Origin of the sequence: Kitasatospora sp. NPDC093679, assembly GCF_040683455.1 — a bacterium.
Classification (GTDB): Bacteria; Actinomycetota; Actinomycetes; order Streptomycetales; family Streptomycetaceae; genus Kitasatospora; species Kitasatospora arboriphila.
The window spans coordinates 1-55,346 of record NZ_JBFBDW010000003.1 but is presented as its reverse complement, the minus strand read 5'-3'; the positions used below and the strand labels follow the sequence as shown (position 1 = coordinate 55,346).

The 55,346-nt window shown below is 75.7% G+C and carries 53 protein-coding genes, 1 other RNA gene, 1 pseudogene and 1 riboswitch; of the genes and pseudogenes, 27 read left to right on the top strand and 28 right to left on the bottom strand.

Annotated features, from left to right (window positions below):
• Positions 1–22: 22 nt before the first annotated feature.
• A complete protein-coding gene (locus tag AB0O09_RS03720) occupies positions 23–538 on the top strand; it encodes a hypothetical protein (RefSeq protein ID WP_363539862.1) in 516 nt (171 codons plus the stop codon).
• 286 nt (positions 539–824) lie between these two features.
• A complete protein-coding gene (locus tag AB0O09_RS03715; protein WP_363539860.1) occupies positions 825–2,627 on the top strand; it encodes a glycosyl hydrolase family 18 protein in 1,803 nt (600 codons plus the stop codon).
• A 102-nt stretch (positions 2,628–2,729) separates the two neighbouring features.
• Here the strand turns inward: AB0O09_RS03715 and AB0O09_RS03710 are convergent, their stop codons facing one another.
• A complete protein-coding gene (locus tag AB0O09_RS03710; protein WP_363539858.1) occupies positions 2,730–3,290 on the bottom strand; it encodes a MarR family transcriptional regulator in 561 nt (186 codons plus the stop codon).
• A gap of 140 nt (positions 3,291–3,430) precedes the next feature.
• Between AB0O09_RS03710 and AB0O09_RS03705 the strand changes: the two genes are divergently transcribed.
• Both AB0O09_RS03705 and AB0O09_RS03700 read left to right on the top strand, forming a co-directional pair.
• Positions 3,431–4,747 (top strand): MFS transporter, encoded by a 1,317-nt coding sequence (locus AB0O09_RS03705; protein WP_363539856.1) that lies wholly within the window; start codon positions 3,431–3,433, stop codon positions 4,745–4,747.
• A 112-nt stretch (positions 4,748–4,859) separates the two neighbouring features.
• Positions 4,860–6,245, top strand: coding sequence for an FAD-binding oxidoreductase (locus tag AB0O09_RS03700; protein ID WP_363539854.1), 1,386 nt, complete (start codon positions 4,860–4,862; stop codon positions 6,243–6,245).
• Between the two features lie 106 nt (positions 6,246–6,351).
• On the opposite strand, the gene AB0O09_RS03695 is transcribed toward AB0O09_RS03700, so the two are convergent.
• Positions 6,352–7,632 (bottom strand): IS21 family transposase, encoded by a 1,281-nt coding sequence (locus tag AB0O09_RS03695; protein ID WP_363539852.1) that lies wholly within the window; start codon positions 7,630–7,632, stop codon positions 6,352–6,354.
• A gap of 337 nt (positions 7,633–7,969) precedes the next feature.
• Here AB0O09_RS03695 and AB0O09_RS03690 point away from each other — a divergent pair, with 337 nt between their 5' ends.
• Both AB0O09_RS03690 and AB0O09_RS03685 read left to right on the top strand, forming a co-directional pair.
• Positions 7,970–8,290, top strand: a complete 321-nt coding sequence (locus AB0O09_RS03690; RefSeq protein ID WP_363539850.1) for a hypothetical protein — start codon at positions 7,970–7,972, stop codon at positions 8,288–8,290.
• 157 nt (positions 8,291–8,447) lie between these two features.
• Positions 8,448–8,984 (top strand): DUF2637 domain-containing protein, encoded by a 537-nt coding sequence (locus AB0O09_RS03685; RefSeq protein ID WP_363539848.1) that lies wholly within the window; start codon positions 8,448–8,450, stop codon positions 8,982–8,984.
• Positions 8,985–9,320: 336 nt separating this feature from the next.
• Here AB0O09_RS03685 and AB0O09_RS03680 read toward each other — a convergent pair whose 3' ends face one another.
• On the bottom strand, positions 9,321–10,385 hold the full coding sequence (locus AB0O09_RS03680) for a MerR family transcriptional regulator (RefSeq protein ID WP_363539846.1): 1,065 nt from the start codon (positions 10,383–10,385) through the stop codon (positions 9,321–9,323).
• Positions 10,386–10,569: 184 nt separating this feature from the next.
• On the opposite strand from AB0O09_RS03680, the gene AB0O09_RS03675 reads away from it, so the two are divergent.
• Both AB0O09_RS03675 and AB0O09_RS03670 read left to right on the top strand, forming a co-directional pair.
• The gene (locus tag AB0O09_RS03675) at positions 10,570–12,198 is read left to right on the top strand and encodes a phospholipid carrier-dependent glycosyltransferase (protein ID WP_363539844.1); all 1,629 of its coding nucleotides are present in this window, start codon (positions 10,570–10,572) and stop codon (positions 12,196–12,198) included.
• A gap of 3 nt (positions 12,199–12,201) precedes the next feature.
• Positions 12,202–12,951 carry an ABC transporter permease gene (locus AB0O09_RS03670; RefSeq protein WP_363539842.1) on the top strand — a complete coding sequence of 250 codons (750 nt, stop codon included), beginning with the start codon at positions 12,202–12,204 and terminating at the stop codon, positions 12,949–12,951.
• A 21-nt stretch (positions 12,952–12,972) separates the two neighbouring features.
• On the opposite strand, the gene AB0O09_RS03665 is transcribed toward AB0O09_RS03670, so the two are convergent.
• The 3 genes from AB0O09_RS03665 to AB0O09_RS03655 all read right to left on the bottom strand — a co-directional run bounded on the left by AB0O09_RS03665 (position 12,973) and on the right by AB0O09_RS03655 (position 16,035).
• Positions 12,973–13,956, bottom strand: a complete 984-nt coding sequence (locus AB0O09_RS03665; RefSeq protein ID WP_363539840.1) for a peptidoglycan-binding domain-containing protein — start codon at positions 13,954–13,956, stop codon at positions 12,973–12,975.
• A 166-nt stretch (positions 13,957–14,122) separates the two neighbouring features.
• Positions 14,123–15,031, bottom strand: coding sequence for a GNAT family N-acetyltransferase (locus AB0O09_RS03660; protein ID WP_363539838.1), 909 nt, complete (start codon positions 15,029–15,031; stop codon positions 14,123–14,125).
• 65 nt (positions 15,032–15,096) lie between these two features.
• The gene (locus tag AB0O09_RS03655; protein WP_363539836.1) at positions 15,097–16,035 is read right to left on the bottom strand and encodes an AraC family transcriptional regulator; all 939 of its coding nucleotides are present in this window, start codon (positions 16,033–16,035) and stop codon (positions 15,097–15,099) included.
• Between the two features lie 152 nt (positions 16,036–16,187).
• On the opposite strand from AB0O09_RS03655, the gene AB0O09_RS03650 reads away from it, so the two are divergent.
• Together AB0O09_RS03650 and AB0O09_RS03645 are read left to right on the top strand one after the other, a co-directional pair.
• Entirely contained in the window at positions 16,188–16,679 is a 492-nt protein-coding gene (locus AB0O09_RS03650) for an anthrone oxygenase family protein (protein WP_363539834.1), read from the top strand.
• 37 nt (positions 16,680–16,716) lie between these two features.
• A complete protein-coding gene (locus AB0O09_RS03645; protein ID WP_344628006.1) occupies positions 16,717–17,049 on the top strand; it encodes an antibiotic biosynthesis monooxygenase in 333 nt (110 codons plus the stop codon).
• Between the two features lie 44 nt (positions 17,050–17,093).
• On the opposite strand, the gene AB0O09_RS03640 is transcribed toward AB0O09_RS03645, so the two are convergent.
• From AB0O09_RS03640 to AB0O09_RS03615, 6 genes are all read right to left on the bottom strand, one after another.
• Positions 17,094–17,978: an ECF transporter S component gene (locus AB0O09_RS03640; protein ID WP_363539832.1), complete on the bottom strand. Its 885-nt coding sequence runs from the start codon at positions 17,976–17,978 to the stop codon at positions 17,094–17,096.
• On the bottom strand, positions 17,975–19,585 hold the full coding sequence (locus tag AB0O09_RS03635) for an ATP-binding cassette domain-containing protein (RefSeq protein WP_363539830.1): 1,611 nt from the start codon (positions 19,583–19,585) through the stop codon (positions 17,975–17,977). Before AB0O09_RS03635 ends, AB0O09_RS03640 begins: the two co-directional genes overlap by 4 nt.
• On the bottom strand, positions 19,582–20,688 hold the full coding sequence (locus AB0O09_RS03630) for an energy-coupling factor transporter transmembrane protein EcfT (RefSeq protein ID WP_363539828.1): 1,107 nt from the start codon (positions 20,686–20,688) through the stop codon (positions 19,582–19,584). The genes AB0O09_RS03635 and AB0O09_RS03630 overlap by 4 nt, the downstream gene beginning before the upstream one ends.
• Before the next feature lie 21 nt (positions 20,689–20,709).
• Positions 20,710–21,360, bottom strand: a complete 651-nt coding sequence (locus AB0O09_RS03625; RefSeq protein WP_363539826.1) for an SCO2322 family protein — start codon at positions 21,358–21,360, stop codon at positions 20,710–20,712.
• The gene (locus AB0O09_RS03620) at positions 21,357–22,688 is read right to left on the bottom strand and encodes a prenyltransferase/squalene oxidase repeat-containing protein (RefSeq protein ID WP_363539824.1); all 1,332 of its coding nucleotides are present in this window, start codon (positions 22,686–22,688) and stop codon (positions 21,357–21,359) included. Before AB0O09_RS03620 ends, AB0O09_RS03625 begins: the two co-directional genes overlap by 4 nt.
• Positions 22,689–22,795: 107 nt before the next feature.
• Positions 22,796–22,865: riboswitch (cobalamin riboswitch) on the bottom strand.
• Between the two features lie 156 nt (positions 22,866–23,021).
• Positions 23,022–23,612: a TetR family transcriptional regulator gene (locus AB0O09_RS03615; protein WP_363539822.1), complete on the bottom strand. Its 591-nt coding sequence runs from the start codon at positions 23,610–23,612 to the stop codon at positions 23,022–23,024.
• 213 nt (positions 23,613–23,825) lie between these two features.
• On the opposite strand from AB0O09_RS03615, the gene AB0O09_RS03610 reads away from it, so the two are divergent.
• Genes AB0O09_RS03610 through AB0O09_RS03600 form a run of 3 tightly spaced genes read left to right on the top strand, consistent with a single transcriptional unit; the run spans position 23,826 to position 27,000 of the window.
• Entirely contained in the window at positions 23,826–25,142 is a 1,317-nt protein-coding gene (locus AB0O09_RS03610) for a glycosyltransferase family 4 protein (RefSeq protein ID WP_363539820.1), read from the top strand.
• Between the two features lie 50 nt (positions 25,143–25,192).
• Positions 25,193–25,927: a class I SAM-dependent methyltransferase gene (locus tag AB0O09_RS03605; RefSeq protein WP_363539818.1), complete on the top strand. Its 735-nt coding sequence runs from the start codon at positions 25,193–25,195 to the stop codon at positions 25,925–25,927.
• Positions 25,924–27,000, top strand: coding sequence for a prenyltransferase (locus AB0O09_RS03600; RefSeq protein WP_363539816.1), 1,077 nt, complete (start codon positions 25,924–25,926; stop codon positions 26,998–27,000). The genes AB0O09_RS03605 and AB0O09_RS03600 overlap by 4 nt, the downstream gene beginning before the upstream one ends.
• A gap of 67 nt (positions 27,001–27,067) precedes the next feature.
• Here AB0O09_RS03600 and AB0O09_RS03595 read toward each other — a convergent pair whose 3' ends face one another.
• The 4 genes from AB0O09_RS03595 to AB0O09_RS03580 form a co-directional block, all read right to left on the bottom strand.
• Positions 27,068–27,919 (bottom strand): hypothetical protein, encoded by an 852-nt coding sequence (locus tag AB0O09_RS03595; RefSeq protein WP_363539814.1) that lies wholly within the window; start codon positions 27,917–27,919, stop codon positions 27,068–27,070.
• A 215-nt stretch (positions 27,920–28,134) separates the two neighbouring features.
• Positions 28,135–29,097 (bottom strand): N-acetylmuramoyl-L-alanine amidase, encoded by a 963-nt coding sequence (locus tag AB0O09_RS03590; RefSeq protein ID WP_363539812.1) that lies wholly within the window; start codon positions 29,095–29,097, stop codon positions 28,135–28,137.
• A gap of 7 nt (positions 29,098–29,104) precedes the next feature.
• Positions 29,105–30,415: a hypothetical protein gene (locus tag AB0O09_RS03585; protein WP_363539810.1), complete on the bottom strand. Its 1,311-nt coding sequence runs from the start codon at positions 30,413–30,415 to the stop codon at positions 29,105–29,107.
• Positions 30,416–30,605: 190 nt separating this feature from the next.
• The gene (locus AB0O09_RS03580) at positions 30,606–31,268 is read right to left on the bottom strand and encodes a class I SAM-dependent methyltransferase (protein WP_344627698.1); all 663 of its coding nucleotides are present in this window, start codon (positions 31,266–31,268) and stop codon (positions 30,606–30,608) included.
• 199 nt (positions 31,269–31,467) lie between these two features.
• Here AB0O09_RS03580 and AB0O09_RS03575 point away from each other — a divergent pair, with 199 nt between their 5' ends.
• On the top strand, positions 31,468–32,547 hold the full coding sequence (locus AB0O09_RS03575) for an alcohol dehydrogenase catalytic domain-containing protein (RefSeq protein ID WP_363539807.1): 1,080 nt from the start codon (positions 31,468–31,470) through the stop codon (positions 32,545–32,547).
• 66 nt (positions 32,548–32,613) lie between these two features.
• Here the strand turns inward: AB0O09_RS03575 and AB0O09_RS03570 are convergent, their stop codons facing one another.
• The 3 genes from AB0O09_RS03570 to AB0O09_RS03560 form a co-directional block, all read right to left on the bottom strand.
• Positions 32,614–32,769 (bottom strand): hypothetical protein, encoded by a 156-nt coding sequence (locus AB0O09_RS03570; RefSeq protein WP_344627696.1) that lies wholly within the window; start codon positions 32,767–32,769, stop codon positions 32,614–32,616.
• 193 nt (positions 32,770–32,962) lie between these two features.
• Positions 32,963–34,906, bottom strand: coding sequence for an alpha/beta fold hydrolase (locus AB0O09_RS03565; protein WP_363539805.1), 1,944 nt, complete (start codon positions 34,904–34,906; stop codon positions 32,963–32,965).
• A 43-nt stretch (positions 34,907–34,949) separates the two neighbouring features.
• The gene (locus AB0O09_RS03560) at positions 34,950–35,894 is read right to left on the bottom strand and encodes a hypothetical protein (protein WP_363539803.1); all 945 of its coding nucleotides are present in this window, start codon (positions 35,892–35,894) and stop codon (positions 34,950–34,952) included.
• A gap of 450 nt (positions 35,895–36,344) precedes the next feature.
• Here AB0O09_RS03560 and AB0O09_RS03555 point away from each other — a divergent pair, with 450 nt between their 5' ends.
• From AB0O09_RS03555 to AB0O09_RS03545, 3 genes are read left to right on the top strand one after another with little or no spacing between them, the layout of a single operon-like run.
• Entirely contained in the window at positions 36,345–37,181 is an 837-nt protein-coding gene (locus tag AB0O09_RS03555) for a Nif3-like dinuclear metal center hexameric protein (protein ID WP_363539801.1), read from the top strand.
• 31 nt (positions 37,182–37,212) lie between these two features.
• Positions 37,213–37,956, top strand: coding sequence for a C4-type zinc ribbon domain-containing protein (locus AB0O09_RS03550; protein WP_363539799.1), 744 nt, complete (start codon positions 37,213–37,215; stop codon positions 37,954–37,956).
• Positions 37,957–37,961: 5 nt separating this feature from the next.
• Positions 37,962–39,116: a bifunctional RNase H/acid phosphatase gene (locus tag AB0O09_RS03545; RefSeq protein WP_363539797.1), complete on the top strand. Its 1,155-nt coding sequence runs from the start codon at positions 37,962–37,964 to the stop codon at positions 39,114–39,116.
• Positions 39,117–39,250: 134 nt separating this feature from the next.
• Here AB0O09_RS03545 and yaaA read toward each other — a convergent pair whose 3' ends face one another.
• A complete protein-coding gene (yaaA, locus tag AB0O09_RS03540) occupies positions 39,251–40,051 on the bottom strand; it encodes a peroxide stress protein YaaA (RefSeq protein ID WP_363539795.1) in 801 nt (266 codons plus the stop codon).
• A gap of 190 nt (positions 40,052–40,241) precedes the next feature.
• Here yaaA and AB0O09_RS03535 point away from each other — a divergent pair, with 190 nt between their 5' ends.
• The 5 genes from AB0O09_RS03535 (at position 40,242) to AB0O09_RS03515 (ending at position 44,539) form a co-directional block, all read left to right on the top strand.
• Complete coding sequence (locus tag AB0O09_RS03535) at positions 40,242–41,690, top strand: RNB domain-containing ribonuclease (RefSeq protein ID WP_363539793.1); 1,449 nt, start codon at positions 40,242–40,244, stop codon at positions 41,688–41,690.
• 103 nt (positions 41,691–41,793) lie between these two features.
• On the top strand, positions 41,794–43,224 hold the full coding sequence (locus AB0O09_RS03530; protein ID WP_363540188.1) for a DHA2 family efflux MFS transporter permease subunit: 1,431 nt from the start codon (positions 41,794–41,796) through the stop codon (positions 43,222–43,224).
• A 13-nt stretch (positions 43,225–43,237) separates the two neighbouring features.
• Positions 43,238–43,641, top strand: an RNA gene (rnpB, locus tag AB0O09_RS03525) — RNase P RNA component class A.
• A 164-nt stretch (positions 43,642–43,805) separates the two neighbouring features.
• The gene (locus AB0O09_RS03520) at positions 43,806–44,297 is read left to right on the top strand and encodes a DUF2975 domain-containing protein (protein ID WP_363539791.1); all 492 of its coding nucleotides are present in this window, start codon (positions 43,806–43,808) and stop codon (positions 44,295–44,297) included.
• The gene (locus tag AB0O09_RS03515) at positions 44,297–44,539 is read left to right on the top strand and encodes a helix-turn-helix transcriptional regulator (protein WP_363539789.1); all 243 of its coding nucleotides are present in this window, start codon (positions 44,297–44,299) and stop codon (positions 44,537–44,539) included. Before AB0O09_RS03520 ends, AB0O09_RS03515 begins: the two co-directional genes overlap by 1 nt.
• Positions 44,540–44,586: 47 nt before the next feature.
• Here AB0O09_RS03515 and AB0O09_RS03510 read toward each other — a convergent pair whose 3' ends face one another.
• The gene (locus AB0O09_RS03510; protein ID WP_363539787.1) at positions 44,587–44,712 is read right to left on the bottom strand and encodes a hypothetical protein; all 126 of its coding nucleotides are present in this window, start codon (positions 44,710–44,712) and stop codon (positions 44,587–44,589) included.
• 230 nt (positions 44,713–44,942) lie between these two features.
• The gene (locus AB0O09_RS03505; protein WP_363539785.1) at positions 44,943–46,208 is read right to left on the bottom strand and encodes a helix-turn-helix domain-containing protein; all 1,266 of its coding nucleotides are present in this window, start codon (positions 46,206–46,208) and stop codon (positions 44,943–44,945) included.
• 187 nt (positions 46,209–46,395) lie between these two features.
• Between AB0O09_RS03505 and AB0O09_RS03500 the strand changes: the two genes are divergently transcribed.
• A complete protein-coding gene (locus tag AB0O09_RS03500) occupies positions 46,396–47,265 on the top strand; it encodes an alpha/beta fold hydrolase (RefSeq protein WP_363540186.1) in 870 nt (289 codons plus the stop codon).
• A gap of 114 nt (positions 47,266–47,379) precedes the next feature.
• Here the strand turns inward: AB0O09_RS03500 and AB0O09_RS03495 are convergent, their stop codons facing one another.
• From AB0O09_RS03495 to AB0O09_RS03480, 4 genes are all read right to left on the bottom strand, one after another.
• Positions 47,380–48,402 (bottom strand): serine hydrolase domain-containing protein, encoded by a 1,023-nt coding sequence (locus AB0O09_RS03495; RefSeq protein WP_363539783.1) that lies wholly within the window; start codon positions 48,400–48,402, stop codon positions 47,380–47,382.
• Positions 48,403–48,489: 87 nt separating this feature from the next.
• Positions 48,490–48,888, bottom strand: a complete 399-nt coding sequence (locus AB0O09_RS03490; RefSeq protein WP_344627683.1) for an ACT domain-containing protein — start codon at positions 48,886–48,888, stop codon at positions 48,490–48,492.
• 208 nt (positions 48,889–49,096) lie between these two features.
• Positions 49,097–49,465, bottom strand: a complete 369-nt coding sequence (locus tag AB0O09_RS03485; RefSeq protein ID WP_363539781.1) for a DUF1801 domain-containing protein — start codon at positions 49,463–49,465, stop codon at positions 49,097–49,099.
• Between the two features lie 83 nt (positions 49,466–49,548).
• A complete protein-coding gene (locus AB0O09_RS03480) occupies positions 49,549–50,223 on the bottom strand; it encodes a DUF998 domain-containing protein (RefSeq protein ID WP_363539779.1) in 675 nt (224 codons plus the stop codon).
• A 160-nt stretch (positions 50,224–50,383) separates the two neighbouring features.
• On the opposite strand from AB0O09_RS03480, the gene AB0O09_RS03475 reads away from it, so the two are divergent.
• The 3 genes from AB0O09_RS03475 to AB0O09_RS03465 all read left to right on the top strand — a co-directional run bounded on the left by AB0O09_RS03475 (position 50,384) and on the right by AB0O09_RS03465 (position 53,746).
• A complete protein-coding gene (locus AB0O09_RS03475; protein WP_344627680.1) occupies positions 50,384–50,707 on the top strand; it encodes a YciI family protein in 324 nt (107 codons plus the stop codon).
• Between the two features lie 121 nt (positions 50,708–50,828).
• Positions 50,829–52,829: a DUF6596 domain-containing protein gene (locus tag AB0O09_RS03470; RefSeq protein WP_363539777.1), complete on the top strand. Its 2,001-nt coding sequence runs from the start codon at positions 50,829–50,831 to the stop codon at positions 52,827–52,829.
• Positions 52,830–53,092: 263 nt separating this feature from the next.
• On the top strand, positions 53,093–53,746 hold the full coding sequence (locus tag AB0O09_RS03465) for a PadR family transcriptional regulator (protein ID WP_363540184.1): 654 nt from the start codon (positions 53,093–53,095) through the stop codon (positions 53,744–53,746).
• A gap of 113 nt (positions 53,747–53,859) precedes the next feature.
• Here AB0O09_RS03465 and AB0O09_RS03460 read toward each other — a convergent pair whose 3' ends face one another.
• A complete protein-coding gene (locus tag AB0O09_RS03460) occupies positions 53,860–54,072 on the bottom strand; it encodes a hypothetical protein (RefSeq protein ID WP_363539775.1) in 213 nt (70 codons plus the stop codon).
• Between the two features lie 421 nt (positions 54,073–54,493).
• Here AB0O09_RS03460 and AB0O09_RS03455 point away from each other — a divergent pair, with 421 nt between their 5' ends.
• Positions 54,494–55,192 (top strand): bifunctional DNA primase/polymerase, encoded by a 699-nt coding sequence (locus AB0O09_RS03455; RefSeq protein WP_344626187.1) that lies wholly within the window; start codon positions 54,494–54,496, stop codon positions 55,190–55,192.
• Positions 55,193–55,246: 54 nt separating this feature from the next.
• Here AB0O09_RS03455 and AB0O09_RS03450 read toward each other — a convergent pair.
• A pseudogene (locus AB0O09_RS03450) lies at positions 55,247–55,346 on the bottom strand (IS481 family transposase); the annotation flags it as partial.

The window sequence follows — 55,346 nt, the reverse complement described above, 5'->3', positions numbered from 1 at the left end:
GTTCCCACAGGAGCAGAAATCCATGAACCTCCAGATCCGTTCCGCAGCCCTGATGGGCGCCGCCGCTCTGCTGGGCGGGGCCGCACTGGCCGGCTGCTCGTCGGACTCCTCGCCGTCCTCGGCCGCCTCCTCGGCGGCCGCCGCGATCGGGTCGAAGGCCTCCGAGCTGGCCTCGTCCGCGGGCGCACTCGCCTCCTCGGCCGCCTCCGCGGTGGCCTCCGCGGAGGCGGCGGCCTCCTCGGCGGTCGCCGACGTCACGGGTGGGCTGGACGCCGCCGGGGACGTGAAGCTGGGCACCCCGGTGACGTCCTCGGACGGCAAGGTCGAGGTACCCATCACCGTTGCCAATGGGCAGGGCGATCCGCAGAAGTACCTGGTGCAGGTCGACTTCCAGGACGCGAGCGGCAACCGGCTGGACACCGTGGTGGTGACCGTTCCGGAGGTCCCCGCCGGCGGAACGGCGCAGGCCACGGCTACGAGCAACCGCTCGCTGAGCGGTCAGGTCAAGGCCGTCGTGAGCCGGGCGGTGCGGTACTGAGCCGTATCCCAACGGAACCTTAAGGGCGCCTCAAGCCCGGGGGACGACTCTTGACGGGACGTTTGGTCTAGTCCATTTTTGTGGCCAGGTGCAGGGAGCCCCTGGGCCGGTGCCGGCGGTTCGGGCCGTCGGCACCGGTTCGGCACACCTCCCCGCACCTGGTTCTTCTTGTGTGTGCAGGCCAACGTTCGATTTCCCTGTCATGCCCCTGACGTGGTGGTCCCACCCGCCGCGACTTCCCCCGGGGTGCGGCGGGACCGCCCCCACAACCAGGAGTCACGCAGCCATGCTTCGTTCCCTTCCGTCCCGGCCCCGGCCGAGCGGGCACCGCCGCCGCCGCGGCGCGGGCCTCCTCGCCGCCGGCACCGCGGCCTCCCTGCTGCTCGGCGGCGCGCTCGCGCTGACCGGCACCAGCGCCCAGGCCGCCCCCACCAACTCGACCGGCGCGCCCGCCACTTCGGGCGGCATCAAGGTCGCGTACTTCGACCAGTGGTCGATCTACTCCAACGCGTACTACCTGAAGACCGTTCAGGACACCGGCGTGGCCTCCAAGCTGGACTACCTGATCTACGACTTCGCCAACATCGACCCGACCAACCTCACCTGTTTCGAGGCGACCAAGGCCGCCTCGCAGAACGAGGACGACCCGAACGCGGGCGACGGTGCGGGCGACGCCTACGCCGACTACCAGAAGACCTTCGACACGGCGACCAGCGTGGACGGCGTCGCCGACACCTGGAACCAGCCGCTGGTCGGCAACTTCAACCAGCTGAAGAAGCTGAAGGCGAAGAACCCGAACCTCAAGGTGCTGCTGTCGATCGGCGGTTGGACCTACTCCAAGTACTTCTCCGACGTGTCGGCCACCGACGCGGCGCGCAAGAAGTTCGTCTCCTCCTGCGTCGACATGTTCATCAAGGGCAACCTGCCCGTGCAGGGCGGCTTCGGCGGCGCCGGCTCCGCGGCCGGCGTCTTCGACGGCTTCGACATCGACTGGGAGTACCCGGGCGGCGGCGGCCACACCGGCAACCACGCCTCGCCGAACGACAAGCAGAACTTCACCGCGCTGATGGCCGAGCTGCGCTCCCAGCTCGACGCGCAGGGCAGGACCGACGGCAAGAGCTACGCGCTCTCCGCCGCGGTCGGCGCCGGCCAGGACAAGATCAAGAACGTCGAGACCGACAAGCTCGGCCAGTACCTGACCTTCCTCGACGTCATGACCTACGACATGCACGGCGCGTGGGACAAGACCGGCCCGACCAACCACCAGGCGCCGATCTACAACAACCCGAGCGACCCGATGACCCCCGTCCCGGGCGGCACCGGCAAGTACTCGATCGACAACGCCGTCAAGGCGTGGACGGTCGGCGACCCGCAGTACGGCATCCCCGGCGGCTTCCCCGCCAAGAAGATCAACATGGGTGTGCCGTTCTACTACCGCGGCTGGACGGGCGTCCCCGCCGGTGCCGACCACGGCCTGTTCCAGAGCGCGACCGGTCCCGCCCCGGGCGCCGCGATGTCGGGCAACGTCGCCGGCATCCAGATGTACAAGGAGCTCAGCGGCTTCGTCGGCAACGCGGCCAACACCTACTGGGACGACGCGGCGAAGACCTCGTACTTCTACGACGGCACCACCTTCTGGACGGGTGAGAACGCCAAGTCGATCCAGGCCAAGATGGACTACGCGCACTGCAACGGCCTCGGCGGCTCCTTCGCCTTCTCGCTGTACGACCTGGGCACCCAGACCTCGCTCTTCGACACGATGGTGACCGCGACCAACGGCTCCGCCGCCTCCTGCCCGGCGCCGACCACCTCTCCGACCGCCTCCGCCTCGCCGAGCTCCTCGCCCAGCACCTCGGCCTCGCCGAGCTCCTCCCCGTCGACCTCGCCGTCGACCTCCCCCTCGACCTCGGCCAGCCCGACCGGTGGCACCTGCACCGCCCCGAGCTGGAACGCCGCCACGGTCTACGCGACCGCCGGTGCCAAGGTCTCCTGGAAGGGCCACAACTACACCAACAAGTGGTGGACCCAGGGCGAGGACCCGACCCTCAGCGGCCAGTGGGGCGTCTGGACCGACAACGGCGCCTGCTGACCGGCACCGCGTCGGACGACCCGCACCACCAGAGCTGAACGGGACCGCCCCGGACGGAACCTCCGTCCGGGGCGGTCCCCTTCGCGCGCGTGCGGGCGCCGGTCAGTCCAGGTCCTCGGTGCGGCCGAGGGCGTCCGGCTGGCTCCGCTCGATCCGGCGCAGCATCCGGCCGAGCATCGCGGAGAGCGCGCCCCGGTCGTCGCCGGTGATGTCCTGCAGCAGGTCGGCCTCGAAGACGGCGGCCATCCGCATGAGCTCCAGCCACTTGTCGCGGCCGGTCTCGGTCAGCTCGATGATCACCCGGACCCGGTTGGCCTCGTCGCGCTCGCGGGTGACCAGGCCGTCGGCGACCATCCGGTCGATCCGGTGGGTCATCGCCGCCGGCGTGAGGCCCAGCCGCTTGGCGAGGTCGCCCGGGCCGAGCCGGTAGGGACTGCCGGCGAAGACCAGGGCCTTGAGCACCTCCCACTCGGCGGACGTGATTCCCAGCACAGCCAGCTGTCGGCTGTAGGCCACGTTCATCCGGCGGGACAGCCGGGAGAGCGTGGACACGATCGTCTCGACCTGCGGGTCCACGGTGGGGAATTCCCGCTGGTAGAGGGCCACCTGCTCGGCGATGCCGAGCTCGGTGGCGGCCGGCTCGTCCGGCTTGCGTGTGCTCATGGCCGTCATTCTCCCACGCGTCGTGCAGCTGTTAAGCCTTTGACACCTGAGTCTTCGAAGACTTAGATTTTAGCTCTGAAATCTTGCATGGTTAAAGCAGGAAGGCTTCAACCTTCCTCGACGACAAAGGGGTGTGCACGGTGACCGGCACGGTGAAGCAGTGGGTACGGCGGGCGGACGCGGCGGGCGGCCCGCTGCGCCGCGTCCAGGCGGGCAACGCGCTCAGCGCGTTCGGCAGCGGGTTCACGATGCCGTACATGTTCGTGTACGTGGACCAGGTGCGGGGGTTGGGCTCGCTCGCGGCCGGGACGGTGTTCACCGTCTTCGCGCTCGCGGCGCTCGCCGTCCTGCCGTTCACCGGCCGCGGCATCGACCGGTACGGGCCGCGCCCGGTGCTGCTCGCCGGCGCCGTGCTCGCCGCGGTCGGCGCCTTCGCCTTCGGGCAGGCCGCCACCGCACCGACCCTGTTGGTCTCCTCGTTCCTGTTCGGCGCCGGCATCACCGCCTGCCAGCCGGCGCTCGCCACGATGATCGTCCGCAGCACCGGCCGGGCCGGCCGCTCGCGGGCCTTCGCCCTGCAGTTCACCCTGGTCAACCTGGGCATGGGCATCGGCGCCCTGGCCGGCGGCCAGATCGTCGACCCCGCCGATCCGGCCAGCCTCACCCGGCTGTTCACCATCGAGGCGCTGACCCTGCTGGGCCTGGCCCTGGTGGCCGGCACCGCCCGCATCCCGCAGGCGGAGCCCGTCCCGGCCGCCGGGCACGGCGCGGGCCGGGGGCAGGGCCAGGGCCTGCGCACGGTGATGAAGGACAAGGCCATGCTGCGGCTCTGCCTGCTCGCCGGTCTGATCTTCTTCACCTGCTACGGGCAGTTCGAGTCCGGTGTCGCCGCCTTCGCCACCGACACGGTCGGCACCGCGCCGTCCGTGCTCGGCATCGCGATCGGCGCCAACGCGCTGACCATCGTGCTGCTGCAGATGGTCGTCGTCCGGCTCACCGAGCGCCGCCGCCGCACCACCGCGATGGCCGCTGCCGGCGTGGTCTGGCTGGGCGCCTGGACGGCCGCCCTGGTGGCCGGCCTGGTCCGCTCGGACGCGCTCGCCGCGACCGTCGCCGTGGTGGCCGTGTACGCGCTGTTCGGCGTCGGCGAGTCGCTGCTCGCGCCGACCCTCGGCCCGATCGTGGCCGACCTCGCCCCGGCCCGGCTGCTCGGCACGTACAACGCCGCGCACGCCCTGGTGAAGCAGATGGCCATCGCGGTCGGCCCGGCCGTCGGCGTGCTGCTGGTCGGCGCCGGCACCTGGCCGCTGTACCTGCTGGCGATGACGGCCTGCACCGTGCTGATCGTCGTACTGGCCGTGCGGCTGCGCGGCCACCTGACGCCGGCGCAGGACAACGCCGTCGTCACCGTGGCGCAGGTCCGGCCGGTGGTGCGGGAACTGCAGACCGCGGCCTGAGCCGCCGTCAGGCCGCATCCGGCTCGGATGCGGCCTTCACCCGTCCGGCCTACTGTCGGAAGCGGGGCCGCCGGCCGCGGCGGCTCCGCACCGGCCGGAAGGACGGCTCACCATGGCATCCCCTGCGAACGGCGACCTGCGTCCGGAGGAACTGGCCGAGGGCTTCGCCGGCCGGGTGCTGCTGCCCGGCGACGAGGCCTACGGCGAGGCGAGGACCATCCACAACGCCATGGTCGACCGCCGGCCCGCGATGATCGCCCAGTGCGAGGGCCCCGCCGACGTCGCCGCGGCGCTGGCCTTCGGCCGCAGCCGCGGACTGGAGATCGCCGTCCGCTGCGGCGGCCACGCGGTGAGCGGACAGGCCCTGGTCGACGGCGGCCTCGTGCTCGACCTGCGCCGGATGAACGGGGTGCGGGTCGACCCGGACGCCCGGGTCGCCCGGGTCGGCGGCGGCGCCCTGATGCGCGACCTCGACCGGGCCACCCAGCCGCACGGCCTCGCCACCACCGGCGGCCGTGCCTCCACCACCGGCATCGGCGGCTTCGCCCTCGGCGGCGGCTCCGGCTGGCTGGAGCGCCGCTTCGGCCTGATGTGCGACAACCTGCTCGCCGCCGACCTGGTCACCGCCGACGGCCGCCGGGTGCACGCCAGCGCGCAGGAGAACCCCGAGCTCTTCTGGGCACTGCACGGCGGCGGCGGCAACTTCGGCGTGGTCACCGAGTTCACCCTCGGTCTGCACCCGCTGCCCGGCTTCTCCATCGCCCTGCTGCTCTTCGAGGCGGACCGGGGACCGGAGGTGCTGCGCGCCTACCGCGACACCATGGAGGCCGCACCCGACGAGGTCGGCGGCGCCTTCATCTACCTCACCGCGCCGCCCGAGGAGTTCGTGCCCCCGGGGCTGGTCGGACAGCAGGCCGTCGGCGTCCTGCTCACCTACGCGGGCGACCTGGAGAGCGCCCGCCCCGCCTTCGCACCGATGCTCGGACTCGGGCACGCCGCCGAGGTGGTCACCGACATCCCGTACGCCGACCTGCAGTGCATGCTCGACGACCCGCCCGGCTTCCGGAACTACTGGTCGGCGGAGTACCTCTCCGGCTTCCCGGACGAGACCGTGGACGCCTTCACCGCGCGGGCCAAGGACATGATCCTTCCCTCGCCGAGCCAGCACATCGTCTTCGCCCTCGGCGGTGCGGTCGCGGCCGGCGACCACGAGTGGCCCGTCCCCTGGCGGGCCGCGCCCTGGGCCGTCCACCCGTTCGCGGTCTGGGAGGACCCGGCGGACGACGAGCGCGGTCGCGCCTGGACGAAGGCCGTCTGCGCCGACATGGCGCCCTGGTCGATCGGCGCCGTCTACCTCAACTTCATCGGAGACGAGGGCGAGGACCGCGCCGCCGCGGGCCGCGGCGCGGAGAACCTCGCCCGGCTCGCCGCCGTCAAGGCCGAGTACGACCCGGCGAACGTCTTCCACTTCAACCACAACATCAGGCCGGCGGCCTGAGGGCGGTCGTCAACGGCGCACGGATGCCGCACAGGTGTCCCCACGCGCTCCTGAAGCGAGCACCCGCGCGCCTTCGAAGACGGTTTCCGGGGCGGGCCGGCCGCGGTCAGCCGTGGCGTGGGCCCGCGGGGCGGGGCACCGGTACGGCCGGGGCGGGGCGGAGGTACTGCCTGCGCAGGGCCTCGGCCTCGGCGGACGCCTCCGCGGACGGCGGACGGCGGACGGCGGTCTCCGGGCAGCCCACCGAACCGGACAGCACCAGCCGGGGCGGGCGCTCCAGGACGAAGGTCGTGTCGCCGTCGGCCACCGTCCGGCCCGCACCGCGCGGCGCCAGGGAGTGGCGCGCGATGACCGCCCCGCTCGACGCGGTGATCGACAGGTCCGACTCGTCCAGCCGGTGGCGGACCTCCACCAGCGCCCCGGCGAGGTCCGGCGGTACGGCGTAGCGGTTGCCGCGGAAGTGGACGAGCCCGTGCTGGTCGACCGTGCGCAGGGTGCGCACGCAGGCCGGGAACGGCGCCGGCGGCAGCGCCTCCAGCGCCGGGGCGGCGGTCGGCGTGCCGTCGCCGGCCGGGATCCGGTCGTCCGACCACGCCGCCAGGCGGTCGAGGATCTGCTGGGCCGCGCGCGGGCCGAGGTCGTCGACGACGCTGCGCCAGTGCTGCCCGGCGGCTGCGGCGCGCCGCTGTTCCTCGGCGGTCGGGCCGGTGGTCTCCAGCTCGATCTCGACCCCGTAGTACCGCCCGACCGGCGTGAACTCCTTGGCCAGTCGGCCGGTCGCCGGGCACCGGACGGGCGCGTCGCGGTCGAAGCGCCAGCGCGGTGCCGTGCCGCCGAGTCGCCGCAGCAGGTGGTCGACGGCCTCCAGCACCTGCGGGAAGTCGTCGCTGTCGAGGAGGACGCCGCGCCAGCGGCGGCCGTGGCGCAGTGAGCCGGTCAGCAGGTGGGCCTTCGCGCCGCCGTCCCAGCCGGGCTGGGGGTCGGCGAGGTCCGTCCAGCCGAACCGGATCTCCTCCTGGTCGGCGTGCCCGCCGCCCGCCCCGCCGCCGGGGGCGCCGGGGTGGCAGTGTCTGCACGGCGGGCGCAGCCGGTGTCTGCGCAGGGCGCGGGTGAAGGTCGAGTAGCCGCCGCGGTAGCCGAGGTCGGTGATCTCGTCGAAGAGCGCGGTCGCCGGCAGGTGCGGGTCGTCCGCCAGGCGCAGGCGGCAGTACGGGAGGAAGGAGAGGAAGACGTCCTCGGCCGGGGTGCGCACCCCGGGCTTGCGGTTCCCGGACAGGTACCTCCGGACGGTCTTGCGGTCCCGTCCGAGATGCCGGGCGATCGCCGAGATCGACCATCCCTGGCCGTGGAGCCGCCGGACATCCAGGTATTCGTTCGTGCTGAGCAACCCAAACCCCCTGCGTGCAGGCTTGCCGGCCACATCGGCTGATAATTCGCAATGGAACGTTGCAAGAGAGTGACCATACAGCACCGCTTTGAAGATCGGAATCAGAGGAAACGTTCCTCCGGTGCTTGGCATCCGGGTAATTTTGGAGAGCGCGGCGCGGCACAACGGCGGTGCGCGCCGCACGGATGGGAAAATTCGGCGAGCGGCCTTGCGCATATGCGGGCGCGCACCACCCGCGAGGAGATCCGCAGAGCGCCCGCAAGCGTTCATACGGAATGTCGCCCGAATTCCGCACACCCGGGTGGAAGATCGCTTCGTTGACCGTGGTGTGATTCCCATGCCTGACCCAGTGACCCCGCACAGCTCCGAGCGCGACCCGATCTGCAGCCTCGGGGCCTGGCTCTTCGTCCCGGACCGGCAGAACGCCGCGGGCGACGTGGAGACCGGCTACCTGGTGCGCAACGGCCGGCGCGTCGTCCTGTGGCACTGTTCCCGGATCCTCGCCGACTTCCTCCGGACGCTGCGCCGCCTGGAATGCCGGTTCGCCGTTACCGGCGGCGCCGCGCAGCCCTCCGGCGCCGCGCCCGCCGGTGCCCCGCAACCCCCGCCGGCGGATCATTCCGCGGCTGCGCAGGGGAATGAGCCGCCCCGTGCATGACCCCCTGCTGGAATTCTTTCGTCCGTACGGAAATGACCCGCTGTTTTCCGGTCCCGGAGAGCATTGTGACGGGGTGGCGGGGTCGCTCGCCGCGGACGCCGGATGGTATGCGGCGCCGACCGTCGAAATGTCCGGCGCCTGGAGTTCCGGCGTTTTCGTGCCGAGCCAGGCGGTGCCGGTCGCCGATTCCGTGCCGCAGCCCGCCCCGCCGCCGCGGACCCCGCGGAAGCGGCGCCGGGTGCGGGCCGCCGAGGTGCGGCGCGAGGAGGCGCTGGGCGAGTTGTTCCGCACCCTGCTCGCCGTCGCGGTGACGGTCGTGTGCGTGCTGGGCTGGGTCCTCTCCTACGCGCCGCTGCAGGACCTCGCCCTCGCCCGGGTGCCCGGAGGGCTGTCCGTGCTGTGGCCGGTGGTGGTCTACGGGCCCTGGCTCGCCGGCTGCCTGTCGGTGCTCCGGGCCGCCCTCGACGGCCGGCGCGCGCTGCACGCCTGGAGCGTCGTCCTCGCCTTCTCGGCGGTCGCCACCGGGCTCTGCATCTGCGGGGTCGCGCAGACCGTGCCGGACGTCATCGTCGCCGGGCTTCCCCCCGTGGCGGCGGCGATCTGCCTCGACCAGCTCGCGCGCCAGCTGATCACCCGGCACCCCTCCCAGCGGTCGCGGTCCCGGCACGGCGGGCGGACGCGGCGGGGCGGGTGACCCGCCGTGGGCCGGCGGCAGGGATCACCGCCGGCCCGTCGGTCGGAGGCCGCGCCCGGCGGGGAGGCCGGGGCGGCCGGGGCGGCCGGGCCCGCGCCCGGACGGGGGAGCGGCTGACGGGTGGTGAGCGGCCATGCAGGACTCCTGGTCGTCGTGGTGCCCCGTGCGGGCCCGGACGGCGGACCGGGTGCCGTGGGCGGCGCAACCACCGTAGGGAGTGATCGGCATATGCCCGACCACATTGCCGTGGTCTCCACAGATTCGGCGCACCACGTGCGATTCGGCCCAACGGCCGCGTACCGGAACCCGTCGCACGCCCCGGCCGGCCGCGGACCGTCAGGGCGCGGTGGGCATCAGCAGCGAGAAGGTGCCCGCGCGGTCCGGGAAGCGGACGGCGAGCGGGGCGACCGGGCCGCCGAGCTCCAGCACGAGCTGGCCGCGGGCACCCGCACCGACCGCCTCCAGCAGGAAGTCCCGGTTGACCCGGACGCACAGCCCGTCCTCCTCCTCGGCGCCGCCGACCGTGAGGGCGCCGTCCGCGGAGACGGTGAGCTCCGAGACCGGGAAGTCCACGCCGTCCTGGTCCCGGCGGACGGTGCGGACGGGCCCGGCGCCGAGCCCTTCGAGCAGTGCGTCCGCGGCGATCTCCACCCGGCGGACCGGCTCCGGACGCAGCATCGGGCGGTAGTCGGGGAAGTCGGCGGGCACCGGGCTGCCGGTCACCTCGCGGCCGCCGGCCGCGGCGGCCAGCACGCCCTCGGCCACCGTCAGCTCGGTCGTGCCGTCGCCCGCCCCGGTGAGCAGTCCGCGCAGCGCGTCCACGAACGCGGTCGGCGCGAGCACTGCCACGGACGGCCCCTCGACGGTGCCCGCGGCGGCCTCCGAGACCGCCAGCCGGTAGCGGTCGGTGGCCACCAGCCGCAGCACCGCCCCGTCGGTCTCGAACAGCACCCCCGCGACCTGCGGGAGCGAGCCGTCGGGGCCGACCGCGAAGCGGACGGCGTCCAGGGCGGCCGCGAGCTCGGCGGCGGGCAGGGTCAGACGGGTGTTCTGCACGGGGTTCCCCCTCAGTTCCAGCAGGTGTCGGACGGTGGACAGCTCGCGGCGGGCGTCCGCCAGACCCTCCTCCAGACGGCGCAGGTGCGCGTCCAGGGCGGCCGCGGCCTCGCCGGGGCGGCCGGCCAGCACCCGCGAGACGTCCGCGAGCGGCATGCCGACCCGCCTCAGCCGGGCGATCAGCCGGGCGTCGGCGAGCTGCTCCGGCGCGTACCAGCGGTAGCCGGTCTGCGGGTCGACCCGGGCCGGGCCGAACACGCCCGCGCCGTCGTAGAAGCGCAGGGCGCTGATGCTGAGTCCGCTCAGTCGGGCGGTCTCGCCGATGCTGTGAAGTCCGCTGTCCACACCGCCGACTCTGCCCCCTCGACCAGGTCGAGGGTCAAACCGCGGGGCGCGGTGGAGGGCGGTGCCGCGCGGCCGGGCTAGGATCTCTCCGACAAAGGCGACATAGCGCCAGTCCGGGCCTGCGACCCGTCAGCCCGCGACCGCCGCGGCCGCCGCGACACCGAGCGAGGAGCGGCGGCAGACCATGGCGCATCCGGCAGTCACCGAGCATGCACCGGCCACGGGCCTGCCCGTCGCGGCCCGGCCGCCGGCCGTCCGGCGCGGCCCGCTGCCGTGGATCGTGCGGCACGCCGACTGGCTCGGCCCGATCGCCGTCGCCCTGTTCGCCGGACTGCTGCGCTTCTGGAACCTCGCGAAGCCGGACGCCTTCGTCTTCGACGAGACCTACTACCCCAAGGACGCCTGGTCGCTGCTGCACCAGGGCTACGAGGGCGTCTGGCCGGACCTCGCCAACCGGGAGATCATCTCCTCCCCGCAGAAGATCCCGCTGACCGCCGAACCCGCGTTCATCGCCCACCCGCCGCTCGGCAAGTGGGTCATCGCGCTCGGCGAGTGGGTGTTCGGCCTGCACCCCTTCGGCTGGCGGGTGATGGTCGCGCTGCTCGGCACCCTCTCGGTGCTGATGCTCGCCCGGATCGGCCGGCGGCTCTTCTCCTCCACGCTGCTCGGCTGCACCGCGGCCCTGCTGATGGCGGTCGACGGCCTGCACTTCGTGATGAGCCGGGTCGGCCTGCTGGACGGCGTGTCGATGTTCTTCGTGCTCGGCGCCTTCGGCTGCCTGCTCGTCGACCGCGACCGCACCCGGCAGGTGCTCGCCGCGGCCCTCGCCGAGGGCGGCCGGGCCGCCGACGAGGTCCGCCTCGGCCTGCGGCCCTGGCGGATCGGCGCCGGCGTCCTGCTCGGCTGCGCCACCGCGGTGAAGTGGAACGGCCTGCAGATCCTGCTGGTGTTCACCGTGCTGACCCTGCTCTGGGACCGCGCCGGCCGCCGCCGGGCCGGCGCCCGCCGACCGACCCGCAGCCTGCTCCGCCGCGACCTGCTGCCCGGCCTGCTCTCCACGGTCGGTGCCGCGGTGCTGGTCTACGTCGCCTCCTGGTCCGGCTGGTTCGCGAGCGACGGCGGCTTCGACCGGCACTGGGCCGACCACCGCGCCGGGCTGTCGCCGCCGCGCACCCCGGTGGTGGACGTCCCGCTGCCGCAGGTGCCGATGACCTGGGTACCGCCGGCACTGCGCGGCTGGTGGCACTTTCACGCCCAGATGTACGACTTCAACACCGGCCTCACCTCGCCGCACACCTACCAGTCCAACCCGTGGAGCTGGCTCGTCCAGGGCCGCCCGGTGTCGATGTACTGGCAGCAGCTCAGCGACGGGCAGGGCGGCTGCACGGCGAACGGCGGCTGCGCCTCGCAGATCCTCGCGCTCGGCACCCCGCTGCTGTGGTGGGCCGCCTGCTTCGCCCTCGCGTACGCGCTGTGGCGCTGGGCGTTCCGGCGGGACTGGCGCTCCGGCGCGATCCTGGCCGGCGTCGCCGGGATCTACCTGCCCTGGTTCGGCTACCAGGAGCGGACGATCTTCTCCTTCTACATGGTGATCCTGGTGCCGTTCCTGTGCCTCGCGGTCGCCCAGATGCTCGGCGCGATGCTCGGCCCGGCGGGCTGCAGCCGGCGGCGCCGGATCTGGGGGGCGGCCGGCGCCGGGCTGGTGGTCTTCGCCGTGGTCGGCTGCTTCGCGTACTTCCACCCGCTGTACACGGCGGAGGTGATCCCCATGTCGGACTGGCAGGACCGGATGTGGTTCACCAGCTGGATCTGACCGGTGGCCGCACCGGCCGGACAGCTGCTGCCGGTCACCTGGTTGCTGGGCGTCGAGATCGCGCTGCTGCTCGCCGCGGCGGTCGCGGTGGCCGGCCGGGGACGGCTCGGCCACGGGCACGCCGTGCTGCGGGCGGGCCTGCGCGCCGTGGTGCAGCTCGGCGCGGTCGCGCTGGTGATCTCCTGGGTGGTCGGCTCGCTCGGGACGTCCGCGCTGTTCGTGCTGCTGATGTTCGGGGTGGCGGTGCGCACGGCGGGCCGGCGGATGACCACCGGCCCGGGCTGGGCGTGGGCCGCCCTGCCGATCGGCGCCGGGGTGCTGCCGGTGCTGGTGCTGCTGCTCGCCACCGGGCTGCTGCCGCACAAGGGCATCGCCCTGATCCCGGTCGCCGGCATCCTGATCGGCGGCGGGCTCACCGCCACCTCGCTGGCCGGCCGGCGGGCGCTGGACGAACTGCGCACCCGGCGCGGCGAGGTCGAGGCGGCGCTGGCGCTCGGCTTCGAGGACCGCGACGCCCGGCTGGAGATCTGCCGGACGGCCGCCGCCACCGCGCTCGTCCCGGTGCTGGACCAGACCCGCACGGTGGGCCTGGTCACGCTGCCGGGGGCCTTCGTCGGCATGCTGCTCGGCGGTGCCGGGCCGGTGCAGGCCGGCGCGGTGCAGCTGTTCGTCCTGGTGGCGCTGCTCGCCGTGGAGTCCACCGCGGTGGTGCTGGTGCTCGAACTGGTCGGCCGGGGCCTGGTGCCCGCCTGACACCTGCGGACGGGCCGCCGGTCAGCAGGCGGGGTCGGCCGAGGCCTTCTCCAGCGCGGCGCGCGTCTTGGGGCCGTACTGGGTGCCGTTGCGCTCGTCGCCCTTGATCCGGGCGTCCCGCTGGAACTCGCTCAGGATCCACTGCGTCCAGGAGTCGAAGGTGCCGGTGGCGAACCAGACGTTGAGGTCGCCGCAGGAGACGGTGATCAGCATCTGCTGCATCGTCCGGACGTCGGGGCCCGAGTCGCCCGGCTTGAGCACCCGGGCGGCCGCCGAGGCGCTGGGCGCCGCCGGCGGTGCGGCGCTGGCGCTCGCCGGGGCCGACCCGGCCGGGCTCGGCGCGGCCGCCCGGCTGGTGCTAGCCCTGCCGGCGACGCGGGTCGGGGAGGCCGAGGACTTCTGGGTGGTGGAGGCGCTCGCGGTCGCGGTCGGCTCGGGCAGCCCGTTGTCCGGGGGCGCCGAGTCGAGGGTGCCGGACGGCGCGGGCAGCGCCTGGTCGAGGTTCGGCTTGTCCGAGGACGGCGACAGGGCCAGCGCCAGACCGGCACCGACCACCGCGATGCCGAGGCCGGTGGCGATCACCGCGGTGCGGCGCCGGCCGGTGACCAGCTGGGCGCGCTCGCGCCGCTCGGCCCGGCCGCCCGGCCGCTGCTGCGGCGTGCCGTGGAAGTCGAAGACGCCGAGGTCGCCGCCGGCACCGCGGGGCGCCACCGGCTCGGGTGCAGCGTCCGGGCGCTGCGGGGGAACGCCCGGCGGTGCGGCGGGCGGCGGGGGAACGGCGGGGTACGCGGCGGGCGGCAGCAGGGTCGTCGCGAACGGGTCCGGGCCGGGCCCGGCGTACGGCCGGCCGTGGCCGCCGCCCGCCGCGACGTAGGGTCTGACCAGCGGCGGACCCTCCAGGTGCGGCAGCACGGCCGTCTCGGCGGCATCCGGGGACGAGGAGGCGCACGCGCAGCCGACGGCCGTCCGGACCGTGCCGCACAGCGGGCAGAGCTCTCCCGGCATCGGCCGGTCCTCCTCGGTCGGTGTGACGAACGCGCCCGATTATGCAGGAGGTTGCACGGGTATGACAGGGAGGTCCTGTGACGGACGGCGGCCTTGTCCTATTTGATGGTGAAACGGTCGGGATGAACGGTCGGTGACGTCCCGCCGTCCCCGCGGTGCGCCACCGCTACGCCCCGCCGCCGCTGACGTCCCGCGAGCGGCTCTCCTCCAGCACCCGGTACCCCGCGGTGGTGTACAGGTTCATCGCCACGGTGTTGCCGCCGAACACGTTGAGCATCAGCGCACCGTCGCCGGCCGCCAGGGCCGCCCGCTCGCCGGCCGCCATCGCGGCCCGGCCGAAGCCCCGCCCGCGCTCCTCGGGGAGCACGTCCAGCGAACAGCCGAAGGTGACGCCCGGCAGGAACCCGTGGTGCAGCCAGCCGGTGCCGACCGTCCGCCCCTCGGCCTCCAGCACCAGCAGGGCCTGCCCGGGCGTGGCCATGTCCTCGGGCAGCATCCGCGCGAAGTCCGCCGCAGACTTGGCCCGGGCCTCCTGCTCCGTGTGCGAACCGGCGCGGAGCATGTCGAACACGTACGCGTCCTCCTGCTGCGCCCGCCAGGCCGGGTACTCCTCGGCCGTCATCGGACGGGCCGTCACGGCGCCCTGCTCCACCGACGCCGCGGCCAGCTCCTTCATCCGGTTCTGGCCGCGCACCGCGTACCCGTCGAAGAGCGGGTCCGAGCCCGTCACCCGCGCCTCCACCCGCGCCGCGCCGCGCTCGGCGCACCACCGCTCGGCCCACTCCAGGGCCGCCGGGCGCAGCCGCCCGTGCCCCGGCTCCGTCCACACCTCGCCGATCCGCCCCACCGGGGTGCCGTCCCGGTCGGCCACCCCCACCGCGACGCAGCCGACCGTCCGGCCGTCCGTCCGGACGTCCGCGACCGTCCACGTCCCGGCCGGTGCGCGCTGCTGCTCGGCCAGCCCCTCGGCGGCCGCGGCGGACAGCCCCGCCGCGCGGTAGCGGGCGGCGAGGCGCTGCAGATGGGCGGGCAGCCAGGTGTCCCGGTCGGCGCCGGGTGCGATCTCCAGGGTCATCCGGGCACGGTAGGCCGCGCGGCGGCCCGGCTGCGAACGGTTTTCCCCCGGCCGCGGCGGCCGGATCAGCCCGCGCGGTGCTCCCGCGGACTCACCCCGCGCACCCGCTTGAAGGCGCTGCTCAGCGCGAACGGACTGCCGTAGCCGACCCGGCGGGCCACCGCGGCGAGCGTCGCGTCCGGTTCGCGCAGCAGGTCCGCCGCCAGGTCCAGCCGCCACCCCGTCAGGTACGCCATCGGCGGCTCGCCGACCAGCTCGGTGAAGCGCCGCGCCAGCGCCGCCCGGGACACCCCCGCCTCCGCCGCCAGCGAAGCCACCGTCCACGGCTCGGCCGGCCGGCGGTGCACCAGCCGCAGCGCCCGTCCCACCACCGGGTCCGCGGACGCCCGGTACCAGCGCGGCGGGGCCGCCTCCGGGCGGGCGAACCACTCGCGCAGCGCCGTGATCAGCAGCAGGTCCAGCAGTCGGTCGAGGACCACCTCCTGGCCCGGCGCGTCCCGGTCCATCTCCTCGCCGAGCAGCGCCGGCAGCGGCGAGGACCAGGCGTCCGCGGGCACCACCGCGACCGGCGGCAGCGCCCGCAGCAGCCGCCCGTTCACCTCCCCGCGCAGCTGGTACGTGCCGGTCAGCAGCACCGTCGCACCGTCCGTGCGCTCGCCCCAGGACCGCCCGCCGAGGTCCATCTCCTCGCACAGCGGGGCGCCCTGCGGATCGGTGGACACCTGCCCCGGGTGGATCACCACCCGCACCGGCGTGTCCGGCCGGTCCGCCACCGTGTACGGCTCCGGGCCGCGGACGATCGCCAGGTCGCCCGGCGCCAGCGCGACCGGACCGCCGGCCGCGGGGACGATCCAGGCCGTGCCGCGCACCAGGCTGACCACCGTCAGCGGCGCCTCGTCGCGCACCGCCACCGCGAACGGCGGCGCCAGCACCGAGCGCAGCAGGAACGCCCCCTGCGCCCGTGGCGCGGCGAGCAGCCCGGCGAGTCCGTCGACTGCGTCCATGCGGCCAGCCTAGAAGCGGCAGCACCGGGGGCGCGTGGGTTCGCTTGGACGCGTGCGTATGCGGGTGAGCGGCTCGGCCATGGGCAGGGGGCGGGGTGCCGGTTTGACTTGACGGCATGACACGGATCCGGGGGAAATCGGAGGTGCGACCCATGGCAACGGCACTGCTGCTCGCGGCCACCGTCGCGACGGGACTGATGGCGGGCCTCTTCTACGCGTTCGCCTGCTCGGTGATGCCGGGCCTCGGGCGCAGCGGCGACGGCACCTTCGTCGAGGCGATGCAGCGGATCAACACCGCCATCCTCAACGGCTGGTTCGCCGCCGCGTTCGTCGGCGCCCTGCTGCTCACCGTCGCGGCCGGCGCCCTCCACCTCGGCGGCGGCGGACGGCCGGCGCTGCCCTGGATCGCCGCGGCCGCGCTGCTCTACCTGGTGGTGCTGGTGGTCACCACGGCGGTCAACGTACCGCTCAACGACCGGCTCGCCGCGGCCGGTGAACCCGGCTCGCTCACCGACCCGGCCGCCGTACGGGCGGCCTTCGAGCAGACCTGGGTGCGCTGGAACACCGTCCGGGCGGTGCTGAACACCGCGGCGTTCGGCTGCCTCGGCTGGGCGCTCGTCCTCTCCGGACGCGCCGGGGCCTGACCGCCGTCCGGGTGTGAGGTGGTGCAGGATGGGAGGCATGTCCGTAGTGAAGATCAACGTGCTGACCGTGCCGGCCGAGATGCGGGAGACCCTGGAGAAGCGGTTCGCCGCCCGCGCCGGGGCCGTGGAGAACTCCGACGGCTTCGAGTGGTTCGAGCTGCTGCGCCCGGTCGAGGGCACCGACCAGTACCTGGTGTACACCCGGTGGGCCAGCGAGGAGGCGTTCAAGGCCTGGATGGAGGGGCCGATGCAGGCCGCGCACCGCCAGGGTCCGCCGGCCGAGGGCGGCGAGGCGCCGAAGCGGCCCGCCGCCAGCGACTCGGTGCTGTGGTCCTTCGAGGTGGTGCAGTCCGCCGGGCCGAAGGCCTGACGGGATCCGAACGGTGAGGGGGTGCGGCCGCCGGCCGTACCCCCTCAGTGCTGCTCGGCGGGCTCGTCGGCGTCCACCGCCGCGGGCGCCCCGGCCGGCGGGGCGAAGGTCACCGGCGCGCCGAACGCGGCCCTGCGGGTGGTGCGCCGCAGCGCCCGCAGCACCGGGCCGCCCACCGTCAGGCAGAGCACCGCGGTGAGCGCGGCCCGGGGCAGGTCCCAGCCGAGCGAGGTGGTCAGGCAGTAGAGGGCGAAGCGCGGCAGGTTCGCCGAGAGCGGGTCGCCGGGGACGAAGGCGATCGAGCTCGCCTGCCCGGCGATGTACGGCCAGCCCTGCAGGTTCATCACCATGCCGTAGGCGACCGCGGCCAGCGCCCCGTATCCGGCGAGCAGCAGGTGCTCGCCCCGGCCGCGGAGCCCGTCCGAGCCCGGCAGCAGCCCGGCGCCGAGGCAGACCCAGCCCATGGCGAGCATCTGGAACGGCAACCAGGGGCCGACCCCGCCGGTGAGCAGCGCCGAGGCGAACATCGACACCGCGCCGAGCACGAAGCCGAAGCCTGCCCCGAGCACCCGGCCGGCCAGCACCATCAGGAAGAACATCGGCTCCAGACCGGCGGTGCCCGCGCCGAGCGGCCGCAGCGCCGCCCCGGCCGCGGCCAGCACCCCGAGCAGGGCGACGGCCTTGGCGTCCAGGCCGGGGGCGCCGCCGCCCGCCGAGCGGCCCTCGGAGATCCGGGCGACCACCACGGCCAGCAGCAGCGGCAGCATCAGGGCGAACAGCCAGGGCGCGTCGGCGGAGTGGCCGACCAGGTCGGAGCCGGGGGAGGCGAGCAGCGGCCAGCCGAACGCGGCGACGCCGATCGCCGAGAGCAGGGCGAGCGCCGGGCCGGAGCGCCGTCCGAGCGGGGCCGGCCCGGCCGGTGCGCTCACAGCTCCTCCCCGAGCTCCGAAGTGACCTGACTGAGCGTCAACCACGGCTGCGGAGCGAGGACCTTGGCGATCTGCGGGGCGAAGGACGGTGCGGCGGTGACGACTTCGGCGGTCGGGCCGTCGGCGACGACCTCGCCCTCGGCCAGCACCACGGTGCGGTGGGCGAGTTCGGCGGCGAGCTCGACGTCGTGGGTGGCCAGCAGGACGGCGTGACCGGCCTCGGCGAGGCCGCGCAGCACGGTGACCAGGCGGGCCTTGGCGGCGTAGTCGAGGCCGCGGGTCGGCTCGTCCAGCAGGATCACCGGGGGTGCGGCGGTGAGCACCACGGCCAGCGCCAGGGTGAGCCGCTGGCCCTCGGAGAGGTCGCGCGGGTGCCGGTCGTCGGCCAGGCCGGGCAGCAGTCCGGCGACCAGGGCCCGGCAGGTGCCGGCGGGGGCGCCGGCGTCCTCGTCGGCGGAGGCGCACTCGGCGCCGACGCTCTCGGTGCACAGCAGGTCGCGGGGTTCCTGCGGAACGAGCCCGATCCTCCGGACGAGTTCGGCGGGCCTGGCCCTGTGCGGGACGAGGCCGCCGACCCGGACGCTGCCGCCGGACGGGGCGTGCAGGCCGACCAGGCTGCCGAGCAGGGTGGACTTGCCGGCGCCGTTGCGGCCCATCAGCGCGGTGGTCTCGCCCGCCCGCAGCTCCAGGCCGATGCCGCGCAGCGCCGGGACGGGCCCGCGCCTGACCACCAGGCGGTCGACGGCGGCCAGCACCTCGCCGCCCGGCGCCGCGGCCGCGGGCGGGGTGCGGTCCGCGAGCCGGGCGCGCAGACCGGCGGCCCGGCGGCGGGCGTCGCGGACGGACAGCGGCAGCGGCGACCAGCCGGCCGCCCGGCCGAGCGCGACCACCGGCGGGTGCACGGGGGAGTGCGCCATGACCTCGGCCGGCCCGCCGAGCTCCGGGGCCCGCCCGGGGCCGGGCAGCAGCAGCACCTGGTCGGCGTACTGGACGACCCGCTCCAGCCGGTGTTCGGCCATCAGCACGGTGGTGCCGAGGTCGTGGACGAGCCGCTGCAGCACCGCCAGCACCTCCTCGGCGGCGCCCGGGTCGAGCGCCGAGGTCGGCTCGTCCAGCACCAGCACCCGGGGGTGGACGGTGAGCACCGAGCCGATCGCGACCCGCTGCTGCTGGCCGCCGGAGAGCGAGGTGAGGGCGCGGTCGCGCAGGTCGGCGAGGCCGAGCAGGTCGAGGGTCTCCTCGACGCGGCGCCGCATCACGTCCGGGGCGAGACCCAGCGACTCCATCCCGTAGGCGAGTTCGTCCTCGACGGTGTCGGTGACGAAGTGCGCGAGCGGGTCCTGCCCGACGGTGCCGACGACGTCGGCGAGGTCGCGCGGGCGGTGGGTGCGGGTGTCCCGCCCGGCGACGGTGACCCGGCCGTGCAGGGTGCCGCCGGTGAAGTGCGGGACGAGCCCGCTGACCGTCCCCAGCAGCGTCGACTTGCCGGAGCCGGACGGGCCGACGACCAGGCAGAGCTCGCCCTCCGGCACGGTCAGGTCGACCCCGGTCAGTGCGGGCTCGGTGGCGTCGGCGTAGACGACCGACACCTGCTCGAAGGTGATCACGAGCTCCTCCGGGGCGGGACGGGGGCGGCCGCGGCCGGCACCAGGCCGATCAGCACGGCGGCCACGGCGGGCAGCGGCAGGGCGGGCAGCTCCGGCGGCACCACGGACGGGGCGAACGCGGCCGGGTACCGCCCGGAACACCAGACGGTCAGCACGGCGACGGCGATGCCCGAACCGGCCACCAGCCACTCCCGGACGGCCCACGGATCGGGCCGGTAGCGGGTGCGCGGACTGCGTCGGCCGCCCAGCAGCAGCCCGGCGCCGGCCGAGGCCAGCCCGAGCAGCAGCACCGGCAGTGCCCAGGCGCTGCCGGCCGCGCCGAGCAGCCCGTACAGGGCGGCGCAGATGCCGAGCAGGCCGAGCAGGGTGAGTGCGGCGGTGGCGCGGGCGAGGCGGCGCGGCACGTCGGCGGTGCGGCCGAAGCCGCGGGTGTCCATCGCCGCGGCGAGCGCGACCGAGCGTTCCAGCGCGCCCTCCAGCACCGGCAGCCCGACGCTCAGCAGGGCGGCGACGCCGCGGTCGTCGCGGCCGCGCAGCCGGCGGGCGGCCCGCAGCCGGCGCACGTCGGCGACCAGGTTCGGCGCGAAGGTCATCGCCACCACCGCGGCGAGCCCGGCCTCGTACAGGGCGCCGGGCAGGGCGCGCAGCAGCCGGGTCGGCGAGGCGAGCGCGTTGGCGGCGCCCACGCAGACCAGCAGCACGGCCAGCTTCAGCCCCTCGTACAGGGCGAACAGCAGGCCCTCCAGGGTGATCGCGCCGCCCACCCGGACGCCCTGCGCCCAGGACGGCAGCGGCAGCTGCGGCAGGGTCAGCAGCACGTGGGTGCCCTGCACCGGCGAGCCGAGCAGCACCGTGAACGCCATCCGGATGCCCAGCACCAGCAGTCCGAGCCGCAGGAACGCCCCGTACGACCGGGACCACGGCTCGTCGCCGCGGCGGGCGGCGACCACGTACCCGGCGACCGCGCCGATCAGCAGGAGCAGCAGCGGGTTGGTGGTGCGGGAGGCGGCGGCCGCCAGGCCGAGCGCCCACAGCCACCAGGCACCGGGGTGCAGGTGGCGCGGGCCGACGGCGGGGCGCGCGGCGGTGCGGGTTCGGGGCACGGCGGGTCTCCGGACGGGTCGTCAGCGGCGGCGGCGCAGCTGCCACCAGGCGCCGGCACCGAGCAGCAGGACGAGGACTCCGCCGAGCACCGGGCCGGTGAGGCCGGTGCCCCCGGACGGTGAGCCGGAGGCGGCCGGGGCACCGGCGTCCACCGCCTCGCCGCAGCCGGCCCGCGGGTAGCCGGCGATCGCGCACAGCATGCCCGCGCCGTCGTAGCGCAGCGGCGGGGCGACGGCGGCGAGCACCTCGGCCGAGGTGGCGGCGGCCGGCACCGAGGCGCAGGCCGTCCGGGCGGCGGGCGGGGCGCCCGCGCCCTTCGGGGCGTCGGCGGGGGTGCCGAAGTCGAGCACCACGCCGACCCGCTTGCGGCCCTGCTGCGCCGGGGTGGCGGCGCACAGCGCGGCGAAGTCCCCTGTGGTGCCGGGCCGGGCGGCCTCCTTCCCGCCGTCCGGGCTCAGCGCGAACCGCCAGCCGTCGACCGCGCCGTCGGCCGGCACGTACACCGCCGGGCCCTGCTGCTGGTAGGCCCAGGTGCCGCCGCCGGACTTCCAGAACGACCAGTAGCGGTAGTCCGCGGCCTGCGCGGGGCCGGCCGGCAGCAGGACGAGGAGGACGGCCGGGACGGCGGCGGCGAGCAGCGCCGCCGCCGTCCGGCGCAGCGCACCGGTCACTGCTGCCCGTCGTCCTTCGCCGGGGTGGCGGCGGCGGCCTGCCGGCGGCGGTTGAGGCTGATCATCAGCCCGCCGCCGATGCCGACCACCAGGCCGGTGCCGACCAGCCAGATCGGCGAGAAACCGCCGTTGTCCTCGCCGTCGGTGATGCCGGAACCGGGCGCCGCGGTGCCGTCCGGGTTGGCCGAGGCGGCCGACGCCGCCGCGGACGGCAGCGAGAGCGGCTTGGGACCGGAGTCCACCAGCAGCTGCACCAGGTTGGTGCCGCCGAAGTTGTACGGGTCGAGCTTGGCGGCCTGGGCGACCAGCAGCAGCGTCGCGGCGGCCGCCGGGTCGGTGCCGTTCTTGCCCTTGGCGGCCCAGGCGTAGCCGTTGCCGGCCAGCCAGTCGGCGGCGCCCGCGGCCTGGTGCGGGTGGCCCGCGCGCACCAGCGACAGCACCGCCCAGGAGGTCGCGTTCAGGTCCGGCGCGGGCTCGGCACCGGGAGTGGTCAGCATCAGGTGCTGGCCGTTGGCGTTCAGCCGGCCGACCAGGTGCGCGGAGGCGGCCTCGGCCGACTGCGCTGCGGGCACGGCCGCCGCGGCGCCGCCCGCGGGGCAGGCCGGGGCGGCGGGTGCGGCGTCCACCCGGTCGGTGGTGGCCACCGGCAGTGCCCCGCCGGCGGCGGCGAGCGCGGCCTGCCCGGTCGCCAGGCCGTTCGCCTTGGCGTCGGCACCCGGCTGGTAGACGTAGCCGCCGCGCTCGGCGGCCGGCGCGGCGCAGCCCAGCTGGAAGCCGGCGAGGCCGTCCAGGGCGCTGCGGCCGGCCTTGGCGACCTGCGCCGGGTCGGCGTGCGCGGCGGTCAGCGCGCTGACCGCGAGGCCGGTGGAGTCGGCGTCGCCCGGGCCGCCCGGGTTGTACGACCAGGTGCCGTCCGCGTTCTGGTTCGCCTTCAGCCAGGCCACGCCCTTGGCGACGGCGTCCTGGTGGCCGCCGAGTGCGGTGAGCGCCTGCACGGCGACGGCGGTCGCGTTGCTGTCCTCGGTCTTCGGGTCGCAGGCCGCGGCCGCGTCCGCCCGGAACGAGGGCCAGCCGCCGTCCGCGCACTGCTGGCCGGTCAGCCAGGAGACGGCGGACGCGGCCGGGACGACCTTCGCCGAGGCCAGCGCCGTCAGCGCGAGGGACTGGCGCCACACGCCGTCGTAGCTGGGGTCGCCCTTGCCGTACAGCGCGGCGGGCGGGGTGACCGGGGACGGTGCCGGGGTGTCGGCCAGGGCCGGGGCGGCGGCGCCGGCGGCCAGCAGCAGGCCGGCCAGCGCGGAGGCGCCCAGGCGGGCGGCGGTGAGCATGTGAGGGTGAGCCTTTCGGTGAGCGGTGCAGCAGCCCGGCAGGGCTGCCCGTAGACCTCGACGGAACCGGGCGTGCCACGCCCGGCCGGCCGCTCGCCCCCGGCCCCGGGCAGTCCGGCTCGCCCGCCGGGCGGGCTCACGGTTGCGGGTCAGCGCCGGATTCGCACCGGCTTCCCCCGGGAGGGGCGGATGGAGTTGTCGTGCGCCCCGACTCTAACGGGCACCCGCGAACCGCTTGCAGCGCGGGCAGTAGAACGTGTTCCAGTCCAGGCCCTCCGCCCGAGGCGGCTCCTCAGGGGTGCGGGAGGTGCCCCCACGCGCCCCTGACCGTCGTCACTCCGTCGGGGACAGCAGGCGGGCCGCCGTGTGCAGGTCGGCGCGGACCTCGGCGAGGGAGCTGCGGCCGGAGAGCCAGCTCAGCAGCGTCGCGTGCCAGGTGTGCCCGACCACCCGCAGCGCCGCCTGCTGCTCCGCGGTCGGCGGGCCCGGCAGCCGGGCCGCGGCGAGCACGATCTCGGACGTCAGCTCGGCCACCGCGTCCACCTCCCGCCCGACGGAGCGGTCCGCGAAGGACAGCGCCCGCACCATCGCCTCCGCCAGCCGCGGGTCGCGCTGCAGCGCGTGGAAGGCCAGCGTCAGCGTCTCGGCGACCCGCCCGGCCGGGTCCGCGGCGGTCTGCGGATGCCGCTTCACCTGCTCCTTCAGCTGCCGCAGCTGCTCCTCCATGACCGCCACCAGCAGGTGCACCTTGGACGGGAAGTAGCGGTAGAGCGTGCCCAGCGCGACCTCCGCGCCCTCGGCGACCTCGCGCATCTGGACGGCCTCCCAGCCGCCCCGGGAGGCCAGCGCGGCGGCGGCGCGCAGGATCCCGCGGCGCCGCTCGGCCTGGCGCGGGGAGAGCCGGCGGCCGGCAGTGGTGGACACGGTCAACACAGCCCCCAGGGCGTCGACGGGACGGGACCGGGCACGTGGCGTGAATCACCATCCCCGGCCCGAACCGCGAAGCTACGGGCCGGTATCTTCGAGGTCTCTCGTTGTTCACATGCCCGACGACGATGACACACTCCACCGTGAAACGTGATCTACTTTAGCCGCTGCGGCCGCCGAGCCGGGCTGAGTAGGGACAAGGGGACCAGCATGACCGCGTCGCCGCGACCGCTGCGGATCGCCCTGCTCTCCTACCGCGGCGACCCGTTCTGCGGCGGCCAGGGCGTCTACGTCCGGCACCTGTCCCGCGAGCTCGCCCGCCTCGGCCACCACGTCGACGTGATCGGCGCCCAGCCGTTCCCCGTCCTCGACGAGGTCGAGGGCCCCGGCTCCGTCCGGCTGGTCGAGCTGCCCAGCCTCGACCTGTACCGCGCCGGCGACCCCTTCCGCACCCCGGCCCTCGCCGAGTACCGCGGCCCGGTCGACGTGCTGGAGTTCCTCACCATGCGCACCGGCGGCTTCCCCGAGCCGCTGACCTTCTCGCTGCGCGCCCGGCAGTTCCTCGCCCGGCACAGGGGACGCTACGACGTCGTCCACGACAACCAGACCCTCGGCTACGGACTGCTCGGCCTGGAGCGGCACGGCTTCCCGCTGGTCACCACCGTCCACCACCCGATCACCGTGGACCGCCGCCTGGAGCTGGAGGCCGCGACCACCGCCGTCAAGCGGCTCTCGCTGCGCCGCTGGTACGCCTTCACCCGGATGCAGAAGCGGGTCGCCGCGCGCCTGGAGCACGTCATCACCGTCTCCGCGAGCTCCGCCGCGGAGATCGTCGAGCACCTCGGCGTCGCCGCCGGCGCCGTCTCGGTGGTGCCGATCGGCGCCGACACCCGGCTCTGGTCGCCCGACCCGTCGGTGGCCACCGTGCCCGGACGGATCGTCACCACCTCCTCCGCCGACGTCCCGCTGAAGGGCCTCGTCCACCTCGTCGAGGCGCTCGCCAAGGTCCGCACCGAGCGCGAGGCCCACCTCGTCGTCGTCGGCAAGCCGCAGAAGGAGAACGGACCGGTCGCCGACGCCGTCCGCCGGTTCGGCCTGGAGGCGCACATCGACTTCCGCACGGGGCTGACCGACCGGGAGCTGGTCGACCTGTACCGCTCCGCCGAGGTCGCCTGCGTCCCCTCGCTGTACGAGGGCTTCTCGCTGCCCGCCGCCGAGGCCATGGCCACCGCCACCCCGCTGGTCGCCACCACCGGCGGAGCCATCCCCGAGGTGGCCGGCGAGGACGGCGAGACCTGCCTGGCCGTGCCGCCCGCCGACGCCGGGGCGCTCGCCGCCGCCCTCGGGCGGCTGCTGGACGACCCCGCGCTGCGAGAACGCCTCGGCGCCGCCGGCCGCGAGCGGGTGCTGGCCAACTTCACCTGGCAGCGCGCCGCCGAGCTCACCGCCGAGCGCTACCGCGCCGCCGTCGCCACCGGGGCCGGGCAGCGCGCCCGCGCCGGCCGCGGCTGGCGCTACGTCCACTGACGCTTCGCCCCACCTCCTTCAGTACAGCAGCAACGAATGGGAGCCCCGCAGTGCTGACCGTCGATTTCTCCCGCTTCCCGCTCGCCCCCGGCGACCGGGTGCTCGACCTGGGCTGCGGCGGGGGCCGGCACGCCTTCGAGGCCTACCGCCGCGGCGCGAACGTCGTCGCCCTGGACCAGAACGGCGACGAGATCGCCGAGGTCCGCAAGTGGTTCGCGGCGATGGAGCAGGCCGGCGAGGCCCCGGCGGGCGCCTCCGCCACCGCCATGGAGGGCGACGCGCTCAACCTGCCCTTCGACGACGACACCTTCGACCGGATCATCATCTCCGAGGTCATGGAGCACATCCCGGACGACAAGGGCGTGCTCGCCGAGATGGTGCGGGTGCTGAAGCCGGGCGGCCTGCTCGCCGTCACCGTGCCCCGCTACCTGCCGGAGAAGATCTGCTGGGCGCTCTCCGACGAGTACCACGAGGTCGAGGGCGGCCACATCCGCATCTACCGCGGCGACGAACTGGTCGACAAGGTCCGCGAGTCCGGCCTGGAGCCGTACGGCACCCACCACGCGCACGCCCTGCACTCGCCGTACTGGTGGATCAAGTGCGCCGTCGGCGTGAACAACGACAAGGCGCTGCCCGTCCGCGCCTACCACCAGCTGCTGGTCTGGGACATCGTCGGCACCCCGGTGATCAGCACCCTCACCAAGGCCGCCGAGAAGGCGCTCAACCCGGTGATCGGCAAGAGCTTCGTGGTGTACGCCTCCAAGCCGCACCGGGCCGGCAAGTGACCGCGGCCGTCCCCGACGCGCTGCTGCTCGACGGCGTCCTCGACGCCGAGCAGGCCGCCGCCACCGTCCGGTCGATCCTCGCCGACCAGCAGGCCGACGGCGCCCTGCCGTGGTTCCGCGGCGGCCACCTCGACCCGTGGGACCACACCGAGGCCGCGATGGCCCTCGACACCGCCGGCGAGCACGCCGCCGCCGAGGCCGCCTACCGCTGGCTGGTCGACCACCAGAACCCCGACGGCTCCTGGTACGCCGCCTACTCCTACGGCCACGGCGGCCCCGACGGCGAGGTCACCAACGCCGCCAAGGAGACCAACTTCTGCGCGTACGTCGCCGTCGGCGCCTGGCACCACCACCTGGCCACCGGCGACGACGCCTTCCTGGAGTGGATCTGGCCCACCGTCCGCCGCGCGCTCGACTTCACCGTCGGCCTGCGGCTGCCCGGCGGCCCGATCGCCTGGCGCCAGGACGAGGACGGCACCGCCCCCGACGAGGCGCTGCTCACCGGCTCCTCCTCGATCCTGCACGCCCTGCGGTGCGGCCTCGCCATCGCCGACCACCTCGAAGAGCCCCAGCCCGACTGGGAGTTGGCCGCCGGACGGCTGCGCCACGCGATCGCCCACCACCCGGAGCGGTTCCTCGACAAGGACCGCTACTCGATGGACTGGTACTACCCGGTGCTCGGCACCGCCCTGCGCGGCACCGAGGCCGAGCGGCGGATCGCCCGCGACTGGGACCGCTTCGTCGTCCCCGGCCTCGGCGTGCGCTGCGTCAGCGACCGGCCCTGGGTCACCGGCGGCGAGAGCGCCGAACTCGCCCTCGCCCTCTGGGCGGTGGGCCAGTCCGACCGCGCGGTGGAGATCCTCCGCTGGATCCAGCACCTGCGGCACACCGACGGCTCCTACTGGACGGGCTACGTCTTCGAGGACGACGCGATCTGGCCCGAGGAGCGCACCACCTGGACGGCCGGCGCCCTGCTGCTCGCCGTCGCCGCCCTCGGCGGCGACCACGCCACGGTGGCCGTCTTCGGCGGTGACGGCCTGCCCGCCGGACTGGTCGTCAACGACTGCTGCTGAGAAACCCCGCACACGCCGAAGGGGCGGTACCCGGCCGGGTACCGCCCCTTCGGCGTGGAATCGCCCGTCAGCCGCGCTGGATGCCGGAGGTGTCGGCCAGCAGGCCGTGCGAACCGTCCGGCAGCTGCGCCACCAGCGCCGCGCCGCGCTGCTCGACCGCCAGGTACCAGGTGCCCGGGACGAGCTCACCGACCGGCGGGCCCGCCGGGTTGTCCTTGTTCGCCAGCTGGCGGACGGCCGGCACCGCGAACCAGAACGGCTGGAACGGCGCGGCGTCGTGCGCCGGCTGCGGGGCGGGCTGGGGCGCCCCCGGGTAGCCGTAGCCGCCGGCCTGCTGCTGCTCCGCGCCGAAGCCCGGGGTCGGCACCGCACCCGGCTGCCCGGCCTGCGGGTAGCCGTACTGGCCGGGCTGGCCCGCGCCCTGCGGGAAGGCCTGGTACGCCTGCGGCGCCGGAGCGGCCGGCTTGTCCGACAGCAGCGGGCCCTGCAGGGCCGGCACCAGCGGGCCCGCGGCCGCGGCACCGGCCAGCACCAGCGCGGCCAGCAGACCGAGCCAGGCACCGAAGCCGTGGCTCACGCCCTCACCGCCGCCACCGATCGCCCACAGCGCCGACCACAGCGTCGCGACCGACAGCGCGGTGCCCCACTGGTCCAGGCGCAGCCCGAGGACCTGCCGGGTGGCCGAGGCCTCGCCCTGCAGGCGGTGAACCAGGATCAGCGCCGCCGCGACGATGCCGAGCAGGAACGCCGACGGCAGGATCGGGAAGAGCGAGGCCTTCCACGCGTTCTGGCTGTCCGAGTTGCACCGGCCGGCGATGCAGAACTCGACCGTCAGGTAGGGCAGGAAGGACGCGATGAAGAGCAGTACGGCCGCACCTGCGACGGCGGCGTCTCCCCGCGTGAGAGCGCGCAGATTCACTAACGTTCCCCTCGTTGGTGTGTCGTGGACTGCGTGTCGGGGCGGTCGGCTGACCGGTACGGGACGTCCCCGGACTGCTAGAGCCTAGGGCCCGGGTCGTCCGCTGTGCACAGCGCCCCGGGGAAACCCCCGATTTCGTTGCCAAATCGCCGTGACTCCAGGTCAGCGCACGACCGGCGGACGGGCCGGTGCGGCCCCGCAGGCCGTGCGCGCCGTCACGAGCCCCCCGCCAGAAAGGCGGTCACGGCCTCCGCGATCCCCTCGGCGGCCTTCTGCCGCCACTGCGGGTCCGTCATGTGCTCGGCGTCCGCGGCGTTGCGCATGTTCCCGCACTCGATGAACACCTTCGGCACCCGCGACAGGTTGAGGCCGCCCAGGTCCGTACGGGTGTCCAGGCCGTCCTTGCCGATGTAGTCGGCGTACGGCTGGCCGGTCGCCCGCTTGAAGGCGTCCCGCAGCTCCAGGCCCAGCCGGTGCGAGGGGTCGACGATCGCCGAGGTGTCGGCCGCACCCGCGGTGACCTTCCCCGGCATGATCACGTGGAAGCCGTGGGCACCGGACGGGGCGCCGTCGGCGTGCACGGACACCGCCGCGTCCGCCTTCGCCTGGTTGCCGATCCGGGCCCGCTCGTCGATGCACGGCCCGAACGGCCGGTCGCCGTCCTGGGTGAGCACCACGTTCGCGCCGCGCTGCCGCAGGATCTCCCGCGCCCGGTGCACCACGTCCAGCGTGTACGAGGCCTCGCTGTAGCCCGCGTTGGTCGCCGTGCCGGTGGTGTCGCACTCCTTGCGGGCGTTGCCGATGTCCACCTGCTTGTTGATCTCGGTGGTGTGCGTGACGTTGCCCGGGTTGTGCCCCGGGTCCAGCAGCACCGTGCGGCCGTTCAGCGGCCCCGAACCGGTCGGCGCCGATCCGCTCGGCGCGGGCCCGCCCGCCGCCGGGCCGGAGGACGCCGGGGCGGGCTCCGCCGAGGAGGGCTCCGGCGCCGGGGCCGAGGCCGCGCCGGCCGGGGTGGCGGCGGACGGGGCCGCCGGGCGGGAGCCGTCCGCCAGCGCCTGCCAGCCGAACCAGCCGCCCGCGCAGAGCGCGGGCACCGTGCAGACGAGCACGGCGATGCCGAGGCGGCGGGCGCGGCGGGGGCGCTCCGGGTACTGGGGGTCGCTGGTGGTGCCGGTCACGGGTGGTTCAGATCCTGTCCCAGGTGCGCTCGGTCAGACCGTAGGTCTTCGCGATGGCGTTCCATTTCGCCACGAAGTCCTTCTTGGACTGCGTGGCCTGCGGATTGAGGTCGTTGGCGCGCTTCCTGTCGGCCGTGTTCGGGGCGGAGCTGCCCGAGCAGCCCTGGCTCGCCACCGTCCGGGCCCAGGCCGCGTACGCCCGGTCGATGTCGCCCGAGGTCTGCCAGGCGGTCTTCAGGGTCTGCGCCGCCTCCGCGCCGCCCGGCAGGGCACCGAGGTCCAGCTTGCCGAGGTCGGCGACCAGCTGGTCGCGCTGGGTGGCGCCGTCGTCGAAGACCTGGGCGGCGCTCGCGATCTCCGACTTGTCCGGGCAGCTGGTCACCTTCGCGACCGCGCTGCCGATCGGGGCCTTCGCGTTCTCGCCGCGGGCCAGCAGCCCGTCCAGCGCCTTCGCCTGCCCCTCCGCGCCGGCCCCGGCGCTCGCGCTGCCGCTCGGCGAGGCGGCCGCCGATCCGCCCGCGGCCGCGGACGGCGCCGCACCGCCGGCCCCGCCCTGCCCGGGCGGCGGCACCGCGGAGGCGGCCGGCGCGTTGGCCGCCGGCTTGCCGTCCGAACCCGAGTTCTGCACCGCCCACACCGTGCCGACCCCGACCAGCAGCAGCAGCGCCACGCCCGCACCGACCAGCAGCGGCGTCCGGCTGCGGGCCGGCTCCTCGGCGTCCAGGTCCTCGTACGCCGGGCCGGGGGCACCCGCCGGGTGCGGCCCGGCCTGCGCCGGGTCGAAGGCGGGGAACGGCGGCCGACCACCGCCGTCGAACGGGGAACCGCCCTGCGGCGGCGGGAAGCCCGGCCCGGGCGGGAAGCCCTGCGGCGGTGGGAAGCCCTGCGGCGGGGCCGGTGCGGCGAACGCCTGCGTCCGGTCCTGCGGCGGGAAGCCCGGGGGCGCCGCACCCGGCTGCGCACCGGCCACGTACGGCCGGGCGCCCGGCGGCGGCCCCTGGTCGCCCGGCCCGCCCGCGGGCACCGGCGGCAGCAGCGTCGTCGCCTGCTCGTCCGGTACCGGGCCCCGCGCCGGCGGGAAGCCCGGCGGCGGGACGTGCCCGCCCTGCGGCTGCGCGTGCGGCCCGGCCTGCGGGGGGAACGGCTGCGGCCGGGCGTGCGGCGGGAAGCCCGAGGGCACGGCGGCCGGGCGGCCCGGGGCGCCGGCCGGGGGCGGCGGCGCGCCCTCAGCGGCCGGCCTGCGCCGCACCCAGCCGCCGGCACCGCCGCGCGCGGTCGGGTCCCAGACCGCCGGCGGCGTGTTGTCCTGATCCGTCATTCCCCTGCCCTCGCCCCGCTGCGTAGTCGCGTCGCACCCACCGCGCCGTGCCCAGCCGTTCGACTGCTGTCCGACACCGTACAGACCGCGGGTGCGCCGCGGCACGGCACCCGGTGGGTACCGTCCCGTGTCGTACGACGGCGGAAGGCCCGGGATCGTGCCCGCCGCGCCCGCCCGCCCGGCCGGCCCGTCAGCCGGCGGTCCGCCGCAGCACCCGCAGCGACCCCGTCACCGAGACCTCCTCGAAGCCCTCGTCCAGCGCCCGCAGGTACACCCGGTACGGCGCCTGCCCGCCGTCCTCCGGGTCCGGGAAGACGTCGTGCACCACCAGCAGGCCGTCCTCGGCCAGGTGCGGCACCCAGCCCTCGTAGTCGCCGGTGGCGTGCTCGTCGGTGTGCCCGCCGTCGATGAAGACCAGCGCCAGCCGGCCGCCCCACAGCGCGGCGATCTGCGGTGAGCGGCCCACCAGGGCCACCACGTGCTCCTCCAGCCCGGCGTGGAACAGCGTCCGGCGGAAGACCGGCAGGGTGTCCATCCGGCCGACCTCCGGGTCGACCAGCGTCGGGTCGTGGTACTCCCAGCCCGGCTGCTGCTCCTCCGAGCCCCGGTGGTGGTCGACGGTGAGCGCCACCGTGCCGGTGCGGCGGGCCGCGTCCGCGAGCAGCACGGCCGAGCGGCCGCAGTACGTGCCGATCTCCAGCACCGGCAGCCCGGTGCGCCCCGCGGCCTCCACCGCCGCCGCGTACAGCGCGAGGCCCTCGTCCACCGGCATGAAGCCGGTCGCCGACTCGAAGGCCTTGAGCACCTCGGGCTCCGGGCGGGCCGCGCCGGGCGCGTCGTGGCGGTCGGTCATGCTGCTGCTCCCTGCGGGGCGGACGGACGGGTGCAGCGGACCCTACCCGACCGTCCGGCGCCGGAGGCCGCCCAGGTCCGCGCCCGGCGTCCGGCGTCCGCGCCCGGCGCCCGTACGCTCGTGCCGTCGAGCGCCCCCGGCACGCGGGCGTGCGCGGGCCGTCCGGGCCGACCAGGGCAACGAGGGAACGGGAGCACCGATGCGCGCAGCGATCCTGCACGAGACCGGCCGGGACGAGCTGGAGGTCCGCGAGGACGTGGAGACGGTCGCCGTCGGGCCGGGCACCGTCCGGGTCCGGATGCGCGCCGCCGGACTCTGCCACTCCGACCTCTCCGCGATGAACGGCGTCCTGCCGCAGCCCGCGCCGTTCGTGCCCGGCCACGAGGGCGCCGGCGAGGTCACCGAGGTCGGCGAGGGCGTCACCGGCCTCGCCCCGGGCGACCGGGTGGTGCTCTGCTGGATGCCGCCCTGCGGCCGCTGCGCGTTCTGCACCCGCGGCGAGACCCACCTGTGCACCGCGAGCCTCAAGCGGCTCGCCGAGCCGACCTTCCGCTTCGGCGGCGGCACCGCCGCGTACGGCTTCTACAGCACCGGCAGCTTCGCCGAGGAGGCCGTGGTCGCCGCCGACGCCGTGCTGAAGGTGCCCGCCGACCTGCCCTTCGAGCTGGCAGCGCTGGTCGGCTGCGGGGTCACCACCGGCTTCGGCGCGGTGGTGAACACCGCCCGGATCGAGCCGGGCGCCACCGTCGCCGTGCTCGGCGCCGGCGGGGTCGGGGCGGCCGCCGTCCAGGCCGCCCTGGTCAGCGGCGCCGCCCGGGTCACCGCGGTCGACCCGGTCGCCTCCCGCCGCGAACGGGCCCTCGCGCTCGGCGCCACCGACGCCCTCGCCCCGGAGGACCTGCGGGCCGCCGCCAAGGGCCTCGCCCTCGGCGGCTACGACTGCGTGGTCGAGGCGGTCGGCCGCTCGGAGACCGTCCGCGCCGCCTACGACGCCGCCCGGCGCGGCGGCACCGTCGTGGTGGTCGGCGCCGGCGCCCGCGACGACAAGGTCTCCTTCAGCCTCGGCGAGCTGTTCTTCAACGAGAAGCGGGTGCTGCCCTCGCTGTACGGCGGCGGCGACGTCGCCCGCACCGCGGCCCGGGTCGTCGAGCTGTGGCGGGCCGGGCGGCTCGACCTGGCCGCGCTGGTCACCCACCGGGTGCCGCTCGCCGAGGTCGGCGAGGCGGTCGCGGGCATGCGCCGCGGCGAGGGCCTGCGCACCGTGATCACCTTCGACTGAGCCGCGCGCCGCCGAGAACGCCTGCGGCCCGGGGCGGGAGCCCCGGGCCGCAGGAGTGCGAGCAGGTCAGCGGCGGTGCTTGCCGTGCGCGTCGGCGTCGGCGCGGTCGTCCGCCGCCGTCGTGCCACGGTGGCGGCCGTGCCCGTTGTCCTCGGCCACGGCCCCGTCGGCGCCGGGCGCGGTGCGGTCGTGCTCGGTGGTGTCGGTGAGGGTTTCGGACATCAGGTTCTGTCTTCTCCGTGCGGTGCGGTACTGCGGTTGCAGCGTCGTCCGGCCGGGCACTGGGCGGCCCGGCCGCCCGGGCGTTCGGCACCCGGGGCCCCGGCCGCCGCGGCGGCCGGATCGGGTACGAGCCTATCGGGGCGGTCACCGCCCGCGCACGGCACACTCCGATTCGGTGGCGCCCGGCGCGCCCTCAGGCCGGTCTGCCGGTGCGCAGGAAGCCCGCCAGCAGCTCGTGCAGGACGGCGGCGCCCTCCTCCGCCAGCAGGTCGTGGCCGGCCCCGGCGGCCTCCACGTACCGGAAGTCGGTGCCCTCCGCCCGGCCGAGCCGCAGCAGCTCGTGACGGAGCGTGCGGGACTGCCCGACCGGCACCACCTCGTCCCGGTCGCCGTGCACCACCAGCAGCGGCGCCGTCAGCCGTCCGGCGAGCTGCAGCACGTCGCGCGGACCGCGGGCGTCCTGCGGCTCGGCCTCGCCGCCGAGCCGCTCGCACATCGCCCGGACGGGCTCGGCGGCCTCGGCGAGCAGCCGCGCACCGGACAGGAAGGGCGCCACCACCGCACACCGCGCGAGGTGCCCGGCCGGGGCGTGCGCGGCGGCCAGCAGGGCCAGGAAGGCGCCGTAGCTCTGCCCGAACAGGGCGGGCGGCTCCAGGCCGAGGGCGGCCCGCTGCTCGGCCAGACCGTCCAGCAGGTGCAGGACGTCGTCGAGGTCCGGGCCGCCCCAGGCGCCGTGCACCGCCGCCTCGTGCTCCGGCCCGTAGCCGGTCGAACCGCGCTGGTTGACGGCGACCACGGCCGTCCCGCGGCCGGACATCCGCTGCAGCGCCGGGTCGAACTCCAGCCGCCAGGCGTCGGCCGGCCCGCCGTGCAGCGCGAGGACGAGGTGCGGGGCGGCCAGCCAGGAGTCGCCGCCGTACACCACCGCCTCCAGCGGGCCGGCCGGGCCGCCGAGGTGCACCAGCCGGGCGCCCTGCCAACTGCCGCCGTCACCGGGTTCGGCCGAGCCGTCCACCCGCCAGCCGGGCGGGTGCGCGCCGGCCGGCCCGGCCGGCTGCTCGCCGTGCACGGCACCGGAGCCGAGCGGGGCGAGCTGCAGCGGCAGCGGCGGTGGGACGGCCCCCGGGGTGCCGGTGCCGCCCGCCGCCAGCAGGGCGTCGACGTCGACGGTGGCGAGGGCGGCCGGGCGGTCCGGCGCCGAGTACGGGATCCGCAGGCCGGCCGTCGACCAGTGGCCCGTCTCGCCGAACCGGCCGGGCGGGGCGGGCAGCCGGTCCAGCCGGCCCGCGGAGGGCTGCCAGAGCGCGAGGGCGGTGGCCGCGCCGTGGTCGAGCTGCAGCACGACCCGCGGATCGCCCGCCCCGCCGGGGGCGAGCGCGACCGGCCGTGGCACCGGGCCGGGCAGGTGCAGGCACTCCGGGAAGCGGACCGGGTCGGAGCCGCCGAGCACCGCCCACCCGAGCCGGTCGGCGCCGGGCGCGTCGCTGCGGACGAGGCCGAAGCCGCTCGCCGGGTCGAACAGCACCAGCCGGTCGTTGCTGCCCTCGGCGATCTCCAGCAGCGGGGTGACGGCGCCGTGTTCGAGGTCCAGCACGACGGTGCGCACGGCCCCCTCGGCGACCCGGTCCAGGGCCAGCAGGCGTCCGGTGGCGTCCAGCCAGACGCCGCCGCCGTACATCCCGGGCAGCTCGGCGGCCTGGACGGGCGGCGAGCCGTCCGCGGCGATCCGCCAGACCGTGGTGACCGGCCGCCCGTCGGTGCCGAGCGCGACCGCGCCGCCGCCGGGCTGCGGCAGCAGCCGCAGCCCCGGCAGCCACAGCCGGGCCACCTGCTCCTCGCGGCCGTCCGCCGCGGCCGCCAGCAGGACGAGGTCGTGCCGCTCGCCGTCGTGCCGGCAGACCAGTACCCGGCCGTCGGGGAGCGCCACCAGCTGGGAGCGCAGGCTCTCGGTGCGGCCGCCCGGCGGCGGCAGCGGGACGGGCTCCGCGGCGGAGCCGTCGGCGGGCAGCCGCCAGCTCTCGGCGTACCAGCCGCCGTCCGGGCCGGCGGCCAGGCAGGCGGCGTGCGAGCCGTCGGCGGCGAAGGTGAAGCCGAACCGGCGCAGCGCCTGGGCGGCGCTCCGGGCAACGGTGCTCATCGGCGGCTCTCCTGATCCGTACGGGGGCTGGGGCGGGCGGCGGTCAGGTGCCGGCGCCGCCGGGGGACGGCGGCTCGGCGAGGGCCGTCAGTGCGGCCAGCGCCCGCTGCGGCGGCCAGCGGTCCGCGGGGGAGCCGGCGGTGAGGCCGAGGACGACCGGGGTGAGCCGGCGGGCGGTCTCGCCGCTGCGCGCGGCCAGGGCCAGCCAGCGCCGCAGCCGGGCCGCGGCGGGCGGGGCCGGCGGGGTGCCGGCCCGGGCCTCCGGGAACTCCTCGGCGAGCAGCGGGGGCCGGCCGGTGGCGAGCAGGAAGAGCAGTCCGCCGAGGGCCTGCCGGTCGTCGGCGTACGGGCCGCGCTGGAGCACGGCGGCGCCGGGCCGCGGCGCCGGGTACGGCCTCGGGTCGAGCAGGAGGGGCCGGCCGTCCGGTCCGACCAGGACCCGGTCGGCGGAGAGGCCGCGCAGCGCGGCGCCCAGTCCGTGCACCCGCACCAGCAGGTCGGCCAGCGCGGTGGCGACGGGGCGGGCCTGCGGCCAGGGGACACCGGGATCGCCGTCCCGGCCGAGCCGTTCGGCGACCCAGTCGTCCAGTGTCGTGCCGGCGGCGCCCGTCCGCGGCCCCGGTGGTGCGGCGAGGCGGGCCGCGGTGAGCGCGGCCGATAACCGTTCGGGTGCCCCGGGCTCCTGCCCGGGCCTGGCCGACCCCCTCCCCTCGAAGGGGCCGACCGGCGGCTCGGCGAACCTCCGCCCGCCACCGCGGAGTTCCGCACCCGCCGGCTCGCCGCGCCTCCCCGCGCGGTCCACCGGCGCGGACGGCCGGGCGGCGCGCCGGGGTCCGTCGACGGCGGCCGCCCGGCCGCCCTCGCCTCCCCGCCCCGGCGCACCGGCCTCGGCCGTCCGCACGACCTCCAGTGCCGTGCCGTCCGCATCCGGCCCGTCACCGACCGACCCCGCCACCGAGGTCGAACGCAGCGGTGTGCCCGCCCCCATCGCTTCACACCCCTTCGTGTCGACGCCGCGGGTGCCCACTGCTCCTGCACCGCGGCCCGGTCGTCCTGGAAGTGACGAGAGCGGCCCGGCCGCCGGACCGCCCGCGGGCCACTCGCCCGGCCCGGGCCGGAGTCCGGCACCCTTCCCGACCCCCCAGGTCAGGGCAACTCTCGTTCGCGGGAATGAAGTTACTTTCGTGGTCGGTGTGACTCAACGCAGCCCGGGTCACTTCACTCATAAGGGTGATCCAGATCCGATTCCGGTCGTGCGCGGGCTCCGGAGTGCGACCGGATCGGGCCCGGCGCTCCGGAGCGCGCCCCGGACGACGTGCGCCGCCGGCCCACCGGCGGGCGGACGGCGCGCCGCCGCGCGCGGATTGACGCGCAGCTGTGCGGGCCGGCGCCGAACGGCGCGGACCGGGCCGCCCGCCGGGCGCGGTAGTCTCGACAGGTGCCGAATCTGTCCGACGTGATCACCGCGCTCGAAGAGCTGTACCCGCCGCAGTGGGCGGAGTCCTGGGACGCCGTCGGGCTGGTCTGCGGCGACCCGGAGGCCGAGGTCCGCCGGGTGCTCTTCGCCGTCGACCCGGTGCAGGCGGTGGTCGACGAGGCCGCCGCGTGGGGCGCCGACCTGGTCGTCACCCACCACCCCCTCTACCTGCGCGGCACCACCAGCGTCGCCGCCACCACCTTCAAGGGCCGGGTCGTGCACACCCTGATCCGGCAGGGCATCGCGCTGCACGTCGCGCACACCAACGCCGACCACGCCGACCCCGGCGTCTCCGACGCCCTCGCCGAGGCGGTCGGCCTGCGCGTCACCGGCCCGCTCGTCCCCGACCCGACCGACCCGGCCGGCCGCCGCGGCGGCGGCCGGATCGGCGTGCTGCCCGAGCCGATGACCCTCGCCGCGTTCGCCGCGCAGGTCGCCGCCGGGCTGCCCGCCACCGCCACCGGCGTCCGCGTCTCCGGTGACCCGGAGCGGACGATCAGCCGGGTCGCCGTCTGCGGCGGCTCCGGCGACTCCTTCTTCGCCGAGGTCCGCGCCGCGGACGTCGACGCCTACGTCACCGCCGACCTGCGCCACCACCCCGCGTCCGAGGCGTCCGAGGCCGCCCCGACCGCCCTCGTCGACGCCGCCCACTGGGCCACCGAGTGGCCCTGGCTGAACCTCGCCGCCCGGTCCCTGACCGAAGCGGCCGGCAAGCACGGCTGGCAGCTGGAGACCAAGGTCTCCCACCTGGTCACCGACCCGTGGACGGGGCACGCCCCCATGCCGTACACCGCCTGACACCTGATCGATTCACACAGGAGCTTCCCGCTTGAACGCCGCGCCCGCCGACCAGATCCGCCTGCTCGACCTGCAGGCCATCGACTCCCGCCTGGACCAGCTGGCGCACCGGCGCCGCACCCTGCCCGAGCTCGCCGAGATCGAGAAGGCCGCCGCCGACCACACCGCCCTCAAGGACCTGGTCGTCGCCGCCCAGGCCCAGCTCTCCGACACCATCCGCGAGCAGACCAAGGCCGAGCAGGACGTCGAGCAGGTCCGCGCCCGCGCCGCCCGCAACCAGCAGCGGATGGACTCCGGCACCGTCACCTCCCCCAAGGACCTGGAGAACCTCCAGCACGAGATCGGCTCGCTCGCCAAGCGCCAGTCCGACCTGGAGGACGTCGTCCTGGAGGTCATGGAGCGCCTGGAGTCCGCCCAGGGCCGGGTCACCGAGCTGACGGCCCGTCTGCAGCACTCCGAGGTCGTCCTCAAGGAGGGCGAGGAGCGCCGCGACGCCGCGTGGGGCGAGATCGACGCCGAGGTCGAGAAGACCGCCCGCGACCGCGAGACCGTCGCCAAGGTGATCCCCGCCGACCTGCTCAAGCTCTACACCCGCCTGCGCGAGCAGCAGGGCGGCGTCGGCGCGGCCCGCCTCCAGCAGCGCCGCTGCGAGGGCTGCCGGGTCGAGTTCGCGATCACCGACCTCAACGCCATCAAGGCCGAGCCGGCCGACGCGGTCGTCCGCTGCGAGAACTGCGGCCGCATCCTGGTGCGCACCGCCGAGTCGGGCGTCTGAGCGGCGTGTCCCCCCGCAGGTTCATCGTCGAGGCCGACGGCGGCTCCCGGGGCAACCCGGGGCCGGCCGGCTACGGCGCCGTCGTCCGCGACGCCGACACCGGCGCGATCATCGCCGAGGCCGCGGAGTTCATCGGCCACGCCACCAACAACGTGGCCGAGTACCGCGGACTGATCGCCGGCCTGCGGGCCGCCCACGGCCTCGACCCGGACGCCTCCGTCGACGTCCGGATGGACTCCAAGCTCGTCGTCGAGCAGATGTCCGGCCGCTGGAAGATCAAGCACCCCGACATGCAGCCGCTGGCCGCCGAGGCCCGCACCGTCTTCCCGCGCGGCCGCGTCGCCTACACCTGGATCCCGCGCGAGCGGAACAAGGACGCCGACCGGCTCGCCAACGAGGCCATGGACGCCGGCCGGGCCGGCCGCCAGTGGGAGCCCCGGTCCGCCGCGGCCCCCGCCGTCCCGGCCGCCGAGGTCGAGGAGCCGCTGCCCGAACCCGCCGCCCCCCGGGCCGGCTGGGCCGCCCCCGCCGACCTCGGCACCCCCACCACCTTCGTCCTGCTCCGGCACGGCGAGACCGCCCTCACCCCGCAGAAGCGCTTCTCCGGCAGCGGCGGCACCGACCCCGAACTCTCCGAGAAGGGCCGCTGGCAGGCCGAACGGGTCGCCGAGGCGCTCGCCGCCCGCGGCACCGTCCAGGCGGTCGTCAGCTCCCCGATGCGGCGCACCCGCGGGACGGCGGAGGCCGTCGCCCGGCGGCTCGGCCTGGAGGTCCGGATCGAGGACGGCCTGCGGGAGCTCGACTTCGGCGCCTGGGAGGGCCTCACCTTCGCCGAGGTCCAGCAGCAGTACCCCGACGACCTGAACGCCTGGCTCGCCTCCAGCAAGGCCAAGCCCACCGGCAGCAGCGAGAGCTTCGCCTCCCTCGCCCACCGGACGGGCGTCGCCCGCGACAAGATCATCGCCCGCCACCCCGGCCGGACGGTCCTCGTCGTCTCCCACGTGAGCCCCATCAAGACCCTCGTCCGCCTCGCCCTCGGCGCCCCGCCCGACGCGGTCTACCGCATGGAGCTCTCCGCGGCCTCCCTCTGCGCCGTCCAGTACTACGCCGACGGCAACGCCTCCCTGCGCCTCCTCAACGACACCGGCCACCTGCGGTAGGGCAACACCGGGGGCGCGGGGAACTGCGCAATTCGGAGTCGGCGTACTTCGCAGGTTCGGCCGCCCTCGGACTGCGCGGTTCCGCCCCCGGCCTTCGGCCGGGAGGAGCCCCGGCGCCCCTGATCGCCGTTCCCCTAGTGGATCTCGGAGACGACGACGTCGAGCTGCCAGGGGCGGCGGGCGGTGCCGCGGGCGGAGACCTCGACGCGGTGGCCCAGCGCGGTGAGGGCGTCGACGAGTTCGCCCGGGGTGGCCGGGTCGGCCGCCGTGTTCAGCAGGTCCCGGACGAGGCGCCCCTTGGTGGCCTTGTTGAAGTGGCTGACCACGGACCGCTTGAGTTCGCCGCCGACCTCGCGCTCGTGCAGCACCCGCACGGTCGCCGTCCGCCCCGCGACCTCCCCGGCCGGCTTCCAGGCCGCCGCGTACGCGGAACTCCGCAGGTCGAGCACCAGCCCCTCACCCGCCGCCTCCGGCAGGACCTCCGCGGTGGCGGCCCGCCAGTGGGCGCCGAGTGCGCCGAGCGGCGGCAGCTTCACCCCCATCGAACAGCGGTACGGCGGGATCCGGTCGCCGATCCGCACGGCGCCCCAGAGCCCGGAGAAGACGAGCAGCGTGCGCTCGGCCCGCTCGTAGGCCTCCTGGTCGAGTTTGGCGAGCCCGAGGTTGTCGAAGAGCACGCCGGTGTACACCTCGCCGGCCGGCAGTGCCCCGGCGGTGGGCAGCTCGGCGTTGCGGGCGATCTCGCCCCGCAGCCCGGGGGAGAGCCCGAGGACTTCGGCGGCGGTGTCCTCGTCGCCGCGGCAGAGTCCGACGAGCGCGTCGAGGACGGCCCGCCGGGCCGCGGTCAGTCCGGGCAGCGACAGCGCCTCCAGGTCGACCGGAGCGCCCTGCGCCGACGCGGCCTTCCCCTCCGAGGGCGGCAACAGGACCAGCACGGCGGCACTCCTCAACACTTTGTGGCAGACGTCCCCGCCACTGTACTGGCGACCGGTCGCCCGCTCCGAAGCCGTCCGGCCTCCGTCCCCGCGCCCCGTCAACTCCCCGCCGCGCGGCCGCACCGCCTCTGACCACCGGACGGGACGCGCCCGACGGGCCCGCCGGTGCCGGCCCGCTTACGCTGCGGTCATGCCACGTCGACAACTGAGTGTCCGCACCGCCGACACCGCCCGGATCAACACCGAGCTCGCCGAGCTGCGCAGCCGGCTGGAGATCCGCACCGACTGGCCCGCCGAGGTGCTCGCCGAGGCGGACCGCGCGGCGGCCGTGCCCCGGCTGCCGGACGTGGACGCGACCGACCTGGAGCTCTTCACCCTCGACCCGCCGGACTCCCTCGACCTCGACCAGGCCATGCACCTGGCCCGCCGCGACGGCGGCTACCGCGTGCACTACGCGATCGCCGACGTCGCCGCGTTCGTCGTCCCGGGCGGGGCGGTGGACACCGAGGCCCGCCGCCGGGTGCAGACCCTCTACTTCCCGGACGCCCGGGTGCCCCTGCACCCGCCCCGGATCTCCGAGGACGCGGCCAGCCTGCTGCCGGGCCGGCTGCGCCCCGCGGTGCTCTGGCAGATCGACCTCGACGCGGACGGCGCCGTGGTGCTCGCCGACGTCCGCCGCGCCCAGGTCCGCTCCCGCCGCAGGCTCGACTACGCCGGCGTCCAGGAGTCGCTCGACGCGGGCACGGCCGACGGGCAGCTCCAGCTGCTCGCCGAGATCGGACGGCTGCGCGAACGGCAGGAGGCCGCCCGCGGCGGGATCAGCCTGCCCGTCCCCGAGCAGGAGGTCGAACCGGCCGACGGCGGCTACCGGCTCGCCTACCGCACACCGCGCCCGGCCGACGCCTGGAACGCGCAGATCTCGCTGCTCACCGGCATGGCCGCCGCCGACCTCATGCTGGACGCCGGCACCGGACTGCTCCGCACCCTGCCCGCCGCCCCCGAGGCCGCCTACGCCAGGCTGCGCCGCGTCGCCCGGGCGCTCGGCGTGCACTGGCCGGACTCCACCCCCTACCCCGAACTGATCCGCTCGCTCGATCCCGCGGACACCCGCAACGCCGCCTTCCTGGAGGAGTGCACCGGCCTGCTGCGCGGCGCCGGCTACCACGCCTTCGACGCCGCCCGGGGCGTGCCGCCGCCCGCCGACCCGGGCCACGCGGCGCTCGCCGCGCCGTACGCGCACTGCACGGCGCCGCTGCGCCGCCTCGCCGACCGGTACGCGCAGGAGATCTGCGTGGCGGTGGCCGGCGGCACCGACGTGCCGGGCTGGGTCCGCGACGACCTGCTCGACGTGCCGGGGGAGATGGAGCGCGGCGACCGGCGGGCCCACGAGGTCGAGCGGGCCTGCGTCGACCTGATCGAGGCCGAGGTGCTGCGTGGCCGCGAGGGCGAGGACTTCGACGCCGTGGTGATCGACGTCGACGAGCGCCGGCCCGCCCGGGGAACCGTCCAGCTCGCCGATCCCGCCGTCGTCGCCACGTGCGACGGCGAGGGGCCCGGGCTGCCGCTCGGCGAACGCATCCGCGTCCGCCTCACCAGTGCCGATCCCGCCACCCGAACCGTCCGCTTCGCACCCGTGTGAGCCGCCCGTGTCCCTGAGCCGCCCCGTCCCGCCCGCGCCCGGCCCCGGCCGGGACGACCCCGCCGCCCGTCCACCCGCTCCCGCGGGGGACCGGCGCCGCCGCCTGCTCGTCCTGGCGGTCTGCTGTCTCAGCCTGTTCATCGTCAGCCTCGACACCACCGTGGTGAACGTCGCGCTGCCGGCCGTCCAGCACGACCTCGGCGCGCCCGCCTCCGGACTGCAGTGGGTGATCGACGCCTACACGCTGGTGCTCGCCGCGCTGCTGATGCTCTCCGGTTCGGTGGCCGACCGGGTCGGCCGGCGGCGGATCTTCCTGATCGGCCTGCTGGTCTTCGTCCTCGGATCGCTGCTGTGCAGCCTCGCGCCGGGCCTCGGCTGGCTGATCGCCTTCCGCAGCCTCCAGGCGGTCGGCGGCTCGATGCTCAACCCGGTGGCGATGTCGATCATCACCAACACCTTCACCAGCCCGCGGGAGCGGGCCCAGGCGATCGGCGTCTGGGGCGGCGTGGTCGGCATCTCCATGGCGCTCGGCCCGCTGATCGGCGGCTTCCTGGTGGACAGCGCCGGCTGGCCGGCGATCTTCCTGGTCAACGTGCCGATCGGCCTCACCGCCTTCGTGCTGACCCTCCGCTACGTGCCCGAGTCCCGCTCGCCGCGGCCGCGCCGGCTCGACCCGGTCGGGCAGCTGCTGATGCTGCTGATGCTCGGCTGCGGCACCGCCGCGATCATCGAGGGCCCCGGCCACGGCTGGACCTCCCCGCTGATCCTCGCGCTGGCCGGGGTCGCGTCGGCCGCGCTCGTCCTGCTGCCGATCTGGGAGTCGCGGGTGCGCGAGCCGCTGATCGACCCGCGGTTCTTCGCCAGCATCCCGTTCAGCGGCGCGACCGTCACCGCGGTCTGCGCCTTCGCCTCGCTCGGCGGCTTCCTCTTCCTCAACGCGCTGTACCTGCAGGAGGTCCGCGGGTACGACCCGGTGCAGGCCGGGCTGTTCACCCTGCCGATGGCCGTGATGATGCTGGTTTTCGCACCGGTGTCCGGGCGGATCGTCGGGCGTTCCGGGCCGCGGATGCCGCTGGTCTGCGCGGGCGCCGCGCTGGCCGCCAGCGGGCTGCTGCTGACCCGGGTCGCCGCGGACTCGCCGCCCGCGCTGGTCCTCGGCGCCTACGCGCTGTTCGGGCTCGGGTTCGGGCTGGTGAACGCGCCGATCACCAACTCGGCGGTCTCCGGCATGCCGCTCGCCCAGGCGGGGGTGGCCGCCGCGGTCGCCTCCACCAGCCGCTCGGTCGGCCAGTCGCTCGGCGTCGCGGTGATCGGCACCGTGGTCACCTCGGCGCTGGTCGGACCGGCCGCCGCCGGATTCGCGGAGGCCAGCCACGCCGGCTGGTGGATCGTCACCGCGCTCGGCCTCGCCGTGATCGGGCTGGGTCTGGCCACGACCACACCGCGGGCCGCGGCGAGTGCCGCACGGGTCGCCGCCCGGCTGGACCCGGCCCGGGCCGGTGTGCCGGGCGGGGCCCCCGAGCGGCTACGATGACCACTACGGCGGACGAGCCGGCCGGGCGGTCGCGACGGGTCCTTCACGGGGCCCGCCGAGGAACGTCCGGGCTCCACAGAGCAGGGTGGTGGGTAACGCCCACCCGGGGTGACCCGCGGGACAGTGCCACAGAAAGCAGACCGCCCACCGCTTCGGCGGCGGGTAAGGGTGAAACGGTGGTGTAAGAGACCACCAGCGACCGAGGTGACTCGGCCGGCTCGGTAAACCCCACCTGGAGCAAGGTCAAGATCGGTGCCCCTCGGGGTGCCGTGCGCGGATGTTCGAGGGCTGCTCGCCCGAGTCCGCGGGTGGACCGCACGAGGCTGTCGGCAACGGCAGCCCTAGATGGATGGCCGCCTCCCCGGGCCGCGCAAGCAACCCGGGAGACAGAACCCGGCGTACAGGCCGACTCGTCCGTCACCAGGCCGACGGAGGGCCCCCGATCCGCATCGCGCGGACGGGGGCCTTTTCGCGTCCGGAGCTCGACGGCTCGGCGAACGACCTCCGGAGCCGCCCCCGCCCTTGCCGTGGCTATCGAGATTCGATAGATTCCCATCGCAATTCGATGGGAGGATGGGGTCGTGGGAAAGCTGACAGTGGGGGCGCTGCGCGCCGTGCTCGCGGTGGTGTTCGCCGGCACCGTGCTGGTGCAGGTCCTGATGGTGTGGGTGTTGGTCAGCGGGAACGACCCGGAGGACGGGACGCTGCCGCTGACCGCGTTCCGCGTCGTGACGATCCTGGGCCTGGTGACGGCCCAGGTCGCCCTGGTCTGCGTCTGGCGGCTGGTGGCGATGGTGCGGCGCAGGACGGTGTTCTCGCACGCGGCCTTCCGCTACGTGGACGGCGTGATCGGCGCGATCGTGGCGGCCGCCCTCGTCTGGTTCGCGGTCACCGCGATCAACGCCCCGGGCCAGCGGGAGGACCCGGGCGTCACCGTCATCATGGCCGGGATCGGCGTGGCGATCCTGGGGGTCGCGCTCATCGTGCTCGTGCTGCGGATGCTGCTCGCCCAGGCCGTCGCGCGCGACGTCGAGGCGACGCAGCTGAAGGCCGAGTTGGACGAGGTGATCTGATGCCCATCGTCGTCGACATCGACGTGATGCTGGCCAGGCGGAAGATGTCCGTGGGCGAGCTCGCGGACCGCGTCGGGATCACCCCCGCCAACCTCGCCGTCCTCAAGAACGGCCGTGCCAAGGCCGTCCGCTTCGCCACGCTCGCCGCACTCTGCGAAGTCCTCGCCTGCCAGCCGGGCGACCTGCTCCGCTGGGAGTCCGAGGACCTCGCGCCGGCCGACGCGGACCCGGAGCACGTGTGAGGCGGCGGTGGGAGGTGCGGCCGTGACCCCGCCTCCCACCGCCCGACTCAGGCCCTGCGGCGGAAGGGCATGACGAGGGCGATGCGTTCCCCGCCGAGTGCCTTGCCCTCGCCGACGGCGAAGTCGGCGAGGGCCCAGCCGGAGGCCTCGACGGCCTGGATCTGCTCGGCCATGCCGACCATGGGCCCGGTGGCGAGGCTGTTCTTGTTGGCCTCGACGGCCTTCCAGGCGAAGACGGAGCCGCCGCGGTTGTAGGCCTCGGCCGCCTCCTTGCCCGCGTTGTTCCCCTTGGCCTGGTTGATGAAGCCCGTGTGCCCCCCTCTGCTGGTGCTGTGTCAGCACCCTGCCGGCGCCACTGCCGGTGGAGCGAGGCGGGACGGAGTCGTGACCGCCGGCCCGGCGGTCACGCGCGTTCGGCGTCGTGGGCGGCGACGGCGGCGGTGAGGCGCAGGAGGTCGGCGGGGCGGGCCGGGTCGAGGCCGGTGAGGGCGGCGATGCGGCGCAACCGGTAGTCGACGGTGTTGGGGTGGAGGTGGAGCGCGTTCGCGGTGTGCCGGCGGTTGAGGCCGCCGGCCAGGTGGGTGCGCAGGGTGGTGAGCAACTCGCCCGCCCCGTGGAGGGGGCCGATCAGGGCGGCGAGCCGGGGTCTGGCGTGGCCGGGCCGGCTGAGCTGGTACTCCAGGAGCAGGTCGTCGAGCCGGTAGAGGCCGGGCGGGCGGCCGAAGGCGCGGGCCACGTCGAGGACTTCGTAGGCGAGGGCGGCGGCGGCCGCGACGCCCGGGGGCTCGGCGGCCGCCCCGGCGGCGAGCACCGGGGCGCCCGCGGCCCGGGCGGTCGCGGCGACGGTGTCCGCGAGGCGGTGCCACTCGGCGGTGGGCAGGTCGGCCGGCCGGGTGTCGAGCGGGACGAGCACCAGGCCGCCGTCGGCGGCGAGCACCGAGAGGGCCGAGTGCCGGGTGCGGTGGTCGAGTTCGGCGCGCAGGCGGCGGAGTTTGCGGCGGCCGGCGACCGTCCGGTCGACGTCCTCGGCGTGTTCGTCGGGGTGGTCGTCGACGGAGAGGACGAGGACGGCGTAGCCGGGGGCCAGCCGCAGGCCGGCCCGGGCGGCGGCCTCGTCGGCGGGGGTGCCGTCGAGCAGGGCGCCGAGCAGTGCGTTCCGGGCGGCGTGCCGTTCGTCGACCATGGTGCGGCGTTCCTCGAAGTAGCCGGCGCCGGCCGCGGCGGTGACCTGGCGGAGGTGGTCGAGCAGCAGCCGGTGGAGCGTGAGCAGCCCGGGGGCGTCGCCCTCGCCGGCCTGCCGGGTCATCCAGTCCCAGCAGACCTCCAGGCCGATGTGGTGGGCGAGCAGGACGGCGTCCAGCGGCAGCCCTTCCTCGGCGCGGCGGGCGGCGGTCTGCCGGACGGTGGTGAACTCCTCGTCCGGGGCGGGTTCTCCGGTGCGGACGGCCCGGGCGAGGGCGCGGACGCGGCGCTCGGTGGTGCGGGCGAGTTCGCCGTCGACCTGTTCGCGGGGCAGCCGCCGGTAGGTGGGCAGGGCGTCGAGCAGTGCCGCGAGGACCGCCCGGACGAGTTCCGGCAGGGCGGCCAGCAGCCGCTGGTCCGCGGGGACGCCGCCGATCGTCGGGACGTGCCACCCCGTGACCTGCGCCGGGGCGTTGTGACTGCTCACAGAAATCACCGTCCAGGTCTGGGGAACGCCCGAGGGCCGGTCCGGTGCGGCGGCCCCATCATGGAGGCACTCCCGGTTACCTGTTGGTAACAAACTTCTGGTGTGGAGGCAACAGTTGAGAACCCCACTTCTCCGCTTCTCCGCAAGAACCTTCCGCCGCAGGCTCGTCGGCGCCCTCGGTTCGGCCCTGCTGGCCGCCGCCCTGCTCGGCGGAGGAGGGTCCGCCGCCCTCGCCGCCGAGACCGCGCCCGCGGCGGCGGCCCCGCCGGACGGCGACACCGTCGCCTCCCCGCCCGGCGCCAACGACTGGAACTGCCGCCCCACCGCGGCCCACCCCAACCCCGTCGTGCTGGTCCACGGCACCTTCGCCAACCGCTTCGAGAACTGGCTGGTGCTGTCGCCGCTGCTGAAGAGCAAGGGCTACTGCGTCTTCGCCCTCGACTACGGCACCGTCCCCGGCGTCACCTCCTCCGGCAGCGGCGTGCTGCTGCCGATCGGCGGGCTCGGCCCGGCCGCCGATTCCGCGGCCCAACTCGGCCGGTTCGTCGACCTGGTGAGGTCGTACACCGGCGCCGCGAAGGTCGACATCGTTGGCCACTCGCAGGGCGGCATGATCCCGAACTACTACCTGAAGTTCCTCGGCGGCGCGTCCAAGGTGGACAAGCTGGTGGCGCTCGCGCCGTCCAACCACGGCACCACGCTCTCCGGCATCGCCAACCTCGCCCCCTATCTGCCCGGGGTCGCCGACCTGATCTACACCGCCTGCCCGGCCTGCAAGGACCAGGTGGTCGGCTCGGCGTTCAACCAGAAGCTCTCCTCGCTGCCGGACACCGTGCCCGGGGTGCACTACACGGTGATCTCCACCGTCTTCGACGAGGTGGTCACCCCGTACCGGACGCAGTTCCTCAGCGGGCCGGGCGTCGACAACATCACCGTCCAGGACAGCTGCCTGATCGACCTCTCGGAGCACGTCCTGATCGCCTTCGACCCGACCTCGCTGCACCACGTGACCAACGCGCTCGACCCGGCCCACGCCACCTGGGTGGGCTGCGGCTGAGCCGTCGCCGGCGGGCCGCCCCACCGGCCCGCCCGCGGTGCCCGCACCGGCCCTGCGCCGGTGCGGGCACCCGCGCGTCCGGCCCGGGGAACGCCGGGCCCGCGGTGCGCCGGTTCAGGGGGTGGTGACCGCGGCGAGGATGCGGTCGCGCAGCGGGGTCAGTCGGCTGCCGCTGAAGCCGTGGTACACCGCGTTGGTGAGCAGCACCGCGTAGCGGCCGAGGGCGGGGCAGAGGTAGAGGCTGGTGCCGGTGTAGCCGTGGTGGTAGGCGGCGCCGGTGTCGGTGACCAGCCAGCCGAGCCCGCGGGAGCGGCCGGCCTCGACCGCGATCTGCGGCCGAAGGCTGGCGGCGAGCCAGGGGTCGTCGGCCGTCAGCAGGTGCTCGGCGAAGACGGCGAGGTCGGCGGCGGTGGAGAACAGCCCGGCGTGGCCGGCGATCCCGTTCAGCAGGGCGGCGTTGGGGTCGTGCGGGATCCCCCAGGTGCGCGGGGCGCCGCGCAGCCGCTGTTCGGTCGGCGCCACCGCGGGCGAGCGCCGCACCGGGCCGAACTCGGTGTCCCGCATGCCCAGCCCGTGCCAGTAGTGGTCGCCGAGGGCGTCCAGCGGGGTGCCGTGGGCGTCGGCGAGCAGCAGGCCGAGCAGCACGTAACCCCGGTTGATGTAGCGGTGTTCGGTGCCGGGGGTGGCCACCAGCTGTTCGGCGCAGAGGAGTTCGGCGAGCGGGCGGTCGAGGTGCAGGTAGCGGTCCAGCCGGGTCTCGGGCTGCAGGCCGGCGCTGTGCGCGAGCAGTTGGCGGACCGTCAGCCAGCCGCCGGGGGAGGGGAGCCGGGGGAAGCGGGCGCGCAGCGGCTCGTCCAGGTCGAGCAGGCCGGCGGCCAGGGCCCGGCCGGTGAGCACCCAGGTGGCGATGATCTTGGTGAGTGAGGCGAGGTCGTAGCGGGTGCGGTCGTCGGGCGCGGCGGGTCCGCACTCGGGGGCGACGGCGCCGCGGGCGGCCACGGTGCGGCCCGCCGCCTCCGTGGAGCCGGCGGTGCCGAGGACGAGGACGCCGCCCGGGACGCCGCGGTCCAGGACGGCGTGGTCGAGGGCGTCGGCGAGGGCGGCCGCGGCCGCGGGTGTCCAGGGGGTGGTGGTCACGTGCGTCCTCCGTTCCCGGTGGAGCGGATCCGGTCGTACGGGTGGTACCTACCCGCGGACGGGCCTCCGCTCCCCGGCGCCGCCGCCTCAGCCCTGACCGGCCGACAGCTCCTCCAGGACGCGGACCGCCCGCTCGGCGTCGGCGGTCGGCACGAAGAGGTGGTCGTGGTGGAACCCGGCGGCGACGTTGCAGCTGATGCCGCGGTCGGCGAGTGCGGTGGCGACCGCGGCGGTGAGGCCGACGGCCTCCAGCGCGGAGTGGATCCGCAGGGTGATCCAGCCGGCGACGAACTCGTAGCCCAGCCCGAGCGAGTCCGCCTCCTCCTGCGGCACCACGACGGTGGCGCCCTCCTCCTCGGCGACGGTGACCACCGGGCGCAGGCCGGGCGGGACCCTGCCGGGCAGGGTGCAGTACACGTACCGCCCCGGGTTCAGCGCGGGTCGCAGCCCGGAGAGCAGGGCGGACAGGTCTCGTTCGGCGGCCATGGCGCCACCGTAGTGTGTGGCCGGGCCCGCACGGCGTCCCGCCGGCCGCCGGTGTGTCGCCGTGCGGGGCGGTGCGGGTGACGGCTGGTCACGGCGCCCCGGCGGCCGGGGACGGGGCCGGGGACGCGGCTGCGCCGGGCGGCGGGAGTCGCCCCGGTGGGTGCGACCCGTCCGTCCGCCCGGCGTACCGGGTGGGTCCGTCCGGTGTTCAGGCGGGCAGCTGCTCCAGGCCGCGGGCCCGGGCCAGCCAGTCGGCGAACAGCTCGGTGTCGACCTCGGCGGCGCTCCGGAGCTTGACCGAGGCCATCGTGCGCGAGCCCGGGGCGAGCCGGCCGGACGGGTCGGCGAGTTCCCGGCCGCGCCAGAAGCCGAAGGTCAGGTGGCCGGCGTACGACTTGAGGAAGCAGACCGGGTTCTTGCCGGGGGCGGCGCCGAGGCTCCACACGGGGTGGCCGTGCCAGACGGCGCCGCGGCCGGGCAGGGCGGCCTCGACGAGCGGCAGCAGCCTGTCGGCGATCTCGTGCTGGGCGGTGGGGAGGGAGTCCAGGTACTGCGCGACGGTGGTGGTGGCGGGCATGGTGGTCGTCCTTCGGGTTCGGTGGCCGGAGCCGGTCGGGCGGTGCGGGGATCGGAGGCCGGGGCGGTCTGCGGTGGGGGCGGTCAGCGGAGGCGGTCGGCGGCGACGGCGGAGACCCAGACCATCGCGGTGATCGCGCCGATCGCGAGGGTGAGCGAGCCGGCCGGGCCGCCGGTCATGGCCCATCCGTCGCCGAGCAGCAGTGCGGTGGCGGCGGCGCGGGAGGCGAGGGCGCGGCCGCGGCGGCCGGCGCGGGCGAAGTGGCGGCCGAGGACGTAGCAGGCGGCGATCAGGGCGGTGAAGGAGACCGTGCCGGCCAGCAGGTGTCCGACGGCGTGCCAACTGAGGCCGGGCGGCATCCCGTCGGGCGTGCCCACCGGGTAACCGTCGGCCGGGTCCATGACGAGGACACCGGCGGCGATCATGCCGAGGCCGTAGGTGCGGACGAGCCGGGGTGCCCAGCGGCCGCCGGGCGTGTCCGCGAGGGTGCGGCGCAGGCCGGCGGCGCCGAGGACGGTCAGGACGCCGGCGACCAGGAAGTTCGTGATCTGCAGCGGGCCGAGGTCGCCGTTGCTCAGTGCGCTCAGCGGGTGGCGGGTGAGGTCGAAGCCCGTCCGGGTGGCGGCTTGGGCGAGGGCGACGGCGGCCCAGAGCGGGCCGGCGACCGCGCCGCAGACCAGCAGGGTGCGGGTGCCCGGTGCGGTGGCGGCCGTGCCGCGAGCGGGGTCGGTGCGGACGGCGGCGGGGGCGGTGGTCACGGTGTCCTCCGGGGCGGTGGGCGTCGAGCGGTGCTGCCCTCACGTCGTCCGGCCGATGTGACAGGGAATGCATGCCGTTCCCTGTCACATCGGCTCGTTCGACGTGAGGGCGGCACAAGATCGCGGCGCGACGGGGCGCCGCCGGACCGAGGAGAGAACCATGCGCTTCCTGATGACCACCAAGCCGACCGACGCCGCCCCCGACGAGAAGCTCTTCGCGGAGATGGGCGCGTTCATCGAGGAACTGACCGCGGCCGGCGTGCTGCTGGCGACCGGAGGCCTGGAGCCGGGCGGGGTCCGCCTGGTCTCCTCCGGCGACGAGATCACCGTCACCGACGGTCCGTACGCCGAGGCGAAGGAGGCCGTGGCCGGCTTCGCGCTGGTCGAGGTCCGCTCGAAGGAGGAGGCGATCGAGCTCGCCCGTCGCTTCCGCCGGATCGTCGGCGACGGCGAGAGCGTCGTCCAGCAGGTGTTCGGCCCCTGACCCTCCCGCCTGCCCGCTCGGCCTGCCTGCCTGCCTGCCCGCCCCGCCTGCCCGGCTCGGCACCTGCCCCGGCCCCGCCCCGGTTTGCGGACGGGCCGGGACGGGTGCTGTCATCGTGGCCGTGCCGGATGTCCACCGCACGATCGACGCGGTCTGGAAACTCGAGTCGGCGAAGATCATCGCCGCGCTCGTCGGAATCGTGCGCGACGTCGGCCTCGCCGAGGAACTGGCCCAGGACGCCCTGGTGGCCGCCCTCGAACAGTGGCCGCAGTCCGGTGTCCCCGACAACCCGGGCGCCTGGCTGACCGCCGTCGCCAAGCGCCGGGCCGTCGACCGCGTCCGCCGCGACGGGCGGCTGGAGCAGCGCCAGCGGCAACTCGCCCACGAGCTGCGGCAGTCGGGCGAGGCCGAGCCGGAGGGCGACCGGGACGACGTGCTGCGTCTGATGTTCGTCTCCTGCCATCCCGTCCTGCCGACGCAGGCCCGCGTCGCACTGACGCTGCGTCTGCTCGGCGGACTGACGGCCGCGGAGATCGCCCGGGCCTTCCTCGTCCCCGAACCGGTGGTGGCCAGGCGCATCGCCGCCGCCAAGCGCACCCTGGCCGAGCAGCAGGTGCCGTTCGAGCTGCCGACCGGCGAGCGGCTCGCCGACCGGCTCTCCTCGGTGCTGGAGGTCGTCTACCTGGTCTTCAACGAGGGGTACTCGGCGACCGGCGGGGACGACCTGATGCGGCCCGGGCTCTGCCTGGAGGCGCTCAGGCTGGGCAGGCTGCTCGCCGCCGCCGTGCCGCACGAGGCCGAAGCGCACGGCCTGGTCGCCCTGATGGAGATCCAGGCGTCCCGCTCGGCCGCGCGCACCGGGCCGTCCGGCGAGCCCGTCCAGCTGCACGAGCAGAACCGCGGCCGCTGGGACCAGCTGCTGATCCGCCGCGGCTTCACCGCGATGCTGCGCGCCCGGGAGTGCGGCGGCCCGCCCGGCCCGTACGTGCTGCAGGCTGCGATCGCGGTCTGCCACGCCCAGGCACCCACCGCGGAGGCCACCGACTGGGCGCAGATCGCGACCCTCTACGCCGCGCTGGAACGGCTGCTGCCGACCCCGGTCGTCCGGCTGAACCGGGCCGTCGCGGTCGGGAAGGCGTACGGGCCGCAGGCCGGCCTCGACCTCGCCGACGGGCTGACCGCCGACCCGGCGCTGCGCGACTACCACCTGCTGCCCGGCGTCCGCGGCGACCTGCTGGAACGGCTCGGCCGCACCGGGGAGGCCCGGCTGGAGTTCCGGCGGGCCGCCGCCCTCACCCGCAACGCGGCGGAACGCGCCTTCCTCGACCGCCGCGCCGACGCACTGCCGACCGGGGAGCCGTCGGCCGGGGCCCGGGTGCCCGCGGGGCCGTCGGCCGCCCTCCTCGGCGCCACCGTCCGCGCGTTCCTCGACCGGGACGACCTGGACGCGGCGACCGTCCGCTCGTACGGGCAGACCCTGCGGCGGCTGCGGCTCGGGCTCGGCGACGAGCTGCCGCTCGGCTCGGTCGACGCCGACCGGGTCGCCGGGGTCCTGGCCGCCGCCTGGGGCGGCGCCGCGCCGCGGACCTGGAACCGGCACCGCGCCGCCGTCCGCTCGTTCGCCGCCTGGGCCGGGCTGGACGACCTCGCGGCCGGCCTCGAACGGCGCCCCGAACCGGCCGGCCGGACCGGTGCGATCGCCCCCGAGCAGCTCGAACGGCTCTGGGCGCTGCCCGGCCCCTCGCTGCGCGAGCGCACCCTCTGGCGGCTGCTGCACGAGTCCGCCGCCCCGGTGCGGGCCGTCCTGGCGCTGGACGTCCAGGACCTCGACCTCGACGACCGCAGCGCCCCCGGTGACCGCGGCGACCGCGGGGTGGTGTGGCGGTCGGGCACGGCCCGGCTGCTGCCGGAGCTGCTGGCCGGACGGACCCGCGGCCCGCTCTTCCTCACCGACCGCCGCCCCGGGCCGGGCCGGACGCCCGTCCCGGCCGACCTCTGCCCGGAGACCGGCCGCGCGCGGCTCTCCTACGAGCGCGCCGAGCACCTCTTCAAGCTGGCCACCCGCCCGCTCGACCCGGCCGGCGAGGGCTGGACCCTGCGGATGCTCAAGCCGCGCCGCTGATCGGACGCCCCGTCAGGGGCTGCTCCCACTCCGCCGCGTCCGCGGTTCCTCCGTGCCGCCCTCCCGCACCCCCGCCTGCCCGCGCCCGCCGGGCGACCGTCGGACGACTATCGGAAACCGTTGACGGGCGACAGTCACCGATATATCGTCGAGATATCGAGATGCTTCGGGGGAAGCATCACGGACGAAAGGTGGTGCGCATCATGCGCGAAGGAAGGCGAAACCGAGGAGAACGCCGCCGCGGGCCGGTGCCCGGCGAGGGAATGCCGGGCGAGGGCTTCGAGAGGCGGTTCGCGTTCGGGCCGTTCGGCCCGCCCGGAGTGCCGCCCGGCGGCCCTGGGATGCCGGGGGCCGGCCCGTTCGGGCACGGCTTCGGCGGGCCGGGGCACTTCCCCGGCCACGGGGGGCACGGCCACGGCGGCCGGGGCCCGCGGGGCGGCGGCTGGGGCCGCGGTCCGGGCCGCCGCGGCGGCCGGGCGCGCCGCGGCGACGTCCGTGCCTCGCTGCTCGCGCTGCTCAAGGAGCGGCCCATGCACGGGTACGAGATGATCACCGAGATCGGCGAGCGCACCGGCGGTGCGTGGCGGCCCAGCCCCGGATCGGTCTACCCGACCCTCCAGCTGCTGGAGGAGGAGGGCCTGATCGTCGCTCAGGAGTCCTCGGGCAAGAAGCTGTTCGAGCTGACCGAGGCCGGCCGGGCCGAGGCCGACGCGGGGGCCGATTCCCCGTGGGAGGAGGCCGGCCGGGGCGTCGACTGGGAGGCCGTCCAGGAGGTCGGTGCGGCGATGGGCGCCGTCGACCACGCGATCCGCCAGGTCATGCTGACGGGTACCGAGGAGCAGCGGGCCAAGGGGCTCGCCGTCCTCAACGAGGCCAAGCGCAAGCTGTACCTGATCCTCGCCGACGAGCAGGTCTGACCCGTCCCGCGGTCGACCGCACCGCCCCGTCGCGGCACCCGCCACGGCGGGGCGGCGGCGTGCCCGGGAACGGCGGCGTGCCCGGGGGCGTGATTGCTACCGAGGGGCGCGCCTCAGGCCTCGGCGTCGTACTCGTAGCGCCAGCGCCAGCCCTTGCTGCCGAAGATCTTCGACCGCCGGTAGACCAACGTCACGGCGGGCAGGCCCGCGGTGGCCGGGACGGGCACGCGGTAGACCTTCGGGATCGTCCAGAAGGAGCCCAGCATGATCGGCAGGACCCTGCCGTCCAGGGGTCCGCCCACGAATTCGGTCTCCGCACTCTTCACACCTCCCAGGGTACGCGGGGTGCTCCGGGCCCTCTCGGCCGCCGGTCGGCGGCGTCCGCGTGCAGGTCCGGCAGAGGCGGTGTGGAGCCGGTGTGACCGGCGCAGCACCGCCCCCGGTCATTCCGGGGCCGTCCGCACCCTTATCCTGCTCTGTACGCCTCCGGGTTCGGCCCGGGTCCGCGGGCCCGCACGGGCCGGGCGAGGCGCGTGTCGTCGCGTCCGTCCGCCGAGTCGTACCTTCTCGAACTCCGTATCGTGCCCCGGGCGTTGGCCGCCCCGGTGATCCCGGCCGCGGCCGCGGCGGATGCGACCGACGGGCGCCCCGGGAAGTGGCGGGCGCCTACCGTTGTTGCGTCGGACGGTGCGTCGTTCGCCGTGCCGCACCAGGCACGGCAGTTCACGGCAGAGCGGAAGGGGCCCGATGGAAGCCAGCAGCAGGTGGACGACCTGGTGGCGGCGTGAGCGGCGGCAGGACCGTCCGGTCACGGGCGGGGAGGCGGCCGCGAGGCTGGACCTGCTGCTGGGCGCGGTGCGCGCGGGCTTCCCGCTGGCACCCGCGGCCCACCCGGCGGGGTACCGGTGTTCCTGCGACCGGGTCGGCTGTCCGGCGCCGGCGCAGCACCCCGTCTCCTTCGCCTGGCAGACCCAGGCGACCACCGACGCCGAACAGCTCGCCCGCTGGCTCGCCCGCGACCCGCAGGCCAACTTCGTCACCGCCACCGGCCGCGTCCACGACGTGCTGGACGTCCCCGCCGAGGCGGGCCGGCTCGCGCTGGAGCGACTGGAGGAGCGCGGCGTCCACGGACCGGTCGCCGCGGTCGGCGAGGACCGCTACCTGTTCTTCACCGCCACCCGCGGCACCCCCGCCGACGAGGACGAGTGGTGGACGAGCGCGCTGGACTCCACCCCGGACACCATGTCCGAACACCCCGGCCTGAGATGGCACTGCCGCGGCTCGTACACCCTGCTGCCGCCCGCCGCACTGCCGGACGGCTCCGAGGTGCGCTGGCTGCGCGGTCCCGACCAGCCGCTGCCGGACCCGCTGCGGGTGCTGGACGTGCTGACCGACGCCTGCACCGAGGTCGGCGCCGTCGCCGAGGAGCAGTGGCTGATCGGCTAGCGGCCGCACGGACCGCGGCGCCGACCTCCGGGAGGGGCGGCCGGTCCGGTGCACCTAGGTGTTCTGACCCGTGAGGTTGGGGACGCGGCTGGCGGGTGGCTTGCCTGCGAGTGCGGTGTGTCCGCGGTGGTGATTGTAGGTGTGGAGCCAGTCG

Coding starts and splice junctions, on each gene's coding strand:
- AB0O09_RS03490 (WP_344627683.1), bottom strand. CDS start 48,888: ATGGCCGCCGAACGAGACCTGTCCGCCCTGCTCTCCGGGCTGCGACCC.
- AB0O09_RS03585 (WP_363539810.1), bottom strand. CDS start 30,415: ATGACGGATCAGGACAACACGCCGCCGGCGGTCTGGGACCCGACCGCG.
- AB0O09_RS03575 (WP_363539807.1), top strand. CDS start 31,468: ATGCGCGCAGCGATCCTGCACGAGACCGGCCGGGACGAGCTGGAGGTC.
- AB0O09_RS03645 (WP_344628006.1), top strand. CDS start 16,717: ATGTCCGTAGTGAAGATCAACGTGCTGACCGTGCCGGCCGAGATGCGG.
- AB0O09_RS03665 (WP_363539840.1), bottom strand. CDS start 13,956: ATGCCGGGAGAGCTCTGCCCGCTGTGCGGCACGGTCCGGACGGCCGTC.
- AB0O09_RS03515 (WP_363539789.1), top strand. CDS start 44,297: ATGCCCATCGTCGTCGACATCGACGTGATGCTGGCCAGGCGGAAGATG.
- AB0O09_RS03660 (WP_363539838.1), bottom strand. CDS start 15,031: ATGACCCTGGAGATCGCACCCGGCGCCGACCGGGACACCTGGCTGCCC.
- AB0O09_RS03535 (WP_363539793.1), top strand. CDS start 40,242: ATGCCACGTCGACAACTGAGTGTCCGCACCGCCGACACCGCCCGGATC.
- AB0O09_RS03510 (WP_363539787.1), bottom strand. CDS start 44,712: ATGGCCGAGCAGATCCAGGCCGTCGAGGCCTCCGGCTGGGCCCTCGCC.
- AB0O09_RS03475 (WP_344627680.1), top strand. CDS start 50,384: ATGCGCTTCCTGATGACCACCAAGCCGACCGACGCCGCCCCCGACGAG.
- AB0O09_RS03720 (WP_363539862.1), top strand. CDS start 23: ATGAACCTCCAGATCCGTTCCGCAGCCCTGATGGGCGCCGCCGCTCTG.
- AB0O09_RS03710 (WP_363539858.1), bottom strand. CDS start 3,290: ATGAGCACACGCAAGCCGGACGAGCCGGCCGCCACCGAGCTCGGCATC.
- AB0O09_RS03675 (WP_363539844.1), top strand. CDS start 10,570: ATGGCGCATCCGGCAGTCACCGAGCATGCACCGGCCACGGGCCTGCCC.
- AB0O09_RS03610 (WP_363539820.1), top strand. CDS start 23,826: ATGACCGCGTCGCCGCGACCGCTGCGGATCGCCCTGCTCTCCTACCGC.
- AB0O09_RS03560 (WP_363539803.1), bottom strand. CDS start 35,894: ATGGGGGCGGGCACACCGCTGCGTTCGACCTCGGTGGCGGGGTCGGTC.
- AB0O09_RS03570 (WP_344627696.1), bottom strand. CDS start 32,769: ATGTCCGAAACCCTCACCGACACCACCGAGCACGACCGCACCGCGCCC.
- AB0O09_RS03700 (WP_363539854.1), top strand. CDS start 4,860: ATGGCATCCCCTGCGAACGGCGACCTGCGTCCGGAGGAACTGGCCGAG.
- AB0O09_RS03650 (WP_363539834.1), top strand. CDS start 16,188: ATGGCAACGGCACTGCTGCTCGCGGCCACCGTCGCGACGGGACTGATG.
- AB0O09_RS03485 (WP_363539781.1), bottom strand. CDS start 49,465: ATGCCCGCCACCACCACCGTCGCGCAGTACCTGGACTCCCTCCCCACC.
- AB0O09_RS03565 (WP_363539805.1), bottom strand. CDS start 34,906: ATGAGCACCGTTGCCCGGAGCGCCGCCCAGGCGCTGCGCCGGTTCGGC.
- AB0O09_RS03455 (WP_344626187.1), top strand. CDS start 54,494: ATGGAAGCCAGCAGCAGGTGGACGACCTGGTGGCGGCGTGAGCGGCGG.
- AB0O09_RS03580 (WP_344627698.1), bottom strand. CDS start 31,268: ATGACCGACCGCCACGACGCGCCCGGCGCGGCCCGCCCGGAGCCCGAG.
- AB0O09_RS03655 (WP_363539836.1), bottom strand. CDS start 16,035: ATGGACGCAGTCGACGGACTCGCCGGGCTGCTCGCCGCGCCACGGGCG.
- AB0O09_RS03620 (WP_363539824.1), bottom strand. CDS start 22,688: ATGCTCACCGCCGCCCGCCTGGGCGCCTCCGCGCTGGCCGGCCTGCTG.
- AB0O09_RS03465 (WP_363540184.1), top strand. CDS start 53,093: ATGCCGGGCGAGGGCTTCGAGAGGCGGTTCGCGTTCGGGCCGTTCGGC.
- AB0O09_RS03690 (WP_363539850.1), top strand. CDS start 7,970: ATGCCTGACCCAGTGACCCCGCACAGCTCCGAGCGCGACCCGATCTGC.
- AB0O09_RS03715 (WP_363539860.1), top strand. CDS start 825: ATGCTTCGTTCCCTTCCGTCCCGGCCCCGGCCGAGCGGGCACCGCCGC.